Below are 44,069 nucleotides of genomic sequence, written 5' to 3'. Positions count from 1 at the left end.
AGGTTCGAGATGCCCTGAAGAAAATTGTCTCCAGGTAGTCAATGCTCCGAACCTCACGGGCTATCAGTTTGGCGGGAGTGTCTTGGTGGGCTCACACTCACTTCCCTAAGCAATTCTCAAAGATTTCGTCGCAATGGTCGTCGTCCTTGTAAGAAGAGGGTACCGAGTCGTACTGAACACCTTCGACGTGATCATTTTTGAGTCCGAGGGTGGCCCAATAGCCGTGGTGAATACGTGCGACGCTGCTTTTCGATGCGACAAACGATTCTTCCAGGATAGAAGCTTCTTTGTAGTATCTCAGCACCGTCAGATCGCCTACTAGACTCTCTTGAGGTTGGACTGCGGCACAAGCCATGAGTTCTTGTCTGCTCTTACCGATTAGCGCTTTCTGTGTAGGAGAAGGCATAGGCAGTTCTTTGGGAGCGGACGTGCATCCACTCGACTCGAACCAACCGAACATTGTCAGGGCAATGACGAGCAATATTCCGAAGCGCCGATCTCCTAACGAGGCAACTGCTCGGTCCATGAGGAGGCTGCGCGTGTCTGTGACGAGGTTAGATTTCACAACAAATGTCTCAATCCATACAGAGGGCATCGGTCACTAACGTCGATCAAGAATAGCTGAAAATGAGTGAGAAATGAACCGCTCTTTGAGGGCGATGGCGGATCGGAAAAAATGCATCTATTGATACGGACTACCTCGTCACCAGCTTCTCCAAACAGCAATCGTCCAGCAGCCCCAGCACTGTCCCTGCATCACGCCATCAGTAGCCTCAGACTTCTCCCGGTTGAAACAGCCGTGCTAAGATGACGCTCCGGCAATCTGGTATTATCGCATCGCTCGCCCGTTCCCTGATGGCCACGTATTCAGCACAAGACACGCACTGGATGAAAATCGCTCTGGAGGAAGCCGCCAAGGCTCCATCCTTGGGGGAAATCCCGATTGGAGCTGTCATTGTTCGTGAGGGTGAGATTCTTTCGATGTCACACAATTACCGTGAAATCTGGCAGGACCCGACAGCTCACGCGGAAGTCGTGGCGATCCGGACTGCTGCGTCCGCACTCGGCTCATGGCGGCTGACTGATACGACTTTGTACGTCACGGTTGAGCCTTGCGCCATGTGCATCGGCGCAATTATTCTTGCCAGAATTCCGCGGCTCGTGTTTGGTGCACGTGATCCGAAGGCCGGCGCGTGCGGTTCAGTCTTTGATCTGGCGACAGATTCCCCGCTCAATCATCAGGTTTTGATCACGAGCGGAGTGCTCGAGGAAGAATGCCAATCTCTCTTGCAAGAATTCTTCCGACGACTTCGAACCGAATCGGTTCAGACAAGCGATCCTTCGACGTAACCGCAGTGAGTCTTACGTGCAGAGCGTCACTTTCCATCCACTGCCCTCTGCGGCCACTGCTCCAACCCAACCCGCTTCCAGCGAGAGAAATTGAATGGCTAGCGGAGTGTTCTCCGGCGGATTCCCTTCGCTGACGAGATGGCCTGTCGTTCCCCCACAGGACAATTCAATGCGATGACGATCGAGGGGAAATGTGAGGCCACTCCCGCGCGCTTTCAAGACCGCCTCCTTGGCAACCCAGATACGAGAAAAGGTTACGTGTTTTGCCGTCGGCGCGGCACGTCCGATGGCTACCTGCTCTTGAGGCGCAAAGAATCGCGCTGCGAGAGCGGTGACATCGCGGTCAATCAGAACTTTTTCCAAGTCGACACCCACTTCGCGCTCCTTCGAGACCGCAATTAACGCTCGTCCGTGGGAGTGGCTGAGATTGAACCGGATCATGTTTGTCCTTTCATCGGTTCCCTGTAGCATGGGTTTCCCGGAAGCCATTTTCTGGAAAGACAGATCCTCTGGCCCGCAGTCACAATAGCGACTCAGCACCATCCGTAAGGCGCCATGTGCCGCTACGAAGTGACGTCGCTGTTGTTCCGACGTGATGCGAGCCGCGCGCATCGATTCCTCTGGTGAAAGACAATGCCAGCATTGCTCAATTGTGTCCGCCTCCGCCTCCAGTGAGACACCCCAGATATGAATAGCACTCTCATCTACATTAGCTTTATCGGTGGGCCACGGGGGCTTTTCAAGCGGTCGAAAAGTCAGCATCTTTGACCTACAAATCGTAGCCGATGCAGGAGGAGTGCCCTGGTTTCCTTCCGTCGGGGCATTGCAAAAACACCACTCTCACGGTAAGCTCCGTTTCAAGTCGTGATGCTTTTGTCTTCCTACCTGCTCACGATTCAGAGAGCGCGATGCACTGTTACTCCGGAGAGGTGCCAGAGCGGCCGAATGGGCTCGCCTCGAAAGCGAGTGTCCTCGTAAGGGGACCGTGGGTTCAAATCCCACCCTCTCCGCCAGACAGAGCTTGCTTGACGCAGAGCCTCACATGTGGTGGCGACGGGAAAAATACCTCACGTGATCCTCGCTTTCTCCTTTAACGCTCTCCTCAATTCCACCATAGCGAGCGTATCGCGTTTACAGTATTGGAGGAGAGCCTCCTGGATCTTCGCTCGCTCGATCCAATCGGATTCCAGGAAGACCATCCGGTAGTACTCACTGGCTGCCTGCCCTCCCTCTTTGATGATGAGGTCATCATAACCGAGCGAGGGTACCACCGCAGGCAGCACGTCTTTGATTGAATAGCGACCGAGAAATCCGGGATGGTAGTAATACTCTTTGATCACCTCGTACAAATCCCAGATTCTCCCGATGATCTGCTTCAACTCCGATCGCCACTGCGGCAAGACCTCAGTCAGTTGCTCGAGGACCGATCGTTCATACGGTGAATACACGCAAATGTGTCCCTGCTCTCCGAGTGACTCGATCAATGCTTCCGCCAACCTGGCACGGGGATCACTCGCTTCTCCGTGCAGGAATTCTTCATGACGAAGTTCTCCGGATTCCAGTTCGATGTGATTCGACCATTGCACCGGAAGGGCTTGATACGGTCTCGTGGACGGAAACCGTGGAATCGCTAACATCACTGTTTCAAAGTCCAGATGGTGAACCGGATAACGGACTGACTCAAGCACCGTCCCAAGCTTGCGAGATACCCACTCCACGTTGTCTTTCATTCGTCGCTGTACCGGCGTGAGCTTCGCGTTCTCTGGAATCTCGTCGATCGTTGAGATGCCCTGCTCCATCAATTGACTGACAGCTTGTTTCGATCCCGGCAGGTAATACACCCATCGAGACGGCTTGTCTGCGGTGCAATGAGCCCAAAACGGACACTCGTAGGGACTATGGCAATGGCGGTCCGGCTCGATCGACGGAACGACCGATTGCATCACGGCGGTTTTCATGGCCGCAAGTCTGTCCAGGACCTGGAGTCCTCGTCCCGCAACTAACTCTGAGACGTCCTCGATGGTAAAGAGCCCTTGAAGATCGATCTCGCCACCGTCGTACAGATACTGCGTATTGATATGCATGAGGCACGTGGTCGCCACATGCAGGCCCGCACCCTGCAAGACATATCGTTGAATCGCCAGGTCATCGAGATGAACGTCTTTGACACGAGACGAGGACTTCACTTCGATTAAGCGCCAGGCACTCTGTCCTGCCATATCACCCTCGACGCGCTGAAGGATATCTACGCGAACCAGGACGCTGTCGTACTCGAAGGCTCCTTCAAAAATCACCGGGACCGAGAGATTGTTGACGGCTGAGGCAGTATGGGCGAGCGCCGCCTCCCGCTGACGATGGGTTTCCCCGATGAGCATGCCCCCGGGAAACAGACTTCTGGCACGTTCGCCGATCTCGGTTCCCATGTCGAGCATCGCCTGTGTTGACGCATCCGGTGCACTGGCCAACTGAGGATGATGCACTTCGAGATACACACGTTTCAGACACTGCAATCCGGCCAGGAATTTCGACTTGGACAAACGGGGGGCAATCGTAGCAGAAGAAGATGCGCCCGGTTCCGTCATCATAGAACAGACCCTATCGAACACTTACCCCATTTGTCTACCAAGGCAGGGTCTCGCTTCTGCTAGGATAGGCCCTGTGGGACCACTTCCTCGGATCCGAAAATCTGTGCTCACATTGGCTCTGCCTGTCACGGTCAGCAGTTTGCTGCAGCGAGCCGAGGGCATTGTTGCTGTCTTCCTTGTCGGAGGACTGGGGGCCACCTCGATCGCCGCCGTAGGGTTGGGACAACTACTGGCATTTATCGCTGCGACGCTACTCTCGGGCCTTTCAGTGGGAGCCAATGTTCTCATCGCACAACTCTGGGGCGCTCGACGTACCCGCGACGGTGAAGATGCCGCGACACATCTGTTGATTTTTGGTCTTGTCGTTTCATTGGTCCTCATGGCAGCCGGCATTGCGTTCAATCGTGAGGCCATGGTCTTGTTGGGAGCGGATACCGATCTCATCAACCAAGCCGAGCCCTACTCCGACCTCATTTTTCTCGTCATTCCCTTTACCGTCTTGCTTCATACGCTCACCTCGATCCTTCAAGGCACCGGCGACACCCGAACACCGATGTTTGCATTGATCGTCGTCAATCTTCTCCATCTTGCTCTGGCCTATCCACTGATCTATGGCCTCTGGGGCTTTCCTGCGTGGGGCATAACGGGGGCGGCGGTGGCCGTGGGAGCTGCGGAAGGCACCGGGTTCCTATATTTGCTGTGGGCTTGCCGCCGTCTGTTTCGTATCCCCTCCACCGTTCGCCGGGATCTCCTCCACGCAACCTGGCGGATCGGCGCATCGGTGTCAGGCGAACGTATCTTCCAGCAAGCCGGCGTCATGGTCTACACGAAAATCGTCCTTCTCTACGGCACGGTTACCTATGCTGCACATCAGGTCGGCTTGTCGATCGAGTCCTTGTCCTTTCTTCCCGGATATGGATTCGCCATCGCCGCCGCCACCATGGTGGGGCAGAGCATCGGCGCAGGAAAGTATGTGCGCGCAAAGATGGAGAACTGGGAGGCCAACCGGCTGGCGGCTGGTGCGATGGCAACAATGGGGATGGTCTTTTTCTTCTTCCCTTACGTCCTGCTTCGCACGTTTACGAGCGATGCATCCGTCATCGAGCTTGGCACGACCTTCCTGCGTATTGTCGCGCTCCTGCAAATCCCGCTTGCGCTGACGATGGTCCTAGCTGGCTCCCTCAGAGGAGCCGGCGACACTCCTTTTATCATGTGGGCAACCACCATCGGGATGTGGGGTATCCGGGTACCGTGGGCCGTCGTCACCGGATTTGTTCTGAAGCTGGATATACTAGTCGTCTGGAGCGCCATGATAGCGGATTGGACCGTACGGATGGGATTACTCTTGTGGCGCTACCGATCGGAACGTTGGAGGACGATTCAAGTGATCGGGCAGGGGAGCAAGAAAGGCGCTAGCAGTTTTTGAGTGATGGTCTCGTATCCGCTCCTACGCCTTTGGTGACTTCAACCCGCACTACACCCTTTACATTTGCGCAAAGATCGCCGAGACCTGGAGTAATCAAGCGAAACGGGCCACCCTTTTCTGGCGGCAGGGATTGCCCATCGAGTTCATAGAGCAGGATGCCAAATTCATTGGCCTGTTGCAGCGTGAGACTGGCTGCATACTTTCCGTCTCCGGAGTGAAACGTCACGTGGTCGGCTTGGACCGCGAGCGCCGGTACATCGAGCAAGCCCTTGAGCCTAACCCCCTTCCCTCGCATGTTCGGCATGACGGTCGACACATCCACGTGATGCTGTGTGGGAAGCTTTGAGATCGATGCATGATCAAACGTCACGGGCTGCACCACCGCCCCCTCAATCCGCAGCACGCCAGGTCCAGTCCGGTCACGTTCAGTAATCGTCTTGACCATCGCCGTCAACGCGTCATTGAGCGGTGTCGGAATCCCCAGTTCACGCCCGAGTTTTGCCACGTACCCGTTGAGATAGTCGATCTCCGTGGGTCGTCCAGCCTTCCAATCATCGAACATCGACGTATGAATGTCTCGAATCTCTTGTGTCCAGCGAAGGACTTTCCCAGCCATATCGGACGCCAACGGAACTTTTACGGCTGCCGCCACTGCCGCTACTTCTTCGACAATCTGAGGGATGACGCGCAGCATCTCCGGATGGTCGAGCGCCTTGGCCACTTTATCGTCGATGATGACGGTAAGGGGATTGAACACGCAGTTCCAACACATCTTTTCCCACTTGCTGCGACGCACATCATCCGTGAGTTGACATGGAATGCCCGCCTGTTTGAAAAGCTCCACAATGGACAATACACGGGGGCTCGTATGCCCCATCATTTCTCCAATCGCCACAGAACCTTTCTTGTAGTGATCGATGACGCCCGGCGCCGCAATTTTAGAATAGATGAACGCCACTCCGCCGACGACACAATCGCGTCTCAGTCGTGCGATCAGACGATCCTCCGTGTCCACGCCATTTTGCAAAGTGAGGACGACCGTGTGTTCATCCATGACCGGATCGAGTTGGGTCATCACCTCCTCGATGTCATAGGCCTTGACGGAAAGGATTACCAGATCAGGGGTCGGCAGTTCTCGCGGATCGGACGCAACACGCGGGCGTACGGTAAATGACCCACTCGCGCTGCGGATTGTTAGGCCGTTTCGCTTCACCGCTGCTAACGTTGTGGGTCGCAGTAAGAACGAGACGTCAGGATTACTCTTCGCAAGGTGCGCGCCGAAGAATCCGCCTACAGAGCCGGCCCCAACCATCAAAATGTGTTGCATAGAGGTCTTCCAGAGATAACTGGAGCGTAACTATACCACGCGCCCTTGTTGGACTGAAGTCGTGTACAATGCACTCCACTTCCGATGTTACTCGACGATCAAATTCGCCTCGCCCAGGCGCACCTGGCTTCGGCTCAGTCGATCACGATCCTGACCGGGGCGGGAATCTCTGCCGACAGTGGTGTGCCGACTTTTCGTGGTGCGGACGGCTTGTGGCGGAATTTTCGGGCGGAGGATCTCGCGACGCCGGAAGCGTTTGAACGTGATCCGCGCCTCGTATGGGAATGGTACAACTGGCGGCGAGAACTGATCGCGACCACATCGCCGAATCCTGCGCACGTCGCGCTTGCCGAACTCGAGCGGCGCGTGAACCATCGAATGTGGTTAATCACCCAGAATGTCGACGGGCTGCATCGCGCCGCCGGTTCACGTCGACTATCAGAGATTCACGGCAACATTTGGATGGTCCGCTGCACTGCGTGCGGCGTCGTGACCGAGGATCATCGCGTCCCGATCCCAATCCTTCCGGCATGTGATGTCTGTGGGGTACTCGTACGCCCGCACATCGTCTGGTTCGGTGAACCGCTCGATCCCACAGATCTCCGTCGTTGCAGCGAGGTGCTCCAAACGTGTGACTTGTTGTTGGTTATCGGCACTTCCGGCGTGGTTTATCCCGCCGCAGGCTTCGCTTCAGTCGCCAAACAGGCCGGCGCGACGGTCATTGAAATCAATCTCGATGAGACTCCTCAGTCGGACATGGTCGATCTGACGCTTCGGGGAAGAGCGAAGGACCTCGTACCTCAACTACTGTGAACGGGTTACGAGAGAGAGCAATTCATCGAGCGCATGAATGACCAGTACGCTGCTATCCCGCACAACCCGTTTGCGATCCAACAGGATACCGGTAAGCCCAGCCTTCTGCGCTCCTTCGACATCGTCTCGCAAACTGTCTCCGATATGGACCGCCTCCTCAGGATCCATGGCATGTTTTTCCACCGCAAGTTCGAAGATTCTCGCTGCTGGCTTGGCCGCTTGCGCCAAGCTGGAGATCGTCACCGAATTGAAGTACGACTCAATACCTAATCCCCGAAGGATCGTAAAAAGACGCGAGTCAAAATTGGACACGATCCCGAGTTCGAACCCCTGATCACGAAGCTGCGCGAGGACTCGTTCTGTTTCCGGGTACAACACCCAGGAACGGGCATCTTCGAAAACCCGGAACACCTCTTCAAAGAACTCATCAAACCGTTCGAACATCCCGACCCGATAAAAGACACTGTGGACGATATCAAACCACCAGAGCCGCTCACATTGTTTGAGTTTCGCAGGAACCATCTCGACAAAGGCTGGCGGAGGCGCTTCCCGAAAGGCCCGTTTGAACGATTGCGTAATGGCTTCGAGCGAGTCTGGTTTTTGCTGAAACCCCTGCTTGACCGCATAACGGAGATAAATCTCCGCGACCGACCCATTGACGTGGAAAAGGGTTTCAGCCGCATCGAACAGGATGAGCTGGATTGGTGTCTTCATGGATCGGAGGTCCCCGAGTCGGACGGATTCTAGTCACCCCAAACGAACGACGTCAAAGCCGACATGAATTAGTGGTTTTCTTGACAAAGAATACCCTCGCTGTTAGCTTCGACTTAGTTCAATAAAATTGGAGGGTTAGGTGCCTTCAACCATTTTTGTGATCGACAGCAGTCCGGCTGTTCGCCGGATGGTCGAACAGATCTCAACTCCTGAAGGCTTCGAGGTCGTCGGCTTTCAGGACGGACCCACCGCGTTAGAGGCAGCCCGCAAGAGGAGCCCCCATCTGATCATTGTCGACTACCACTTAGACAACATGACGTTTTCCGGCTTCTGCAAGGAAGTCCAAAGGATCGACAACCTAGCTGACACGTATATTGTCTCCTTGATCAGCCCGTCCGATCGTCTAGACGAAAAGCATCTCCGCTCGTTAGGGGTTAAAGCGTTCCTCAAGAAGCCGTTTCAGTCTGACAACCTGTTGGAAGTCATTAAAGATCTCGGATCCAACGGATCGAAGAAACGCCGTTCCTGGCCTCCGGCATCGAGTTCCACTGATTCGGACGAAGATCCCTCGCTGGTTGATCAGGAAGATGAGACCGAACTGTCTGAAGAGGATACGGGCCAGATTGCGGCTGCCCAGATACCTCCGCCGAAGATTTTAAAAAAATCGCCCCCCCCGCCTCCATCAAAACCAGCTGGTTCAACCGCTCCGAAAGCGACGGGCGAACCCGAGGACGCCATGAAGGGCCTGTTCGGCCAACTCTTAGAGACAATGACGGAACGCACCGAAGAAAAAATCTCAACCATGCTCCCGCACGTCATCGGGAAAGAACTTGCCTCGCAAGTAGCCAAAGCGGTCCAAGATGAAGTGCAAACCCAGTTGGGTGCCACCCTTTCGCAAGAACGGCTGGCGCATATGATCGAACCGCTCCTGGGCAAGGAGCTGTCCAACGTATTGTCCCGCGAAATGCCGGTCCTGGAACCGATCATCCGACACAGCATCTTTGAGATCGCAACCCCGCTCGTAAAAGACAGCATCGATGGACTCGCGCGGGAACAGGCAGAGACGGTCAAGAAAACACTACCCGATGTCGTCCATGATCAAATTGGATCGATCGACGTGCTGGTGCGGGATGAGATTCAGCAGGCCGCGGTCAAACAGGCCACACAGATCGCCGATGAGATCGTGCGGGCAGCAGTTAAAGAGCAAGTCGAACAGGCTGTTCAGCGGCTTGTCCCAGGCATCGCCGAGGAACAGATCAAAGCCGAGCTCAAACGTCTCACCGCCCTTGAGTAGGGAACGACCGTTGAGAGGATTTACCCTTTCTTTCCCTTCTTGCTCCGACGAGCCTTCGCCAGCGCCTTCATGCGCTTGATATTCTTCCGGTGCTTTTTTCGCGTTTTTTTATCTTTGAGCCGTCCCGTCGCCATACTTGCTCCATCCTGGTGTGAATAAGATAATCCGCGCCTTCCCAACCATGCGCACGCTTGTATAACACAAGCTACAAGGGCCCACAAGCCGCGCCGCCGTTCGCTTGTGAGCCTGCACCCTCCATGTTAAGATGCGCGCCGCCCAACCCTCGTTGGCGGACCATGGCAACCCCGCAGCTCGACAAGACCTACGATCCGAAATCGGTTGAAACACGCTGGTATCAGCTTTGGGAACAACACGGGTATTTTCACGCGTCGGTCACCCACCCGGGCCAGCCGTACTGCATCGTCATCCCGCCCCCAAACGTTACCGGCTCTTTGCACGTCGGTCATGCGCTCAACAACTCGATCCAGGACATTCTGATCCGCTGGCGTCGCATGCAAGGACGGAACGTCTTGTGGATGCCAGGGATGGACCACGCCGGCATCGCCACCCAGAACGTCGTCGAGCGGCAACTCGCTGCGGAAGGGACGTCGCGTGAACAGCTCGGCAGGGAGAAATTTGTCGAACGGGTGTGGGCATGGAAAGCTCAATCTGGCGGCACCATTATCCAGCAGCTCAAGCGGTTAGGGGCCTCCTGCGATTGGGCTCGGCTCCGCTTCACCATGGATGGGGGCTTGTCGAAAGCGGTCCTCGAAGTCTTCGTCCGGCTCTACGAGGACGGCCTCATTTATCGGGGTGAACGGCTGATCAACTGGTGCCCCCGCTGCCTGACCGCGCTGTCCGACATCGAAGTCGAGCATGAGGAGGTCAAGGGGAAGCTGTACCATATTCGGTATCCACTCGCAGACGATCCGGCTACGTTTTTGACTGTTGCCACAACCCGTCCTGAAACAATGCTGGGCGATACCGCCGTGGCGGTGCACCCTGAAGATCCACGTTATCGCCACCTCATCGGCAAAAAAGTCCGTCTGCCGCTTACAACACGCGAGATTCCAATCGTAGGTGATTCGATCTTAGTAGACCTAGAGTTCGGCACCGGCGCGGTGAAGATCACACCGGCGCATGACTTCAACGACTTTGAAGCAGGCGAACGGCATCACCTGCCACGACTACCCATCTTGGATCATCAAGCGCTGCTTGATCGAACCGGTCTGCACGCCGCTGGCGTGGAACCGGCCGTCATTGACGCCGTTGCCACGACCCCGGTCATCAAGGCTCGTCCGAGGATCGAGCAGTTCCTGAAAGATCGCGGCCTCCTCACAAAAGTCGACGATCATAAGATGTCGATCGGAAAGTGTTACCGTTGCAAAACCGTCGTGGAGCCGTACCTGTCGCCTCAGTGGTTTGTAAAGATCAAACCCCTGGCCGAGCCGGCCATAAAGGCGGTGGAGGACGGACGGATCAGGATTATTCCAGAAGGATGGGTAAATAATTATCTCGGTTGGATGAGGGAAATTAAAGACTGGTGCATCTCGCGCCAGATTTGGTGGGGACACCAGATTCCCGCCTGGTACTGTCGCACATGCAATGGACACTTGATCGTCGAAAAGAAAAGTTCGATGCCTTCCTGCCCGCGCTTCACTATTCTACAGGGAGCTAAAGCCATTGTCGGAAAGGTTGCGCCTCTCTCCTGTCCGACCTGCGGGAAGACTGACTTCATCCTTGATCCGGACGTGCTCGACACCTGGTTCTCATCCGGTCTTTGGCCTTTCTCCACATTAGGCTGGCCGGAGCAGACACCAGAACTCAAAACCTACTACCCAACTTCAACGCTCGTGACCGGACTGGACATTCTCTTCTTTTGGGTCGCCCGTATGATCATGCTCGGGCTGAGGTTTATGGGCGAGGTACCCTTCCGAGATGTTTATATCCACGCCCTCGTGCGGGATGCGGAAGGCCAAAAGATGAGCAAGTCCAAAGGCAACGTGATCGATCCGCTCCACGTCATGGAGGAATTCGGCACTGACGCGCTGCGATTTACCCTGGCCTCGATGGCTTCCCCGGGACGTGACATCAAGCTCGCCGAGGAGCGAATCGAAGGCTACCGAAATTTCGCCAACAAGATCTGGAATGCCGCCCGGTTCAGCTTGATGTATCTCGATGGTCCGCGCACCTCGTTGCCGCGGGCCGAACGCGCATTCCCGGACCGCTGGATTCTAAGTCGTCTCCACCACACCATTGCCACTGTGACAAATGAGCTGGAAGCCTATCGTTTTGACCGTGCCGCCAACGCTCTATACCATTTTATCTGGCATGAATACTGTGACTGGTACTTGGAGTTGATCAAACCCGTCCTTCAGGATTCTACTCATCAGGATAGCGCAAGCACCAGACATACACTGATCGAAACCCTCGAAACCACCCTGCGGTTGCTTCATCCCTTTATGCCCTTTCTCACCGAAGACATTTGGCAGCACCTGCCGCATGAAGGGGGGAGTATTGTGGTGCGGCCATATCCAGCGGCAGACGCAGCTTACAGGGATTCAGAAGCAGAAGACGTGTTCGCTCTTCTTGAACAAACCGTCGGGCTGGTTCGCACGGCCCGTGTTCTCTTGAATTATCCACCCGGACAGCAGATTCAGTTCTCTGTGTCACAAGATGAACCCAAACGGCGACAGCAGCTGAACCAACTCAGCAGTTATCTCAGTCACCTTGGTCGCGGGACAGCCGACTTTGCTCCAACCACACAGTGGCCGACCTCCCGACTGCTCCGTCTCGTGGCCAAAAACCTGTCCGTTGGAGTTGGTGTAACTGGCGATGTCGACCTAAAAAAAGCGCTGGAACGGATCGTCAAGCAGAAGTCCGAGCAGGCCAAGGAAATCGAGCGTCTCGAGAGCAAGCTTCGTAACAGCGACTTTGTCTCCAAGGCTCCGCCGGAGGTCATCACGGACCATCAGGAACGTGCGCGAAGCCTCCAACACGATCAGGCTATGCTCGCGAGCAGCGAACAACAACTGCGGGCCATGTTAGGAGCCTAGCGCATGCGACAGTTTCCTGCCGCCGAGATCAGGCGCGCCGTTCGTATCGCGCTTGAGGAGGATCTCGCCTTGGGAGACGTCACCACCAGCACGCTTTTCCCTCATAGAACGCCAGGACGCGCCACGATTACCGCACAGCAGGACTTGGTCTCCGCAGGCTTAACCGCCGCCGTTCAGACTTTCCTCGCCGTTGACCCCTCGCTGAGCGTCACACCCTTGTGCAAGGAAGGTGATCTGCTACTTTCGGGTCAGTCGTTGATGGGGGTCGAAGGAGATGGCCGATCCATCCTCATGGCTGAGCGAGTCGCCCTCAATTTTCTCCAGCATCTCTCCGGCATCGCCACATTGACCAGGAAGTTTCGTGACGCAGTGAAGGACTATCCCGTCACCATCCTCGACACGCGAAAAACCCTTCCCGGCTTGCGGGCCCTTGAAAAGTGGGCGGTCACACTCGGCGGTGGACAGAACCACCGCCGGTCGTTGGGAGACGGTATTTTGATTAAAGACAACCATCTCTCCCTCCTGAAGGCACAGAAGCAAGGTGTGCGCGAAGCCTGTCGTCGCGCCCGCAAGAAAGCGTTGGATACACTCACGGTCATCGTGGAGGTTGAATCTCTCGCAGACGTCCGCCAGGCCCTGGCAGGGAAGGCGGATGTGATTCTGCTCGACAACATGACCCCGCGAATGGTTCGTCAGGCCGTGACCCTCATCAAGGAACGCGCACTAGTCGAAGTTTCCGGGGGCATCACCCTGGACAATGTGCAGGAGATGGCCGCGGCCGGGCCTGACTTTATCTCCATCGGCGCCTTGACTCATTCCGCGCCGGCCGCCACCCTCAGTCTCGAACTCGAGCCGCTTCCACACAGGCCACGAAAACGGCACTAATCCATGCAGATCCCTCACGCCATTAGTGTGGATTCGATCCGTAGCACCCTGGCGACCCAGATCTTAGGCCGCCGGATCGAATTGTTCGAACAACTCCCCTCGACAAATCTTGAAGCGACTACGCTGGGCGAATCCGGTGTTGAGCATGGGACGGTGGTCATCGCCGACCGCCAAACAGCCGGTCGAGGTCGTCTGGGGCGAACCTGGTTTTCGCCGGGCGTCACCAACGTCTATTGTTCTCTGGTGTTAAGAGCCTCGCTTCCTTCCAATCGTTTGTCGGACTGGCTCTCATGGCTTCCATTGATCACCGCTCTCGCCGCCGCTGAGGCAATCGAGTCCGTGACGTCGGCATCGATCTCTCTTAAGTGGCCCAATGATCTTCTACTATCCGATCGAAAAGTCGGTGGAATCCTCTGCGAGAATGTCCAAGCTTCACCATCGGGCCCGTTTCAAATCGTTGGGATCGGCATCAATGTGAACACGAAGCCTGAGGATTTTCCCGAAGAGCTCCGCGCATCAGCGACCTCCCTGTGGAACCAGACTCATGCTGTTGTCGATCGGAATAGGCTCATCGCACAACTATTACTCGAGCTGGAGCACTGCGTCGAGGAGCTCACCGAACACGGACCACAACAACTGGCGCTCGCATACCAACGGCGTTGTTCAACCCTTGGACGGAAGGTACAAGCGAGTCTGGCAGACGGCTCGGAACTCACCGGATGCGCCGAATCGATCAGCCAAGATGGCTCGCTCCTAGTTTCAACCGTCCCAGGAAGCGGGCCGAACAGAACCGTCGAGCTCCGTGCCGCAGACATCATTCACCTCAGATCCTAGCGATTTCCTTTTCTGCCCAGTACAATACGAACATGTTGCTGGTCGTTGATATCGGGAACACGAACATCGTCTGGGGCATCTACGACAACCGCACCCTCCTCGCTCACTGGCGCTTGGCGACAGATACGAAGCGAACAGCGGATGAGTATGGTATTCTCTTCTCCAATCTCCTCGCCGCAGCGGGAATTCTCCCTCAACGTGTCTCCGGAGCGATCATTTCTAGCGTCGTTCCTGTTCTCACACCCACTTTCGAGGAAATGGTAGAAGGATCCTTTGGCCGACATGCCCTCCTCGTGACATCTGAAACAGATACAGGACTGACGTTGACCTATGCCAACCCCAAGGAGATTGGGAGTGATCGATTAGTGAATGCGGCTGCGGCGTACCACAAATACCGCCGCGACCTCATCATCGTCGATTTCGGCACCGCCACGACGTTTTGCGCCGTCACGAAAGACGGCCAGTACCTCGGGGGAGTCATCGCTCCGGGTCTGGGTATATCAGCGGAAGCCCTATTCACCAGAGCCGCTAAGCTGGCCAAAGTTGAATTCGTTCGCCCCAAAACCGTTATCGGCACCGATACCGCGAGCAGTATCCAGTCCGGGCTGTTATTCGGATATGCCGGTTTGGTCGACTCATTGGTTCGCCGAATGGAGCAAGAACTAGGAGGGTCCGCTCTTGTCATTGCAACGGGGGGCCTCAGTTCAATCCTCGCTGCTGAGACAACAACTATCCAAAAAATTGAGCCGCTTTTGACCCTCGAGGGACTCGAATTGCTATACCGCCGAACGACCGGCGAACCAGGTCCGACCTTATGGACCTAAGCTCCTTCCTTCCGTGCATAAGTAATTAATTTTTCTAGGCCCTGTTGACATACCGAGTCAGGTGGCTATCTGCCTGTCCAACGGGTTCATTTCGTGTCAAAAGAAAAGAAGAACATCAATACAATCGAGAACTTAGAAGTCCGACCTTCTGAGACAGCCTCTGCCAGCGCCGAGGAGACGACTCAGGCGGCAGAACTTCAGCAAGCTCTGACTGCCAAAACCGAGGAATGCCAGGGACTGAATGACCGGTATCTCCGTCTGGCTGCTGAGTTCGAGAATTACAAGCGACTGGCCCAGCGGGACCAGCGTGAGCATATTCGATATAGCAACGAACAGATTCTCAAGGAGCTCTTACTCGTTGTCGACAATCTCGAGCGGGCTGTGAAGGCCGCCAAGGAAAACGGAACGAGCGAAAGTCTCGTCCAGGGGGTGGACCTGACCCTCAAACAGTTGATGGGAGTCTTGACGAAATTCGGGGTTCAGCCTGTTGCCACCGTTGGTCAACCTTTTGATCCCGCCGCGCACCACGCGGTCACGTCAGTGGCATCCCTTCAGATTGCCGAGAACCATGTGGTGGAAGAGTTCCAGCGTGGTTACCGGCTCCATGACCGCATCTTGCGGGCCGCCATGGTCAGCGTGTCGACGGGAACGGGACAGGATTCGACGAACGGTGAGACTACGACGACGAGTACGGAAGGTCACAGTTTGAGCAATTGATCGCATGGAGGAAGGAGCATACACATGGGGAAAGTAATCGGCATCGACCTGGGAACGACCAACTCCTGCGTCGCCATTATGAGCGGAGGAGATCCTGTCGTCATTGCAAATGCGGAAGGAAGCCGGACGACACCGTCCGTTGTCGCGATTACGGACAAAGGAGAACGTCTGGTCGGTCAAATCGCGAAGCGGCAGGCTATCACCAATCCGGAAAACACCATCTTTTCCGTCAAACGTCTGATGGGTCGCAAGTTCAAGAGCCGCGAGGTACAGGAAGCTATCAAACGTCTGCCCTATAAAGTGGTCGAAGCCGACAATGGCGATGCGCACGTTGAGTTACGTGGCAAACGATACAGTCCGCCTGAGATTTCCGCGATGATTCTGCAGAAGATGCGGCAGACGGCGGAGGATTATCTTGGCGAAAAAGTCACGGAAGCGGTCGTCACCGTTCCAGCCTATTTTGACGACAGCCAGCGCCAAGCGACTAAAGACGCGGGTCAAATCGCCGGTCTCAACGTCCTGCGGATCATCAACGAGCCCACCGCCGCTTCCTTGGCTTACGGCCTCGACAAGAAAAAGGACGAGCGGATCTCCGTCTACGATCTGGGGGGCGGGACATTCGACATCTCGGTCCTGGAAATCGGCGAAGGCGTGTTTGAGGTGAAGTCGACAAACGGTGATACCTATCTCGGCGGTGACGACTTCGACCTACGCGTCATGGACTGGTTGGTCGACGAATTCAGGAAGGATCAAGGTATCGATCTCCGTAAAGATCGAATGGCTCTCCAGCGTCTGAAGGAATCAGCCGAACGGGCCAAGATTGAGTTGTCCTCTTCGCAGGAAACAGAGATCAACCTTCCGTTCATTACGGCTGATGCCAGCGGTCCGAAACATATGGTCACGAAACTCACCCGTGCCAAACTGGAACAGTTGGTTGACGATTTGATCCAACGCACTGTCGAGCCCTGCAGGAAGGCCTTGGGGGACGCCGGGGTCTCAGGCCGTGACATCAATGAAGTAGTGCTGGTCGGCGGCATGACCCGCATGCCAAAGGTCATCCAAGTCGTAAAGGAGTTTTTCTCCAAAGAGCCACATCGTGGTGTGAATCCGGACGAAGTGGTGGCGATCGGGGCTGCGATCCAAGGTGGCGTGCTCAAGGGTGATGTGAAGGACGTCCTCCTGCTCGACGTCACTCCCCTCTCCCTGGGCATCGAAACGCTCGGCGGCGTCTTCACGAAGCTGATTGAGCGCAACACTACTGTGCCGACCAAGAAGAGCCAGATCTTTTCGACAGCGGCGGACAATCAAACGGCCGTCACGATCCGTGTCTTCCAGGGCGAACGGGAAATGGCGAACGACAACAAACTGCTCGGTCAGTTTGATCTCGTCGGTATTCCGCCAGCTCCTCGCGGCATGCCACAGATCGAAGTCGCCTTCGACATCGATGCGAACGGCATCGTGCACGTATCGGCGAAAGACATGGCGACGCAAAAGGAACAGTCAATCAAGATCACCGCGTCCAGCGGATTAAGCAAGGAAGAAGTCGAGAAGCTCGTCAAAGACGCCCAGTCGCACACTGAAGACGACAAGAAGCGCCGGAAAGCGGCGGAGGCCAAGAATCAGGCGGACAACCTGATCTATCAGACGGAGAAAAACCTGACTGAACATGGCGATAAGGTGCCCGCCGAGGAGAAAACGAAGATTCAAGAAGCGGTCGCAGCGCTCAAGAAAGCGATGGAAGGCACCGATACCGCCGCCATCGAGTCCGCGACACAGACCCTGATGACGGCCTCCCATAAACTCGCTGAGGAGATGTATAAGAAAGCCTCTGCGACGTCGGGGGCCGGCACCTCCTCAGCAGATAGCAACGGGGCCGGCGAAACGAAGACCGACGAAAAGGTCGTCGACGCAGAGTTCGAAGAAGTAGACAAAGACAAGAAGTAAGCTACAATACGGGCGGTGAGACCGAGTTTCGTTGATGAACGGGACTCGGTCTTTCTGCACGTTTCATTGAGCACCGTGACAGCAGTGAGCAAACGCGATTACTACGAAACCCTTGGCGTCGATCGGACTGCGTCCGAAGACGAGCTGAAGAAAGCCTACCGCAAGCTGGCCCGCGAGCATCATCCTGATCTGCATACCGGCGATCAACAGAAGAAGCGCGCCGAAGAAAAGTTCAAAGAGATCAACGAAGCTTACGAAACACTCAGCGATCAAGAGAAGCGGCGGCGATATGACATGTTCGGACATGCCGGTGCCCAACAAGGAGCCGGTTTTGAGGGTTCCAGCGGCTTCGGTGGGAGCGGATTCGGAGACGTTTTCAACGATATCTTCGACGACTTTTTTGGGGGACATCGCAGCAGCAGTCGGGCGGAACGGGGCAACGACCTCCAATACAACCTCGAACTCACCTTCGAGGAATCCGTCTACGGCAAGGAAGCCAAGCTTAAAATTCCTCGGTGGGAAACCTGTGGCGAATGCCGGGGAAGCGGCGCCAAATCCGCTGCCGCCATTAAAACCTGTCCGAGTTGCAAAGGCGCGGGGCAGATCCGTCTCCAGCAGGGTTTCTTCAGTATCAGCCGTCCGTGTGGACAATGCGAAGGATCTGGACGGATCGTGACGGAGCCTTGTTCTGCCTGCCAAGGGCGGCAACAGACCTACCGCGAACGCACCATCGCAGTTCACATTCCGGCCGGAATCGAATCGGGCATGCGGCTACGTCTCGCAAACGAAGGCGAATCCGGCGTCAACAATGGCCCTTCCGGTGACCTCTACGTCGCGATCACCGTCAAACCGCATCCCGTGTTTCAGCGAAAAGGCCACGACATCGTCTGCGAAGTCCCCGTCCACTTTGTGACCGCTGTGATGGGCGGCAAAGTCGATGTTCCTACGCTCAAGGGCAATACCGTGATCAAGATTCCTCCCGGCACACAACACGACAAGATTCTCCGCCTCAAAGGACTCGGCGTCCCCAGTCTCAAAGGGCATAGCACTGGCGATCAGCAGTTCATCATCAAGGTGCAGATCCCCACGAAGATGACCGCACGCCAGAAGGAATTACTCACGGAGTTTGCTAAAGAAAGCGGCATGTCGATGGATGCCGAGGGGGACGGGTTCTTCGACAATATGAAAACGTTCTTCGAATAGTCGTCTTCCTTCGTCGTCTCTCACGGACAGCCACCGCCAGCCATGCCAACGTTCTTCATTGGGCCCGAGGCCATTACTTTACCGACCATCCACATATCCGGTCCGTTGCTGCACCATTTGCGCGAGAGTCTCCGACTCCATCAGGGTGAATCGTTGACACTGACGGATCATCACGGCAGCAGATATCACGTGGAGGTGACGGAGACTTCACCTCGCGCAATCAATACTCGTGTTCTCAAGCAGGAAACGGCCCCGCCTCGCTCGACCCCTCAGATCGTGCTCGGCCAGGCCCTGTTGAAGGGTGAAAAGATGGACTGGGTGTTGCAGAAAGCGACTGAGCTCGGTGTTGACACGATTGTTCCGCTCGAAACTCATCACAGCGTCGTAAAGCCAATCCCAGAACGGGTCGAACGTCAACGGACCAGATGGAGTCGCATTGTGTTGGAGGCGGCACAGCAATCGGAACGATGGACAATCCCGACGGTATTGGATCCGACAGGGCTCGAGCGATTTTGCGATCGGCAGTCAGGAGCAACGATGAAAGGGATCCTGTCGGAACGGTCCAAGGGCAGCTCTCTCGCTTCCCTCGCGCTTCCGCGTGAGCCCCATCACGTGATCGTTCTTCTGATTGGACCGGAAGGGGGATGGACACCGGGGGAACAGCGATTGGCTCAAGACCTCGGATTCGTCTCGCTCACGCTAGGGGGACGCATTCTCCGAGCAGAGACGGCGGCACTCGCCGCGCTCAGCATTCTCCAATCGAGACTGGGTGCATTAGGATAGGAACGAGACCTACCGACCGATCGAAAGGCGAACGATGGTGCCTTTCTCGCCGGTTGCCCAACCGTGCAGCGCATCGGGGAACGAAAGTCCGAAGAGCGAAACCTTTGCGACACTCTCCCGTTCGACCCAGGTAAAGCCGCTATCCGCCGTGTGGTACACCATGCCCCGTTCGCCCACGATCCACCCGGTCCGAGGATCAGTGAAACGGACACGCAGCAAATCCGTCAGCTTTGTGCAATTCCTCACGCAGGGAAGCGTTCGATCGACCCACCGGCCGCCTCCGTCGGTCGTGTGAAACATCGCACCAGCATTGCCGACCACCCACCCTGTCGTAGGATCAGAGAAATAGACATCGAAGAGGGTGACCGCGCCTTGCGTTTCTTGCGCCACCCATGTCGCACCTCCGTCATCTGTCGCGAGGACCGTGCCGACAGCACCCACAGCCGTTCCACGCTTTTCCGTGACGAACTGAACCGCATACAAGGCCGCGGTCGTCGTGCTCGCCTGATCAATCCAATGGCCTCCCCCGTCGGTCGTATGAAGGATCGTCCCGTTTCCGCCGACCACCCATCCCTCTGTCGGAGACATGAATGAGATGCCGTACAATGGTACCTGGGTATCGATCGGTTGTGGCGCCCATGTGTCTCCACCATTGACACTGTGCCGGATCGTGCCGTTCGCGCCGACCAGCCATCCTCGTTTGTCATCGACAAATAGAATTCCCGTTAATAGCGCTGTGGTCCCGCTCGAGACCTTCTTCCATTTCTGGCCGCCATCGAGAGTCTTGAGCACGGTTCCTCCGGATCCGACGGCCCAACCCACGCTGAGACTACGAAAATGCACACTCATCAGCGTGACTTCGGTTCCGGATTTTTGTGCGGTAAATGAAAGAGGAGATTCGCCGGCTCCCGCTGGATGCCCGGGCAGGATAGATATCACTGAGGCAAAGACGACAGCACTTACGCGACCCGCAACTACGGAAAACTTTCGGCCCCAACCATTCATGCTATCCCGCATTATTCATGACGGTTCGTGACGAAACCGCCGAGACGCCAAGCGAGACGGGCGTGCGGAGCCCCGAGAGACCGAGGCGTGCTTGCAACAGTACGTTGAAGTCGTGAGGGGCGAGCCCGCCCGCTGGTATGCCGCAAGGCAGCATGCGAGTTGCCGCAGCTGCGTATCGGCAGTTGCAGTAGAAGCGCTCATGAATAATGCGGGCTAGTCGTTGGTGCTGCCTTCCGGTCTGACCTGGAAAAAACTTTGGTCGGGGAAACCCTTTGCTTCAATGGTAAAGGTGCCGGCTTCCATCGTCAGCCATTTCTTCGGCGTACAGCAGGTTCCATCGGGCAGAATGTCCCACGAGCCGCGGCGTACGACGAGGGGGCCGGTTGAAAGATCGGGATTGAACTCACCCGGCTTGCCGATCCCGAAGAGATGACGACGGGGAACGCGAACTTTGATCTCGGTATCGGTCCATGAAATCACGACCGCCGCGACATTACTGAACAGGACTTCCGTCCGTGATACATTCTCTTCTAGAGTCGGACTATTCCTTTTGTAGATGTCCTTGGTCATGCCCATCTTGCTGGCCTCGGTGGTTTTAAGAAAGTTCCCAAATCCGCTTCCGTGGATCGTCACCACCTCATCGAGGCCCGCTGAATGAGGGCTATACGAGTCGATTTTCGGCGTCACGACGGTGAAGGTTCCCGCTTCCGTCGACACAAGCGCTTTCTCTTCGCAACAGGTTCCGTCCGGTTTGGGTTTGGCACTTCCTCTGGTCACCACAACAGGCCCGCTTTTCGCGCTGAAAGGAACCCACACATCGATTCGATCATCGTGCCACCGGTAGATCACCGCCGGGACCCCGCCGATTTCCACACGATTGTCCCCTGTATCGAAGTCCATGAAATTGAACGGCGTGGACCCGCTTTCAGAATACGACCCAAAATGCTCACCGCTAATTCTGAGTAATGTTCCGATAGGGGCACCGGCCGGAGAGACTCCCGTCGCCTTGGGAACCTGAACGGTAAACGTGCCAACGGTTCGATCCTGCCCGTGAGTCGTGAGGATTACCGGTCCGGTTTCCGCGTCGGACGGCACATGGACGACGATCGTGTTGTCGGACCACTGAGCCACGGAAGCGGGACGCCCGCCGAAGCGGACACCATCGGCGGCGTCTCTGGAAACGCCAAACCCCTCACCGAACAACACCACCTTCGTGCCGGTCGGGCCCTGGAGCGGATCCATCCGTACGGTGGGAACGACGGTGATCGGCATGGTATTGCTGAGTACGTACCGGACCGGCGCACAACACGATCCGTCCGGAAGCGGGTCCGACGAGGCCAACCGCACCAGGACATCGCCGGATTTGGCGTTGGCCGGCACTTCGACTTCGATCTTTTCATCTTTCCATCGGCGAGGTCTGACGACGACTCCGCCAATGACCACGTCGTTGACTCCGAACATCGTGTTAGGATCGCGAGCCCCAGCCGTTATTCCGAAGTGTTCACCGGTAATCTCGATCTGATGGCCTGGCTCAATTGCGGAAGGAGTGACGGCCGTGATCATCGGCCGAACGAGAGAAAAGGTCCCGGCCACTAATGTCTTCTTTCCAATGTGGATTTCGACGCGACCGGACTGCGCCTGAAAGGGAACTTTGACTTCGATCAGATCGGGCTCCCATCGTTGAATCAGTGCCGGCACACCAGCGAAGATCACACGATTGAACTGCACGGAGCGAAACGATCCGAACCCCTTTCCGCCGATCGACACAGTGGCCCCAGGCGTTGCCGCCGCCGGCGTCAACTGGATTGCCGTCGAGGTGGCAGCCACCGCTGCGCAGGTCATGCTCCCCCAGAGAATAACAGCACTCATCAGACCGAGGAGAGCCTTCATGGTTGTGCTCATGAAAATCATCGAGAATAATGACCCTGGCGTGGCACGAGAACCCCACGCACCGGATTGAGGAAGGGCAAAACGGGGGTATAACGTGAACCGAGGGACGTTCGGACTATAACAAGCGGTTTTTTCAGGTGTCAAGCCGACCACACCACATCGGCTGAGCATCCGCAGGCAGGCGAGTGTTTGGATCACGTAATGGAAAGAATGACTTCGATCTCGACGGGGGCACGTCGAGGTAACTCCGCCGCCCCAACCGCTACTCGCGCATGACGTCCGGCCTCACCGAAGACCGCCACTAAGAGATCCGACGCTCCGTTCACCACCTGTGGTTGCTGGACAAACCCTTCTTCGGAGGCGACATGACCGACGACCTTGACGATACGGTTGATGCGATCAAGACTTCCCAGCTCCTGCTTCGCGATAGCGAGGGCGTTCAGCACGCAGAGTTTGGCCGCCTCCATCCCTTCTTCCACTGTCAGATCCCGTCCCAGTTTTCCTGAAAATACCAGTTGACCCTCCCGCATCGGCAAAACGCCGGACAAGAACAGGAGATCACCGGCTCGAACGGCGGGAACATAGGTTGCGACCGGTTGGGGCGGAGAAGGCAGCTGCAGACCAAGCGTCTTGAGTTTGGCTTCATACGATATCATTGTTCTGAACCTTATCCCGGTCGCAAGGCATCCAGAAAACTGTCCCCCTCCGCCAACGGTTCGCCACGCAGCGCCTCCACGATGGTTTGACCGAGATCCGCGGCGGTCGACCTGGTGCCAAGATTCACCCCTTGAACGAGCTTCGGACCACTCATCAGGAGCGGCACGTATTCCCGCGTAGCACCCTGATGGACCTTCTTCGGATCGCGCCCATGGTCGCCGGTCACGACGAACAAGTCCCCGGGCCGCAGTTGCTCAAGCAGAGAGGGAAGCTGTCGATCAAAATCGTGCAGCGCCCCGGCCGACCCGACGTCATCGGATTCGAGCACATCCAGTCCGACATAAATCAAGCCGCGAGGGACATTTTTCAACATCCCCTTGACGTCCTCGAAAAGCGTCGCCCAGTGAGATTGCGGAATCGTACGCGTCAGCCCGCGGCCGTTGAAGAGATCACCGGCCTTGCCGACGCCGGTCAGGATTTGTCCAGCCCGATTGAGCACATCAAGCATCGTCGTGCCGGACGGCTCGATCACAAAATCCCTCCGTTGATGGCTGAACCGAACTTGTCCTTTCTCTCCAGTGAGTGGGTGGGCAACCACTCGCATGATGCCCCAAGGCTCTCTAAGAAGTTTCCTCGCCTCGCGGCAGAGTTGACGCAATGCGTCGGGACGCATCACAGTTTCATGAGCGGCAAGGTGACAGGTTCGCCGACCGTCGGTCCAGACGATCGGCGAACCCGACGCGAGATGATCCTGACCATAGTCCTGAAGCACTTCCCCGGGCGAGGCCACACGATTTCCCAGCAGCTTCCGGCCGCTAACCTGTTCCAGGACGGCGATGAGTGAATGGGGAAATCCCTTCGGGTATGTGTGACTGGCAACGGCATGCATGTAGCCGTTCAGCTCCCAATGTCCTCCCAACGAATCGACATCGCTGGAAAGAAAACCGAGCCGACCGAAACAACCTTCCGGCTGAGCCATCACCTGCACACCTGGGATCGCGGTAATATGGCCGAGCCCTAGCGCCTCCATCGTTGGAAGATGCAGGCTGCCTGTGGCCTCGGCGAGATGCACGAGCGTGTTGGTGCCCTCATCGCCGTACTCGGCTGCGTCCGGCATCGCCCCGATTCCGAACCCGTCGATCACGATAAGAATGACACGATTCATCATGGACTCATTTCCATCGAACCGGTGACCGGATCAACACTGAAACCGCACACCAACTCAGAGCAGGCCGTGATGTCAGCTCGCAATCGAGTATTACGAGGCACTCCGCTTCGCCACATCAATAAGAAATGCATCCAGTCGTTGCTTCGAGTCTCCGGGCACAACCTTGAATTCAACGCCGAATTCACGTCTGGTCGCCCAAGAGATTCTTCCCAGCTCGACAAAAATGGGTGTCGGCTGCCCGGGCACAGTGATTTCGAGACTCACGGATTCCCCCTCTGTGGCCATGATTCCGCACTCGATGGCACAGCCTCCTCGGGACAGGTTGAACGTCGTCCCGTGAACAGCCTGTTCCTCCAACACACAGGCCACGGGACATTTGACATCAAACCGGATGTCTTGCCGTATCGTAAAGATGGTCTACCCCTTTCGCCGTATAGCCGCCCATTCCTCTAGAATCTTCAGACTCGTGCTCGTCCCGATGCGATCTGCCCCCGCTTCGAGCATTGCCAGTGTCGTCTTCCAATCTCTGATTCCACCGGACGCTTTCACTTTCGCCTTACCGGCCACGGCCTGCTTCATGAGCCGCACGTCTTCGACCGTCGCGCCGCCCGCTGCAAAGCCGGTCGACGTCTTGACGTACTCCGCGCCGGCTTCGATGACAAGCTGACAAGCCGTTCGTTTCTCTTGACCCGTGAGATAGCACGTCTCCAATATCACCTTGTGTTCCACGGTGGGCGTCGCTCGCACAACCTCGGCAATGTCTTGTCGTACATAGTCGTGATCGCCCGACTTCAGGCGACTCACGTTGATGACCATGTCCAGAATCCCGGCGCCGCGCGCGACGGCTTCGATGGCTTCAGCCACCTTACTCTGAGTTGTGTGTCCGCCTAAAGGAAATCCGATCGGGATCCCCACGCGAATCCCCGATCCGGCGACAGCCGTCACCGCTTCATCCACATAACAGGGCGGAACAAATACGACGAGAAAGCCGAACTGCTTCGCCTCGCCACACAGGCGCAGCACATCCTGTTTCGTTGCGTCGGGACGGAGTATGGTGTGATCGATCAGCGCAGGCAGATTCCACTCATGGGTCATCATGGAAATCTCTTATATCAGGACTGTTCGGAGAGATGAAGCAGAATCGCCCGAGAAGCCACTGTCTGGTTATGTCCGGGGAAGCGTCGGTCGTCGGAACGGCCGTTTTTGATACTTCTCCACCGCCTCATTGTGCTCCGCCAACGTTACGGAGAATTGATGCGTGCCGTCATTGCGCGAAACAAAATAGAGGGCGCGTGAAGTCGAGGGATAGAGTGCCGCGCGAATCGCCTGAATCCCGGGATTCGCGATCGGTCCCGGCGGCAAGCCGGCCCAGCGGTATGTGTTGTATGGGCTCGGATTGGAGAGATCCTTCTTCCGAAGATTTCCGTCGAAGTTCGGCAAGCCGTAAATCACCGTCGGGTCGCTTTGAAGGGGAATGCGCTTCTTCAAGCGATTGTGAAAGACCGCCGAGATCTCGGGACGTTCGTTGCCAGAACCGGTTTCTTTCTCGATCAGAGAAGCCAGCGTCAGCACCTCGTGCAGCGTCATCCTCACTTCCTGCGCGCGCGCGTGGAGATCCGCACCGAACACCTGGCGAAGGTGGTCAACCATTGCGACGACAATCTCTTTCGGCTTCACCTCACGGGGAAACTTATAGGTATCAGGGTACAGATATCCTTCCAGCGTGTCCGCCTTCACGCCGAGCGACGCAATGAGCGCCTTGTCGTTCGCGGCGTGCATGAACTCTTCACGGTTCGAGATACCGCGTTGCGCCATGACATCGGCGATTTGAGAGACCGTCAACCCTTCGGGAATCGTGAGCGGATGGAGCACCACCTGGCCGAGCAGGAGCTTGGAAAGAATTTCCGCCGGAACCATGCCGGCATTCAATTCATATTCGCCGGCATGAATTTTCCGATCCGCGGAATGCGACTTACCGAACAGGACGAACGCCGACCGGCTTTTGATCAGACGTTCCCGCTCAAGCAATGCCGCGACTTGTTGGAACGTCGCACCGTCCGGAATGACGACGATCTTTGAGGGAGGATGTTCTTGCGGAGAAACGGCAGGCCCTTCAGCCCACCGAATCGCCTGATATGCGGCCATGCCGAGAGCGATGACCGCGACGAGCAGAAGAACTAGAATGACCTTGAGTTTCATCGGATGTCTCTAGGGGCGCCGAATCTGCATCATTCTCCGTCCAGGCCTCCTTCATTGCAGTTGAGTCGAGGCTGGCCAAATAACTTTGGAGTAGAATCGCGGCCGCCACACGATCGACCGTCCCCTTCCGTTTTTTCCTGCTGACGTCCGCAGCGATCAGAAGGTCCTCCGCCGCCTTCGTCGTCATCCGCTCATCCCAGCGGACAATTGGAACGGAAATTCCCTCCTCTAGTCTTGCTGCGAACTCGCGCATGGCCTGAACCGCAGGACCTTCGCGGCCATCCAATTGCAATGGCAGACCCAACACCACCTTTCCTACCTCGTGGGATTTCACCAAAGAGGCAATGTGGGCGATATCGCGATCCAGCGTCCGCCGCTCGAACGTCTCAAGCGGCTGTGCCGTCCACCCAAGTTCGTCGCTCAGAGCAACACCGATCCGCTTCGTTCCATAGTCCAGTGCGAGAATGCGGCTCACCATTCAGTTTACCGCTGGAGGGAGTTTTCGACCAGGCCAAAGACTTTTTCTAACGCAGCGTCCAACCGGGAAGGGTCCTTGCCCCCGGCTTGGGCCATTTCCGGCCGTCCGCCGCCGGTGCCGCCCACTTCCGCCGCCATGACCTTTATAAGGTCCCCGGCCTTGAGTTTACCGGTCAGATCCTTCGTCACGACCACGAGCAATGACACCTTGCCGTCTTCCGTTGCAGCACCTAGGGCAACAACGCCGCTCTTGAGCTTGTCTCGCAATTGATCCGCCAGCGCCCGCATGCCGTTCACATCTAATCCGTCGGTCCGTTGCGCGTGAACTTGCACACCAGCGATCGTCTTCGCGGTTGAGGCCACGGCTGAGCCGCTGGCCATCTTGAGTTTCAGCTCTTCGAGCTCACGCTCCTTGTCCTTCAGCTGCGACATGACCTTGCGGGTTTTGGCAACCAACTCGGACTGATTGACTTTCAATAGCTCGGACAACTCACGAATATCAGCCTCGAGCTTTTTCATCAGGGCAAACGCGCCACTCCCAGTCTGGGCCTCGATGCGCCGCACACCGGCTGCAACACCCGTATCGGACACGATGCGGAACATTCCGATCTCACCGGTATGACGACAGTGGGTCCCTCCACACAACTCCTTGCTGAAGGACTCGACGGTCACAACCCGAACCTGCTCACCGTACTTGTCTCCGAAGAACGCCAACGCGCCCTTGGCCACCGCATCCTGAATGCTCATCACTTCGGTCTGCACCGTCTCGTTCTTTCGGACTTCGTCGTTGACCATTGTTTCGATATCGTCGATATCCCGGGACGAGAGCGGTCTGAAATGCGCGAAGTCGAACCGGAGCCGGTTCGGCCCGACCAGCGAGCCATATTGTTTCACATGAGGTCCGAGCAAATCGCGCAATGCTGCGTGGACGAGATGGGTCGCCGTATGGTTTCTGGCTGCATCCTGTCTTGTCGTCGCATTGACTGTCAGGTGCAGTTGTTCGCCTTCGCGAATACGCCCCTTGCTCACCATCCCCTTGTGGAGGATCAGCGTTGGTACCGGTCTCGTGGTCTCCTTGATCTCGACTCGCCCCTCTGGACCAATGAGCACCCCCTGATCACCGACCTGACCACCGCCTTCGGCATAGAATGGAGTGACATCCAACACGACTTCGACTTCCTCCCCTTCAGCAGCTTCTTTCACCATCCGCTCACCCTTGAGGATGGCGTGCAACACACTGTCGGTTTCGAGACGGTCATAGCCGATAAATTTGGTCGCTCCGACCCGTTTCGCCAACTCGGTGACGGCCGGCCTGGCGGTTTCCTGCTCGAACCCGCCGGTCTTGCGCGCACGGTTGCGTTGTTCTTCGATCGCCTGATCGAATCCCTGCTCATCGACGCTCATGTCCTGTTCACGACAGGCTTCCCCAATCAAGTCCAACGGAAACCCATAGGTATCGTAAAGTTTGAAGACATCGGTCCCGGATAAAACTTTCCGACCGGTAGACCGAGTCTTGGTGATCATGTCGTTTAAAATTGGGAGACCCTGATCGAGTGTGGCGATAAACCTCTCTTCTTCGCCCCGCGTCGCCTCGATAATTGTGCCGGCCGCACTCCGGAGCTCTGAATAGGCGCCAGCCATCTGGTTGATCACCGTCGCGGTCAATTCGTGCAAGAACGGCTCGACGATGCCGAGAAGCCGTCCATGCCTCGCGGCGCGACGAAGAATTCTGCGCAACACATAGCCACGGCCCTCGTTCGAAGGCAACACCCCGTCCGCCATCAAGAAGGTGATCGCGCGCAGGTGGTCCGCAATCACGCGCATGGAGCGATCGACCGTATCTTTCTTTCCGTACTGCGTCCCGGCCCGCTTTGCGATGACGGTCAGCAGCGGCATGAAGAGATCGCTATCGTAGTTGCTGAACACACCCTGCGCCACAGCCGTCAACCGTTCCAGTCCCATGCCGGTATCGATGCTCGGCCTCGGCAGCGGATGCAACTTCCCCGACGCATCCCGATTGAATTGCATGAACACGAGGTTCCAGATCTCGATGACGCGGTCGCCCTGGCCGTTCGGTCTATCATCGCCGGGAACGGACGGACCTTGATCAAAATGGATCTCCGAGCAAGGACCGCAGGGACCCGTATCGGCCATCTGCCAGAAGTTATCCTTCTCGTCAAAACGCACGATGCGCGAGGCCGGAACCCCGATGTGTTTCCACAACCGGTCCGCTTCATCGTCCTCTCGGAAGATCGTCACCCACAGCCGGTCTTTGGCCAAACCCGCGGTCTGCGTCAGGAATTCCCAGCCGAACTTGATCGCATCCTCTTTGAAATAGTCACCGAAGGAAAAATTGCCGAGCATTTCGAAAAACGTATGGTGACGTCGCGTGTAGCCGACGTTCTCAAGATCGTTATGCTTCCCGCCCGCCCGCAAACATTTTTGAACCGTCACAGCTCGTTTATAAGGACGAGTTTCCTCGCCAAGAAACACCCGCTTGAACTGATTCATCCCGGCATTCGTGAACAGCAGGGTGGGATCGGCCTGGGGAATCAGCGCCGAGCTGGGCACGGCCTGATGCCCCTGTTGTTCAAAGTACTGCACGAACGCCTGTCGGAGTTGTTGGGCGCTATTCTTCATGCATCAATTTCCGTGGCCTCACTGCGAATTCGTATAATACGGTTGATCGTCTCCTCTTCGAAACCCCGCTGACGTAGGAGACGGGCTGCCCTCATCGGGGCGAGCCGGCCACCCCGTCCCTGCTTGCCCGTGAGCGCTCGGCGCGCCAAGGTTTCTTCATCAACCCCTCGTAACACCTCGCGAATGGTACGATCGGCAAGTGACTCGGCAACGCCTTTCGCCAATAATTCAGCCTTGACCCGCAACCGTCCCATCGGCTTCCTGGCTAAGCAGCCTTCTATCCAGCGTTGCGCATAGGCGCGGTCGTTGAGATAGCGAAGCTCGGACAATCGACTGATGGTCTGCTTGACCTGAGCAGGCGTGGCGCCCTTGTCCTTGAGAAAATGCTCGACCTGAGCTGCGGTGCGGTCCCAGCGAGCGAGATACCGCACCGCAAGGCGCAGCCATTGGTTCGGCTGCGACGGGTCGATCCGTCTACCGGTGCCCCCGTTTTTCATCACCCTTGGCGGCCGGTTTCTCGTCTTTCGCGTCGACTTTCCTCTCCCCACGCACCGGTATGCCGGCCAGTTCGCGGAGCTTCGCCTCGATCTCCCGAGCCGTTCCCGGATTGTGCTTGAGATAGTCGCGCGCCGCCTCACGGCCCTGACCGATCCGCTCCCCTTTATAGGAGTACCAGGCGCCGGACTTTTCGATCAGGCGCTTCTCCACCCCCACGTCGATCAACTCGCCTGTCTTCGAAATGCCCTCCGCAAACATGATGTCGAACTCCGCCTGCTTGAAGGGCGGTGCCATCTTGTTCTTGACCACCTTCACACGGACACGGCTGCCCATGACATCCTGGCCTTCTTTGATCGACTCGATCCGGCGAATATCAAGACGGACCGAGGAATAAAATTTGAGCGCATTGCCGCCGGTCGTCGTTTCCGGGTTCCCGAACATTACACCGAGTTTCATCCTGATTTGATTGATGAAAATCACCGTCGTGAGCGATTTCGCGATCGCCGCCGTAAGTTTCCGCAACGCCTGCGACATGAGCCGCGCTTGAAGACCCATGTGGGCATCGCCCATCTCGCCTTCGATCTCAGCCCGAGGGGTCAACGCCGCGACGGAGTCGATGACGATCAAGTCGATCGCCCCGCTGCGCACGAGTGTTTCAGCAATTTCCAGAGCCTGTTCTCCAGTATCCGGCTGGGACACCAACAATTCGTCGGCTTGCACGCCCAACTTCTTCGCATAGGTCAGGTCCAGTGCATGCTCCGCATCGATGAAGGCCGCCACCCCACCGGTTTTCTGGACTTCGGCGATGCAGTGGAGCGTCATCGTCGTTTTACCCGAAGCTTCCGGGCCGAAAATCTCAATCACGCGCCCGCGTGGCAAGCCTCCGACACCGAGTGCGATATCGAGGCCCAACGATCCAGTCGAAATCGCCGGAACGTCGACCTGCCTTTCCTCGGCACCCAGTTTCATGATTGCTCCCTTCCCGTACTGTTTTTCGATCTGGGAAAGGGCTAAATCCAGCGCGCGCTTTTTATCGTCTTTTTCTGCCATGAAGGTCTCCTACGTTAGTGAACATCAGGCGCGGCGATTATACCGAAGCGGGAAGGGGAAACCTAGCCCAGACTCCCAACAGGCCACGGTCTATCTTTTCCGAATTCCCCGAAATACTGGGATTTCGCGCGCAACAGAAGACGGCCGGCACCCTCAGACATCATCGAACGGAACACCGCCAGTCAAAGGCAGGCTACAGAACGTGCTCGAACTGCTCGAAGGAGTTCCGTGAAGAGGATTCAGGAAGAGTGAATCTGAAATGAAATTCCTGATGGTGGCCGTCGGGAGACCGATCAACCCACCCCTCAGCGGTGATCGAATCATCGGATTTTGATTTCCCTTCCGGGTAGAACCGAAATCGCAGACTGCTTCTGCGGTCGCCCTTCGGCTGATCAGGAGTCAAGGTACCCGTGATCTCCAGATAGTCGTCGAGAACATCCAGCGCATGATTCAACCATGACCGCAAGAGGTGCTTTGTCACCGCCGCATTAAATGGCTGATCGGCATCGAACTCATCGGACCTGCCTGCCCAGACGGGGAGAGTCATCATCATGAGAAGAGCTGCGGTCGGAAGAACGAGCTTCATGGCAACATCTTATAAACGCCTCGACGAGCCGTCAAGGACGGGCAAGGGCAACCTCCCACAGCTTTGTATACACTGGCCCGGTTGGTCGCAGTTCACTTTTCATCAACACGACGGATTCAAGCAAGAGTGATCCCAATGAGAGTGGTCGGTCCATCACGCTAGTCTTGGCCAATGTCTGCCCAACGTGACGTTCCCCTTCTTTGATCCGAGCCAGCGTCAAATGCGGGCTCAAAGGTCTACTGTCGTGGGCAAAGTCGAACGTTGCACAACAGTCCTCGATTCCTCGATGGAGCGAGGCTAATCGTTGAGCGTCCTCACTCTGCTCCCACTGTTCTGACGCACCAACCCAGAGCACCCTCGGTTGGTGCGGGCGTGGGAACGCTCCGAATCGTTCGAGGGGAATCCGGATCGATCGGTGTTCTCTCAGGACCTGCTCGATGGCTGCTCGCATGTCATCGACAAGCCGTTCGTCGATGTCGCCGAGAAACTTGATCGTAAGATGAATCGCGGTTGGTTGGACCCAGGAAATGCGAACATCTCTCGAACCTTCTCTGCTGAGTCGTTGCCGGAGTTCCTGCTGCACCTGGGCAATCTGCTTGCGGAGGTCATCGTTGACCTCGACCGCGATAAAGGCCCGGATCATTTGGATTCTCTGTCAATCAGCCAGCGCCGAAGCAAGTCAAGAGCCGCTTGCGAGGACCGTTGTTTGATCACATGGCGGTCACCATGGAAACGGAATTCTTTTGTAATCGTTCCTCCTTCTCCGCCATCCAGGCCAACAAAGACCAGGCCCACCGGCTTGGTCGCCGTTCCGCCATCGGGACCGGCGATGCCGGTCGCACTCAGACCGATATCAGTCCCGCTCCGTTCCCGTATGCCATTCGCCATGGCGGCTGCCACGGACGCGCTTACCGCTCCATACTTCTCAAGCAGGCTCGTCGGAACACCCAGCAGTTCCATCTTTGCCCCATTGCTGTAACAGACAACCCCTCGATCAAAATACGCCGATGAGCCAGGCACTTGCGTCAACCGATGGCCGATCAAGCCACCGGTGCAGGATTCAGCCACAGCCAGAGTCAGAGCGTGCCTCGTCAGCAATCGACCGACGATTTCTTCCATGGTCTCGCGCCCCTCGGCAAAGAGCCATTCACTCAATCGGCCACGGACTTGCCGCGCGAGCGGATGAAGAAGGTCTTCCGCGATCCTGCTCTTGCGAGCTCCAGATTTGGTCGTGAGCGAGACAAGCACGCCCATCGGCGAGGCCAGGAAGCCCAGATCGACCGGCATTCTATCGGGCACGAGCCCTTTTAACTTCGCGTCGACATCTGCTTCCGGAAGACCGAATGTGTGAAAAACCTGGCGAACGATCGGTGTCGCCATCTGTTTGGTGTCCTTGAGTCTCGAGGTGAGGATCGGCATCACTTTCTGGACCATCATCGCCTCCATCTCTCTCGGCACACCAGGCAAAGACACAATCAGAGAGTTTTTCCAGGTGAGGCAAAAGCCCGGAGCCGACCCGACTGGATTGGCCAGTACGGTCGCTCCTGAGGGAATCATCGCTTGTCGCAACTGTCCCCTACTCGGCGTTCGACCCCACTGGGCCAAGCGGGCTCTTAGAGCGTCCAACGCATCCTTCCGCTTACCGAGTCGCCGGCCCGTTACGTGAGCGACTGCTTCTCTTGTGCAATCATCCATTGTAGGACCAAGGCCGCCGGTCATAATGACCACTCCGGCACGCTTTGCTGCATGCCCGATGGTAAGCGCAATATCCGATCGAGTATCGCCCACGACCGACTTGAATCGGACTTCGATGCCTAGCTTGCCGAGTTCCTCAGCCAAGAACAGGGAGTTTGCATCGGACTTCCCGCCGATCAAAAGCTCAGTCCCGATGGCAATGGTTTCAGCGATGAGTGGCAGGGCTGCGGATGTTGGCATGGATGGCAGAGCGTTGTAGGAACTAATGAATCTCTGAAAAATTCAGCGTGAAGGTTGCTTCACCTCCGTTGGCCGGAAAGACCGTAATGTTCGTCTTGGCCAACGGGTCGAAATCGGCATAGTTGAACGATGCCACGACTTTCGCCTTGAACCGGGGATTTTCAGGCCAAGCGGCGCTGCGGTTCGCCTGCCCGTCGAATCGCACGGTCACAGGCTTGATCGTCTTCCCGCCCTGATCAAGCACCATATAACTGTCCACCGCGAAGTTCGGCACATTGCCGAAAATCACCGTGCTGACCAACATGGTCTTCCCTTCCAACACCTGCGATACGTCGGCCTCCGTGGGTTGCAATCCTCGTAAGGCCATGTGTGTCGCCATGACCGACAAGCCTCCCATCTTCGTGATCAGAAACCCGTTCGGATGCAGCTCGTCCGTGGCACCGAACCGCGCGTAAAACGAGTCCGGCGGGCTTCGCTTTTCAGCTGCTTCCTTACCCCGATCGAGTGCCGCCTGAATCTGGTCAGGAGTTGGTTGGACATCGATCGTCCAGCCGATCGCTTCAGACAGGCAAACTAAAATGAGCGCGGTAACGATGCGGGTCGTGTTTTGGTACATGTGTCGGGATTATATCCGTTGATGCCAGTACCAGATCGATTTCGCCCTGTCAACGCAGATCGCTGGAGCCTCTCGCCCGTTGACAAATCGAAAGATGAAGTGCTAAACACAGAACTCTAGACTTACCGTGCCTTTTCAAGAAGTTGCACGGAGGAGTTCCGATGTCGAGCCCTGAGCAGACTCCAGCCCCCAAACGCCAATACGTCAATTTCGTCTTCTATAAAATCGATCCGGCTTGGCGCCGCCTTCCAGAGGACGAGCGCACCAGAGGCAAGCAAGAATTCGTGCGGGCGATCGAAGAGTACAGCGGCAAGGTACTCGTGATCGCGTATTCGACGGTCGGAATCCGCGGAGACTGCGATATCATGCTCTGGCGTATCAGCTACGAACTCGAACTCTTCCAGGAAATGAGCACGAAGGTCCAGGCCTCAGGACTCGGCAAATACCTCAGCACACCCTATTCATACTTGTCGATGACAAAGCGATCCATCTACGTTGATCACCACACTCATGAGAATCAGGAGAGCAAGCGGCTGACGGTCGTCCCCGGCAAGGCAAAATACATTTTCGTCTACCCGTTCCTGAAAACCCGCGAATGGTTCCTGCTCACGAAGGCGGCAAGGCAGGGCATGATGGACGAGCATATCGAAGTCGGCCATCGCTTCCCTTCCGTCAAGCTGAATACGACCTACTCCTTCGGGTTGGACGATCAAGAATGGGTGGTCGCGTTCGAGAGCGACAAGCCGGAAGACTTTCTCGATCTCGTCATGGCCTTGCGCGAGACTGAAGGCTCCCGCTATACACTTCGTGATACACCGATCTTTACTTGTATCCGCCGGAGCCTCAAGGAAGCGCTCGATACGCTCGGTGGATGACGAATCTCACTTTATGATTCCCGAACGGCCTTCGATGGAACGATCGAAGGCCGTTTGTTTTTTGACATGACGGTGTCGCTTCCCCACCGATCGCCGGTTGATCCTCGCGCTGCTTTCTTGTCCACGCTCCTCCCCGGTTTGGGACAATTCATCCAGAAGCGATACAGGCAGGGTCTGACCTGTTTGATGATGACACTCGCCTTGGCTGCCGCGAGCGGTGGTCTTGGCTACGTTTCCGGCCGCGCTGCCGAGATCTTTTTCTTCATGTTGCTGGTGCTCCCGTGGTTGGCCCTCCAAAGCTATGATGCCTACCTCGGCCCGAGCGACCAACAATGGGGCTTCCTTCGCACCTGGCGTGCAGTGTGGCAACGGGGACATGATATTCGTTTTCTAGGCGCGCTCTTTCTCCTGAGTGCGGTCAATGACTCGATCATCATCCTTAACAACCCAGAGTACTTGCTGCCGTTCTTTTGCACAAAACCGGCCGGGGTCGTGGGAGTTGCCACCAAGGCCGTTTCTCCCGCGTTACATACCGCGGTGGGTCTTGGCTTTCTCCGCCTTCGCCGCTGGTCGCTTTTCCTCTATCTTCTCTATGCCGCTTATGGGATGGCCAACGCGATCGTGAACCTGACCTGCTTTGGCCCAGGTCGAGTTCGTATCACGCTCCTGATCACGCTGGCCATCTTCACTGGGTATATCTTGTGGCGGCACCGGTGTTTTGACGAAACCGCCGACCTGGAGCGGCCTAGGCGCTTTGACAGGTGAACAAACCCTGTGTTACCTGTAGAGGCAGACAGGGCAGTTCGTCACAAAGGCCGTCGATTCGATGAGCGATAACAATGCCTTATACGCCATCCGCTTCCCCGACGGATCGGTGAGCCTGTACATCGACGAGGAATACGCGAAGGAACGAGGGGTAAATCCCGCAACCCTGACGCGCGTGGAAATTCCTCGCGAATTGTTCAGTTCTGGAACCATTCAGGATATCCGCGAATACGTCGCGACGTATTTAGAAGCCCAACAGTCGGGCACCGCCTAGCCGCAGAATTGGAACCTCTTCATGGCTGCTCCCCTCACCGTTGCCACAATCGAATCAGCAATCGCGAAGATGCCCATCCAGGGTCGCATCATGCTGCGGCTCATCCTGCTGCAATACTTCGACGTCACCACGGAAGAAATTGAGTACATGGCGGCGGATCGTCCGGATCCCCGATGTGTGGCAGGGACAAAACCGACGCATAACATGATCACAAAGGAAGCCATCAAGGCCGTCCAGGACAAGCGCGATGAGTATCGGAGATACGCCCGACTCACACGTGAACGAACATGGCTGCAATGCGAATCTCTCAAGCGACTGGCCCAACTCCGTGACGCCATGGCCAATCGGGCCGAAGAGCTGTTGCGATCTCGTTTTGGGCTGGACCGGGAGGCAGTCGACGCCCTCAAATCTCAGGCTCGCGCAGCGCTTCCCAAACCGGCCATCCGTGCGTTGGACCGGCGATGGGATGCTGACGAGATCACTTCCGAGGAGTACCAGCGGCAACGACTGGGAATTGAATTACAAACTCACCTGCGGCTTGCGGAAAAGTATCGCAAACGTTTGGATCTTGCCGAGCGCGAGCGCCACACCGCGAACCATACGCCTATCCACGATCACGAAATCGGCCATATTTGGGGAATTCCCGCAGGCAGTTTGGCCGCGCGCAAGGTCAAGTATCTGGCGCAATATCTCCAGACGCTGCAGACCTTGATCGAGCGAGACGCACCGGGTCAAGGTTCGACAACACCCCCCCTCGATCTTTGGAATGAAACATTTTCGGTTCTCGCTCAGTCGCCGATCGAACGATCCCTCTCGACATACGATGGACTGGAACGAACGGAGTCGGCGCTGCTCGAGAAACTGACGGCCTTGGCTTGGGGAAATCTCGCCGAGGATGTGGAAGCCAAATTCTGGCTGTCATTGGTGCATAGCGCCAGCTCGAACGCGGTCCATTCCGAATTAGCGCGCTCGCTGTTCGGATTGCAGCGGCTTGCCGCCATCATGGCTGAACTGGATAGCTCTCCCGCCTCCCTCGAAGAAGCGCTCCTTGCCCGTATCGCACCAAGAGCGAAGTCTGAATCTGGGGGACTCTTGGAAGAAAAACCCGCCGAGCCGGTCCTGGGAGAAATGGGAGAACATGTCCTGAGGAGCATGCTCGGCGAGAGCCACCCGGACCTCCACGGCAGCCGCCGATCATAATCGTACATACTCGGCTTCGAAGTTCCCACCCTAATCCCCCCATCGCAACTCCTCGACGAATTCATCTTTCAGGCGGAGTCCCCGAGATCTCCTCCAATTGTTCCCTTGAATTTCGACAAAACGACGATATAATACGACCATATGTATTCTTGGCGCATATCCTTTCTTGCTCTTCCCGCTTTCCTCATCATCATGTCGGCAGTTGGCCTGTCAGCGAGCCTGCTGGAAATTGCCGAGTTGCTCGCGCATCCCGAACAGTATGATCGACAGGAGATTGTCGTGACGGGCCAAGTCACCAATCTTCAGTTGGCGACAAATCGGCAAGGCCAGCCAGCTTACGGATTCCTGCTCAAGGATCATGCGGGAACGCTGAAGGTGATCAGCCTCGGTCAGGCTGAGGTACGAGAAGGTGATCAAGTGATTGTCGAAGGAGTGTTTAGTCGTCTTCGTCAGGCGGGGCGAACCATCATCTACAACGAAATCAAGGCCACATCCATCAAGCCAGTGAACCGTCTCAATCCCGATCTAGTTGGTTGATTCACCTCTTCCTCTTGCCCGATCTCGTCACAACCTGCTCCCCTCACGAGGTAGCTTTAAAATCCACGTCAGCAGTCGATCGTTCAGGCGATCCGGCAACCACTTCACCATCCAGGCCCGAATTTTCGCATCGGTTCCCACCAGATAACGCGTGCGCGGGCGTGATGCCGTCAATGCATGGACGACGGCTCGCACAACGGCATCAGGCGGGATCGCCCGGTCTGCAGCCTTCTCCACCGTTTCTTTGATCCGCATGATCAGCTCCGTATAGCCGATTGCAGCGGATGAATCGTCTGCGACCTCGAGATCCCTCGCAGCGTTGACTGACTTCTCCCAGATTGGTGTCGCAATGGCTCCCGGTTCGATAACGGACACCTGTATTCCCCACTGCTGCAGCTCAAGACGTAACGCGTTCGTGAGTGCCTCTAAGGCAAACTTTGACGCGGAATAGGGTCCCATCAGTGGGATCGTGGCGCGACCCGCAATCGAACCCATGTTCACGATGCGCCCGCGTCCTTTCCGAAGCAACGGCAGGAATGCCTGCGTGACCGCAATTTGCCCAAATACATTGACCTCGAACTGCCGTCGTAATTGATCGATCGATATCACTTCAAGGGGGCTCCCGACTGCAATTCCGGCGTTGTTGATCAGACCGGCTAGACCGGCATGACCGAGATGGTGAGTCACTCGATCCGCTGCGTTCCGAATAGAAGCTTCCTCGGTTACGTCGAGAGGGATCGGGATCAACCGGAGGCTCCGGCCGTTGGCTAAGGCCTCACCGGCCTCACGATTGCGCACGCCGGCAAACACCTGGAAACCATGATCAGCCAAGAAGCCGGCACAAGCAGCTCCAATACCGGTTGAGGCACCGGTAATCACGACAGCCGGCATGGTCGAAGGATTTGGCACAGATTATAAGCAGAGGTTAGTGTTTGTTCCGATCGAGATTCCAGCAGCCTAGCACGAGCGCATAGGGTACAGGGAAAGATTATCGATGTAACTCAAACTTAATAGATTCATGCCTTGACAGAGCACGATCGTTTAACCATGGTCCTCCTCCGTTCGGATGAGGATTGGGCTACGTCGCCTGCGCCACAACAAGGGGCGGGTGGCTGTTTGTTCATACTCGCAAATTCCCTGTGCAATACCCTATAAATTATTGATACTATTATCTGCCATGCCGAAGATTGCCGTCATCGACATCGGAACGAACTCCATCCACATGGTCCTGGCCGAAGTCCTGCCTGATTTCAGCTATCGAATTGTGGATCGGTTCAAAGATATGACCCGGCTGGGCAACGGAGCCTTCACGACCAGGCATCTCTCCCATGACGCCATGACTCGAGCGTTAGATGTACTTCGCAATTTGGTCACATTGGCTAGGAATAAGGGGTTCGATCGAATCGTCGGTGTCGCGACCAGCGCTGTTCGGGAAGCCCAAAACGGAGGCGATTTCATCGATCTTGTCGCGAAACATACTCAGCTCAAGGTCCGGGTCGTCAGCGGCATTGAAGAAGCGCGTTTGATTTTCCTTGGGGTGAAGAACAGCATCCCCTTAACGGATCAGCCGACTCTCGCAGTTGATGTCGGAGGAGGCTCTGTTGAGCTCATGGCGGGCAATCGGGACCAACTCCTCCATGCAAAAAGCCTGAAACTCGGCGCAATCCGCCTGGTCGATCAGTTCCTTCAACGAACACCTCCTGCTATCAACATTCTCCGTTCCCTTGAAGACACTGTGACCGCACAACTGACTGCTGCCTTGAATTCGTTCAAAATAAAACGCTTCGATTCGTTAGTCGCAACCTCTGGCATGGCGGGCAACCTCGCTGAGATCGTGCACTTGCGCCGTACGAACCGGCCTTTAATCCAATTGAACCTGACGAAGATTTCCCTCAAAGATGTCCGTGAAATTGAAGCCGACCTCGCCCAGTCGAACATCAAAGCGCGCCTGGCTATTCCGGGCCTCGATCCGAAGCGGGCCGATACCCTTTTACCGGCCTCGCTGGTCTTGCGCAGGCTTATGGAACTGTCCGGACAAGACGAGCTCACCCTCTGCGATAAGGCAATTCGCGAGGGTGTCATCTTCGACTTCATCGACCGGCACCGCGAGCGCCTCAAAGCCGAGGCCGAAATTCCCGATCTTCGTCGTCGGAACGTCGTCGCGCTGGCCCGTCGGTGCCAAGCACCCGAAGTGCATAGCCTGCACGTCGCAAGTCTCGCGCTCCGTCTCTTCGATCAAACGCAACGCCTCCATAAACTCAGTTCCACAGAACGTGCGTGGCTCGAGTACGCCGCCATCCTTCACGATATCGGTTATCTCATCAATGAGCGGCAACACCATAAACACGCGTACTACTTGATCGTGAATAGCGAGTTGGGAGGACTCTCCAGCGATGACATTCACGTCGTCGCCAACGTCGCCCGCTATCACCGGCGCGCCGTTCCACATCAGAAACACGAAGGGTTCGAGCTGCTGTCGAGTAAGAAAAAGCGAGTCGTTCGTCTCCTGTCCGCCATTCTTCGAATCGCGGACGCCCTGGATCGAACACACTTTTCCGTCGTCCGTACTCTCGACGTCAAGCTCGGTAAGACCATCACCATTCACCTGCACGTGACGGGCGATGCCGTTCTAGAGACATGGGCTGCGAAAGGCCGCGCGGATCTTTTCGAGCAAGTCTTCCGTCGACGGGTTAAGTTTACGGCATCAACAGAAGAAGACGAGGCAGCATGAGCGACCACCCAGCGGCCAGATCGACCTCTCATCCTTACCCTGGGAAGCTGATTATCGTCGAGGGTATCGACGGCTCAGGCAAGAGCACGCAGCTCCTTTTATTGCACAAATGGCTGGAGTCCAAAGGGCACAAAGTCTTCTTCACGGAATGGAATTCTTCCGACCTGGTCAAGGATACGACGAAACGAGGGAAGAAGACCAAGAGCCTCACCCCAACGACGTTCAGCTTGCTGCATGCGACCGACTTTGCCAGCCGGCTGTATCATGACATCCTTCCGCCGCTCAAAGCCGGCATGCTCGTGCTCGCCGACCGATATATGTACACCGCGTTCGCCCGGGACGTCGTTCGTGGGGTTTCTCCCGAATGGGTCCGCAAGCTCTACAGCTTCGCGATTCGCCCGGACATGGCCTTTTATTTCAAGGTGCCGATTGAAATCGCGATTTCCCGTTTACTCGGAGGGACCAGGGGCCAGTTCAAGTATTACGAGGCCGGGATGGACATGAACCTGAGCCAGGACGTTACGGAGAGTTTCCGTATCTTCCAATCTCGTATCCTCGCTCAGTATGACAAGATCGTCGATGAGTTCGACCTCATCACGATGGATGCGACCAAAGATATTGCCGAGCAGCAGAACGAGATGCGCCGCGTTGTCGAGGCCGCTTTGATAGACTACAAACCACGACGAGGAACCCATGGTCGACGCACAGTATTTTGGCGACGGTTTGACGTACCTAAATCCGAGTGACCTCAAAGGCAAACTGATCGCCATCGAAGGAACGGATGGCGTGGGCCGCTCCACCCATATCGAGATGTTGCAGGAATGGCTCGAGGTGCAGGGTTACGGCGTCATGACGACCGGCTGGACTCGGTCCAACCTGATGTCCAAGACGATCGAAATGGCGAAAGAAGGCAACATCCTCGATCGCTGGTCGTTCACGCTGCTCTATGCCACCGACTTTGCCGATCGCCTGGAACATCAGGTCATTCCGGCCCTTCGGTCTGGGTTCATCGTGCTGGCCGATCGATACATCTATACGGCGCTGGCGCGGGATTTTGTCCGGAGCGGAGATCGTAGATGGGTTCGAGATGTCTTCGGGTTTGCCCTCGTGCCCGATCTTGTCTGTTACTTGCGCATCGACGTTGAAACCTTGGTATTGCGTGTCATCGAATCGAAGGGCATGAACTTCTGGGAATCCGGAATGGACCTGCGTCTCGGAGGAGATCTTTACGACAGCTTCAAAAAATACCAGTCGCTGCTGATCGAGGAATTCGACAAGATGACTGAGGAATTTAACTTTGAAGTGATCGACGCTCGCAAATCGCCGGAAGAGATTCAAGAAGAGCTGCAGAACAAGATCCGGCCTCTCCTATCGAATCACTTGGAAAGTCCAGCCGTACTGGTCGACAGCGTAGCCCATCCCAGCCCGACAACTTAATCCTCTGCGTTGCTCTTTTCCTTTCCAATCGCTCGTAACTGGCTGGGAGTCAGCCACCAGACGAGCCGGCCTCGACCCAGTTTGGCCGAAAGCGGCAATTCGATCAAGCACGCACCCGCTTTCTTCAAAGGAAAGGCGGGGGTCTGTCGTCCGGACAACAGCACACTCGCAGTCAGGCCAAGATGGGGTTCATGACCGACACAAAGAGCATATGATCCTGGTGAGAGCTTGTTGAGCAAAACAAGGACCTTCTCCGGTGATACGTCAGGGAGTAATTCGTCAGCCACCTGTAATACCGATCGACCGGCCAAGACATCACGCAACACTTTTGCCGTTTCGACCGCACGAATCAATGGACTCGTCACTATGTGGGTCGGGCGTACGCCCAATCGTTTCAGCCCCATAGCTGCTCGCTTGACTTTTCGCTTTCCCTTGTCAGTGAGGGGCCGATCCGCATCTTTTCCCGCCCACTCCTCCCGGTCTGCAGCAATGCCATGCCGAAACAGAATGCACCGTAGAAGATGTTTCTCTTCGATCCGGTTGTCCTCACTCATGAGCCAAAGACTCCTTCAACAGGCCGGGAAGTAACCTCTCACCATGCACCAGCGGGAACTTCATCGGGATCGAACAGCCCGACCATGGTAAACCGCCCTCCGATTGCCACAAGAATCCCGTCACGGAGATCGCATCGATATGGGGCCAGACTCGCTCCTTCCAGATACCGATCGACCGTGCGAGGCAACCGGCGCCACCAGGCTCGCGCCGACTGCCGTGCTTCTCTTGCCGGAGATCCACCTGACAGGAGCAGTTGTGCGACCTCCTTTTCAAAAAATCCCACATGGATCAACTCGTCTTCGAGAATTGCACCAAGGTCAGGTTGAACCTGCGCGAGCAGCTTCGCAAACTCCAATCCCAAGGCCTCATATCCAAGAAGGTGCACGGCGAGCGCCGGCCACTGCCTTGGAACACGCGGCAGCTGGTGCCGTTTCCGGGGAGGGGCGGCTAACCGCCGCTCGAATTCTTCTAAATGAGCCGCTTCATCTTGCTCATGACGACGGAGAAACGGAAGCACGTACGGCGGCGCATCATGAATCTGCTGAGCCTGAGCGGACTGCACCGTCCACAATGCCATCGCTTCTGCTTTGAGAAACCGCTCGAGCAATGCCTGCTCGCAGGATTCAGGAAGAATGATCTGCATGGGCCAAGTGTAAAGGAATAGGCGCGAAGAACCAATCCCGACGTATAGGCTAACCGGCCAGTGAGTCGTCGAAGGCATGGATAAACGAACCACAGGACTCCCACAGTGGACACGTTCAAGAGTGTTCAAGTATCATGCTTTTCCGCTTTGTTGAGATCCCTCCCTGTGGCGGTGTAGCTCAGTTGGTAGAGCAGCGGACTCATAAGCCGCGGGTCACCCGTTCGATCCGGGTCACCGCCACCAATGAACCCAACGACTTAGGACTCCCCTGCTCCGCCACACCCCTTGCAGGTTGCGGCTGGGTTGCGGATTTGACCGGTCCCCCTGTCTCATCCAACTGACCAACCCATCCGCGATCCCCACTCGGAAACAGATGCCCATAGGTATCCATCGTGACCTGGATGGAACCATGACCGGCCTGCTCTTGAATGTACTTGACCTGCCCCCTGTAGTTGTACCACTTGCAATGTGACTCACGCGCACCGTGGCGCGATGGCTTCCGGTGCCGGCGGACGATAGCCCAGGGCGCTGTGGGGCCGAATCCGGTTGTAGGTCTGCCGCCAGCACTCCACGAGC

At 56.5% G+C, this 44,069-nt stretch carries 44 protein-coding genes and 2 tRNA genes; 22 read left to right on the top strand and 24 right to left on the bottom strand.

Annotated features, from left to right (window positions below; translation table 11 throughout):
- Positions 1-97: 97 nt before the first annotated feature.
- On the bottom strand, positions 98-565 hold the full coding sequence (locus VEI50_12025; protein HXX75850.1) for a hypothetical protein: 468 nt from the start codon (positions 563-565) through the stop codon (positions 98-100).
- A 242-nt stretch (positions 566-807) separates the two neighbouring features.
- Between VEI50_12025 and tadA the strand changes: the two genes are divergently transcribed.
- Positions 808-1,350, top strand: coding sequence for a tRNA adenosine(34) deaminase TadA (tadA, locus tag VEI50_12020; protein ID HXX75849.1), 543 nt, complete (start codon positions 808-810; stop codon positions 1,348-1,350).
- Between the two features lie 12 nt (positions 1,351-1,362).
- Here the strand turns inward: tadA and VEI50_12015 are convergent, their stop codons facing one another.
- Positions 1,363-1,962, bottom strand: coding sequence for a 4'-phosphopantetheinyl transferase superfamily protein (locus VEI50_12015; protein HXX75848.1), 600 nt, complete (start codon positions 1,960-1,962; stop codon positions 1,363-1,365).
- Positions 1,963-2,273: 311 nt separating this feature from the next.
- On the opposite strand from VEI50_12015, the gene VEI50_12010 reads away from it, so the two are divergent.
- Positions 2,274-2,363: transfer RNA gene (locus tag VEI50_12010), tRNA-Ser, on the top strand.
- Positions 2,364-2,417: 54 nt separating this feature from the next.
- Here the strand turns inward: VEI50_12010 and VEI50_12005 are convergent.
- Positions 2,418-3,935, bottom strand: coding sequence for a DUF2779 domain-containing protein (locus VEI50_12005; protein HXX75847.1), 1,518 nt, complete (start codon positions 3,933-3,935; stop codon positions 2,418-2,420).
- A 73-nt stretch (positions 3,936-4,008) separates the two neighbouring features.
- On the opposite strand from VEI50_12005, the gene VEI50_12000 reads away from it, so the two are divergent.
- Entirely contained in the window at positions 4,009-5,361 is a 1,353-nt protein-coding gene (locus tag VEI50_12000; protein HXX75846.1) for an MATE family efflux transporter, read from the top strand.
- On the opposite strand, the gene VEI50_11995 is transcribed toward VEI50_12000, so the two are convergent.
- Complete coding sequence (locus tag VEI50_11995; protein HXX75845.1) at positions 5,348-6,688, bottom strand: 2-dehydropantoate 2-reductase; 1,341 nt, start codon at positions 6,686-6,688, stop codon at positions 5,348-5,350. The genes VEI50_12000 and VEI50_11995 overlap by 14 nt on opposite strands.
- 84 nt (positions 6,689-6,772) lie before the next feature.
- Between VEI50_11995 and VEI50_11990 the strand changes: the two genes are divergently transcribed.
- Entirely contained in the window at positions 6,773-7,501 is a 729-nt protein-coding gene (locus VEI50_11990) for an NAD-dependent deacylase (protein ID HXX75844.1), read from the top strand.
- On the opposite strand, the gene VEI50_11985 is transcribed toward VEI50_11990, so the two are convergent.
- A complete protein-coding gene (locus tag VEI50_11985) occupies positions 7,493-8,215 on the bottom strand; it encodes an HAD-IA family hydrolase (protein HXX75843.1) in 723 nt (240 codons plus the stop codon). The two genes, VEI50_11990 and VEI50_11985, sit on opposite strands and share 9 nt — an antisense overlap.
- A 139-nt stretch (positions 8,216-8,354) precedes the next feature.
- On the opposite strand from VEI50_11985, the gene VEI50_11980 reads away from it, so the two are divergent.
- The 9 genes from VEI50_11980 to VEI50_11940 all read left to right on the top strand — a co-directional run bounded on the left by VEI50_11980 (position 8,355) and on the right by VEI50_11940 (position 19,755).
- Complete coding sequence (locus tag VEI50_11980; protein ID HXX75842.1) at positions 8,355-9,509, top strand: response regulator; 1,155 nt, start codon at positions 8,355-8,357, stop codon at positions 9,507-9,509.
- A 296-nt stretch (positions 9,510-9,805) separates the two neighbouring features.
- Positions 9,806-12,565 carry a valine--tRNA ligase gene (locus VEI50_11975; protein HXX75841.1) on the top strand — a complete coding sequence of 920 codons (2,760 nt, stop codon included), beginning with the start codon at positions 9,806-9,808 and terminating at the stop codon, positions 12,563-12,565.
- Positions 12,566-12,568: 3 nt separating this feature from the next.
- Entirely contained in the window at positions 12,569-13,450 is an 882-nt protein-coding gene (gene nadC / locus VEI50_11970) for a carboxylating nicotinate-nucleotide diphosphorylase (GenBank protein ID HXX75840.1), read from the top strand.
- Positions 13,451-13,477: 27 nt separating this feature from the next.
- Complete coding sequence (locus VEI50_11965) at positions 13,478-14,284, top strand: biotin--[acetyl-CoA-carboxylase] ligase (protein ID HXX75839.1); 807 nt, start codon at positions 13,478-13,480, stop codon at positions 14,282-14,284.
- A gap of 32 nt (positions 14,285-14,316) precedes the next feature.
- A complete protein-coding gene (locus VEI50_11960) occupies positions 14,317-15,108 on the top strand; it encodes a type III pantothenate kinase (GenBank protein ID HXX75838.1) in 792 nt (263 codons plus the stop codon).
- Between the two features lie 93 nt (positions 15,109-15,201).
- A complete protein-coding gene (gene grpE, locus VEI50_11955) occupies positions 15,202-15,825 on the top strand; it encodes a nucleotide exchange factor GrpE (GenBank protein HXX75837.1) in 624 nt (207 codons plus the stop codon).
- Between the two features lie 24 nt (positions 15,826-15,849).
- A complete protein-coding gene (dnaK, locus tag VEI50_11950) occupies positions 15,850-17,769 on the top strand; it encodes a molecular chaperone DnaK (protein ID HXX75836.1) in 1,920 nt (639 codons plus the stop codon).
- 15 nt (positions 17,770-17,784) lie between these two features.
- Entirely contained in the window at positions 17,785-18,972 is a 1,188-nt protein-coding gene (dnaJ, locus tag VEI50_11945; protein HXX75835.1) for a molecular chaperone DnaJ, read from the top strand.
- A gap of 42 nt (positions 18,973-19,014) precedes the next feature.
- Positions 19,015-19,755 (top strand): 16S rRNA (uracil(1498)-N(3))-methyltransferase, encoded by a 741-nt coding sequence (locus tag VEI50_11940; protein HXX75834.1) that lies wholly within the window; start codon positions 19,015-19,017, stop codon positions 19,753-19,755.
- A 9-nt stretch (positions 19,756-19,764) separates the two neighbouring features.
- Here the strand turns inward: VEI50_11940 and VEI50_11935 are convergent, their stop codons facing one another.
- From VEI50_11935 to VEI50_11865, 15 genes are all read right to left on the bottom strand, one after another.
- On the bottom strand, positions 19,765-20,760 hold the full coding sequence (locus VEI50_11935; protein ID HXX75833.1) for a YCF48-related protein: 996 nt from the start codon (positions 20,758-20,760) through the stop codon (positions 19,765-19,767).
- 213 nt (positions 20,761-20,973) lie between these two features.
- Entirely contained in the window at positions 20,974-22,650 is a 1,677-nt protein-coding gene (locus tag VEI50_11930) for an IPT/TIG domain-containing protein (protein ID HXX75832.1), read from the bottom strand.
- Positions 22,651-22,844: 194 nt separating this feature from the next.
- Entirely contained in the window at positions 22,845-23,306 is a 462-nt protein-coding gene (locus tag VEI50_11925; GenBank protein HXX75831.1) for a RidA family protein, read from the bottom strand.
- An 11-nt stretch (positions 23,307-23,317) separates the two neighbouring features.
- Positions 23,318-24,475 (bottom strand): phosphopentomutase, encoded by a 1,158-nt coding sequence (locus VEI50_11920; GenBank protein HXX75830.1) that lies wholly within the window; start codon positions 24,473-24,475, stop codon positions 23,318-23,320.
- Between the two features lie 90 nt (positions 24,476-24,565).
- Positions 24,566-24,868, bottom strand: a complete 303-nt coding sequence (locus tag VEI50_11915; protein ID HXX75829.1) for a PilZ domain-containing protein — start codon at positions 24,866-24,868, stop codon at positions 24,566-24,568.
- Between the two features lie 24 nt (positions 24,869-24,892).
- The gene (gene deoC, locus VEI50_11910; GenBank protein HXX75828.1) at positions 24,893-25,573 is read right to left on the bottom strand and encodes a deoxyribose-phosphate aldolase; all 681 of its coding nucleotides are present in this window, start codon (positions 25,571-25,573) and stop codon (positions 24,893-24,895) included.
- A gap of 66 nt (positions 25,574-25,639) precedes the next feature.
- A complete protein-coding gene (mltG, locus tag VEI50_11905; protein ID HXX75827.1) occupies positions 25,640-26,674 on the bottom strand; it encodes an endolytic transglycosylase MltG in 1,035 nt (344 codons plus the stop codon).
- The gene (gene ruvX, locus VEI50_11900; GenBank protein HXX75826.1) at positions 26,589-27,152 is read right to left on the bottom strand and encodes a Holliday junction resolvase RuvX; all 564 of its coding nucleotides are present in this window, start codon (positions 27,150-27,152) and stop codon (positions 26,589-26,591) included. Before ruvX ends, mltG begins: the two co-directional genes overlap by 86 nt.
- Positions 27,153-27,157: 5 nt before the next feature.
- Positions 27,158-29,791, bottom strand: coding sequence for an alanine--tRNA ligase (alaS, locus tag VEI50_11895; GenBank protein ID HXX75825.1), 2,634 nt, complete (start codon positions 29,789-29,791; stop codon positions 27,158-27,160).
- Positions 29,788-30,288, bottom strand: coding sequence for a regulatory protein RecX (locus VEI50_11890; protein ID HXX75824.1), 501 nt, complete (start codon positions 30,286-30,288; stop codon positions 29,788-29,790). The genes alaS and VEI50_11890 overlap by 4 nt, the downstream gene beginning before the upstream one ends.
- The gene (gene recA / locus VEI50_11885) at positions 30,266-31,339 is read right to left on the bottom strand and encodes a recombinase RecA (GenBank protein HXX75823.1); all 1,074 of its coding nucleotides are present in this window, start codon (positions 31,337-31,339) and stop codon (positions 30,266-30,268) included. Before recA ends, VEI50_11890 begins: the two co-directional genes overlap by 23 nt.
- A gap of 193 nt (positions 31,340-31,532) precedes the next feature.
- Positions 31,533-31,925, bottom strand: a complete 393-nt coding sequence (locus VEI50_11880; protein HXX75822.1) for a hypothetical protein — start codon at positions 31,923-31,925, stop codon at positions 31,533-31,535.
- Between the two features lie 31 nt (positions 31,926-31,956).
- Positions 31,957-32,568, bottom strand: coding sequence for an RNA 2',3'-cyclic phosphodiesterase (thpR, locus tag VEI50_11875; GenBank protein ID HXX75821.1), 612 nt, complete (start codon positions 32,566-32,568; stop codon positions 31,957-31,959).
- A complete protein-coding gene (locus VEI50_11870; protein HXX75820.1) occupies positions 32,565-33,860 on the bottom strand; it encodes a competence/damage-inducible protein A in 1,296 nt (431 codons plus the stop codon). The genes thpR and VEI50_11870 overlap by 4 nt, the downstream gene beginning before the upstream one ends.
- Before the next feature lie 22 nt (positions 33,861-33,882).
- Positions 33,883-34,476 carry a hypothetical protein gene (locus VEI50_11865; protein HXX75819.1) on the bottom strand — a complete coding sequence of 198 codons (594 nt, stop codon included), beginning with the start codon at positions 34,474-34,476 and terminating at the stop codon, positions 33,883-33,885.
- A 161-nt stretch (positions 34,477-34,637) separates the two neighbouring features.
- Here VEI50_11865 and VEI50_11860 point away from each other — a divergent pair, with 161 nt between their 5' ends.
- The 5 genes from VEI50_11860 to VEI50_11840 all read left to right on the top strand — a co-directional run bounded on the left by VEI50_11860 (position 34,638) and on the right by VEI50_11840 (position 38,127).
- The gene (locus VEI50_11860) at positions 34,638-35,351 is read left to right on the top strand and encodes a chlorite dismutase family protein (protein HXX75818.1); all 714 of its coding nucleotides are present in this window, start codon (positions 34,638-34,640) and stop codon (positions 35,349-35,351) included.
- A 66-nt stretch (positions 35,352-35,417) separates the two neighbouring features.
- Positions 35,418-36,116, top strand: a complete 699-nt coding sequence (locus VEI50_11855) for a hypothetical protein (protein HXX75817.1) — start codon at positions 35,418-35,420, stop codon at positions 36,114-36,116.
- A gap of 61 nt (positions 36,117-36,177) precedes the next feature.
- A complete protein-coding gene (locus tag VEI50_11850; protein HXX75816.1) occupies positions 36,178-36,390 on the top strand; it encodes a hypothetical protein in 213 nt (70 codons plus the stop codon).
- Positions 36,391-36,411: 21 nt separating this feature from the next.
- Entirely contained in the window at positions 36,412-37,590 is a 1,179-nt protein-coding gene (locus tag VEI50_11845; protein ID HXX75815.1) for a hypothetical protein, read from the top strand.
- Between the two features lie 141 nt (positions 37,591-37,731).
- Positions 37,732-38,127, top strand: a complete 396-nt coding sequence (locus tag VEI50_11840) for a cytochrome c maturation protein CcmE (GenBank protein ID HXX75814.1) — start codon at positions 37,732-37,734, stop codon at positions 38,125-38,127.
- Positions 38,128-38,154: 27 nt separating this feature from the next.
- Here VEI50_11840 and VEI50_11835 read toward each other — a convergent pair whose 3' ends face one another.
- Positions 38,155-39,018: an SDR family oxidoreductase gene (locus VEI50_11835; GenBank protein ID HXX75813.1), complete on the bottom strand. Its 864-nt coding sequence runs from the start codon at positions 39,016-39,018 to the stop codon at positions 38,155-38,157.
- Positions 39,019-39,304: 286 nt separating this feature from the next.
- On the opposite strand from VEI50_11835, the gene VEI50_11830 reads away from it, so the two are divergent.
- From VEI50_11830 to VEI50_11820, 3 genes are read left to right on the top strand one after another with little or no spacing between them, the layout of a single operon-like run.
- The gene (locus VEI50_11830; protein HXX75812.1) at positions 39,305-40,858 is read left to right on the top strand and encodes a Ppx/GppA phosphatase family protein; all 1,554 of its coding nucleotides are present in this window, start codon (positions 39,305-39,307) and stop codon (positions 40,856-40,858) included.
- Complete coding sequence (gene tmk, locus VEI50_11825) at positions 40,855-41,604, top strand: dTMP kinase (protein HXX75811.1); 750 nt, start codon at positions 40,855-40,857, stop codon at positions 41,602-41,604. Before VEI50_11830 ends, tmk begins: the two co-directional genes overlap by 4 nt.
- Positions 41,552-42,295, top strand: coding sequence for a dTMP kinase (locus VEI50_11820; protein HXX75810.1), 744 nt, complete (start codon positions 41,552-41,554; stop codon positions 42,293-42,295). Before tmk ends, VEI50_11820 begins: the two co-directional genes overlap by 53 nt.
- Here VEI50_11820 and VEI50_11815 read toward each other — a convergent pair.
- Both VEI50_11815 and VEI50_11810 read right to left on the bottom strand, forming a co-directional pair.
- A complete protein-coding gene (locus VEI50_11815; protein ID HXX75809.1) occupies positions 42,292-42,849 on the bottom strand; it encodes a histidine phosphatase family protein in 558 nt (185 codons plus the stop codon). The two genes, VEI50_11820 and VEI50_11815, sit on opposite strands and share 4 nt — an antisense overlap.
- Positions 42,850-42,887: 38 nt before the next feature.
- Positions 42,888-43,493: a hypothetical protein gene (locus tag VEI50_11810; GenBank protein ID HXX75808.1), complete on the bottom strand. Its 606-nt coding sequence runs from the start codon at positions 43,491-43,493 to the stop codon at positions 42,888-42,890.
- 167 nt (positions 43,494-43,660) lie between these two features.
- On the opposite strand from VEI50_11810, the gene VEI50_11805 reads away from it, so the two are divergent.
- Positions 43,661-43,736: transfer RNA gene (locus VEI50_11805), tRNA-Met, on the top strand.
- Positions 43,737-43,966: 230 nt separating this feature from the next.
- On the opposite strand, the gene VEI50_11800 is transcribed toward VEI50_11805, so the two are convergent.
- Positions 43,967-44,069: integrase core domain-containing protein (locus VEI50_11800; GenBank protein HXX75807.1), on the bottom strand; the 103-nt coding region annotated here is incomplete at its 5' end.

The sequence above is a fragment of the Nitrospiraceae bacterium genome (genome assembly GCA_035623075.1).
In the GTDB taxonomy this organism is placed as follows: Bacteria; Nitrospirota; Nitrospiria; order Nitrospirales; family Nitrospiraceae; genus DASPUC01.
Note: the sequence above shows the minus strand (reverse complement) of the source record. Positions and strands in the feature narration are given on the sequence as shown.

What these genes read in the sequence shown, in the direction of transcription:
- VEI50_11975 (HXX75841.1), top strand. Translation starts at nt 9,806, where the DNA reads ATGGCAACCCCGCAGCTCGACAAGACCTACGATCCGAAATCGGTTGAA.
- VEI50_11830 (HXX75812.1), top strand. Translation starts at nt 39,305, where the DNA reads ATGCCGAAGATTGCCGTCATCGACATCGGAACGAACTCCATCCACATG.
- alaS (HXX75825.1), bottom strand. Translation starts at nt 29,791, where the DNA reads ATGAAGAATAGCGCCCAACAACTCCGACAGGCGTTCGTGCAGTACTTT.
- VEI50_11985 (HXX75843.1), bottom strand. Translation starts at nt 8,215, where the DNA reads ATGAAGACACCAATCCAGCTCATCCTGTTCGATGCGGCTGAAACCCTT.
- VEI50_12005 (HXX75847.1), bottom strand. Translation starts at nt 3,935, where the DNA reads ATGATGACGGAACCGGGCGCATCTTCTTCTGCTACGATTGCCCCCCGT.
- VEI50_11930 (HXX75832.1), bottom strand. Translation starts at nt 22,650, where the DNA reads ATGAAGGCTCTCCTCGGTCTGATGAGTGCTGTTATTCTCTGGGGGAGC.
- nadC (HXX75840.1), top strand. Translation starts at nt 12,569, where the DNA reads ATGCGACAGTTTCCTGCCGCCGAGATCAGGCGCGCCGTTCGTATCGCG.
- VEI50_11835 (HXX75813.1), bottom strand. Translation starts at nt 39,018, where the DNA reads ATGCCGGCTGTCGTGATTACCGGTGCCTCAACCGGTATTGGAGCTGCT.
- VEI50_11850 (HXX75816.1), top strand. Translation starts at nt 36,178, where the DNA reads ATGAGCGATAACAATGCCTTATACGCCATCCGCTTCCCCGACGGATCG.
- VEI50_11890 (HXX75824.1), bottom strand. Translation starts at nt 30,288, where the DNA reads ATGAAAAACGGGGGCACCGGTAGACGGATCGACCCGTCGCAGCCGAAC.
- dnaK (HXX75836.1), top strand. Translation starts at nt 15,850, where the DNA reads ATGGGGAAAGTAATCGGCATCGACCTGGGAACGACCAACTCCTGCGTC.
- VEI50_11870 (HXX75820.1), bottom strand. Translation starts at nt 33,860, where the DNA reads ATGCCAACATCCGCAGCCCTGCCACTCATCGCTGAAACCATTGCCATC.
- VEI50_11810 (HXX75808.1), bottom strand. Translation starts at nt 43,493, where the DNA reads ATGCAGATCATTCTTCCTGAATCCTGCGAGCAGGCATTGCTCGAGCGG.
- recA (HXX75823.1), bottom strand. Translation starts at nt 31,339, where the DNA reads ATGGCAGAAAAAGACGATAAAAAGCGCGCGCTGGATTTAGCCCTTTCC.
- VEI50_12015 (HXX75848.1), bottom strand. Translation starts at nt 1,962, where the DNA reads ATGCGCGCGGCTCGCATCACGTCGGAACAACAGCGACGTCACTTCGTA.
- VEI50_11995 (HXX75845.1), bottom strand. Translation starts at nt 6,688, where the DNA reads ATGCAACACATTTTGATGGTTGGGGCCGGCTCTGTAGGCGGATTCTTC.
- thpR (HXX75821.1), bottom strand. Translation starts at nt 32,568, where the DNA reads ATGATCCGGGCCTTTATCGCGGTCGAGGTCAACGATGACCTCCGCAAG.
- VEI50_11845 (HXX75815.1), top strand. Translation starts at nt 36,412, where the DNA reads ATGGCTGCTCCCCTCACCGTTGCCACAATCGAATCAGCAATCGCGAAG.
- VEI50_11865 (HXX75819.1), bottom strand. Translation starts at nt 34,476, where the DNA reads ATGTACCAAAACACGACCCGCATCGTTACCGCGCTCATTTTAGTTTGC.
- VEI50_11860 (HXX75818.1), top strand. Translation starts at nt 34,638, where the DNA reads ATGTCGAGCCCTGAGCAGACTCCAGCCCCCAAACGCCAATACGTCAAT.
- VEI50_11935 (HXX75833.1), bottom strand. Translation starts at nt 20,760, where the DNA reads ATGAATGGTTGGGGCCGAAAGTTTTCCGTAGTTGCGGGTCGCGTAAGT.
- VEI50_11820 (HXX75810.1), top strand. Translation starts at nt 41,552, where the DNA reads ATGGTCGACGCACAGTATTTTGGCGACGGTTTGACGTACCTAAATCCG.
- tmk (HXX75811.1), top strand. Translation starts at nt 40,855, where the DNA reads ATGAGCGACCACCCAGCGGCCAGATCGACCTCTCATCCTTACCCTGGG.
- VEI50_11815 (HXX75809.1), bottom strand. Translation starts at nt 42,849, where the DNA reads ATGAGTGAGGACAACCGGATCGAAGAGAAACATCTTCTACGGTGCATT.
- VEI50_11880 (HXX75822.1), bottom strand. Translation starts at nt 31,925, where the DNA reads ATGAAGCTCGTTCTTCCGACCGCAGCTCTTCTCATGATGATGACTCTC.
- deoC (HXX75828.1), bottom strand. Translation starts at nt 25,573, where the DNA reads ATGATGACCCATGAGTGGAATCTGCCTGCGCTGATCGATCACACCATA.
- VEI50_11990 (HXX75844.1), top strand. Translation starts at nt 6,773, where the DNA reads ATGTTACTCGACGATCAAATTCGCCTCGCCCAGGCGCACCTGGCTTCG.
- VEI50_11920 (HXX75830.1), bottom strand. Translation starts at nt 24,475, where the DNA reads ATGATGAATCGTGTCATTCTTATCGTGATCGACGGGTTCGGAATCGGG.
- VEI50_11840 (HXX75814.1), top strand. Translation starts at nt 37,732, where the DNA reads ATGTATTCTTGGCGCATATCCTTTCTTGCTCTTCCCGCTTTCCTCATC.
- tadA (HXX75849.1), top strand. Translation starts at nt 808, where the DNA reads ATGACGCTCCGGCAATCTGGTATTATCGCATCGCTCGCCCGTTCCCTG.
- VEI50_11940 (HXX75834.1), top strand. Translation starts at nt 19,015, where the DNA reads ATGCCAACGTTCTTCATTGGGCCCGAGGCCATTACTTTACCGACCATC.
- VEI50_11855 (HXX75817.1), top strand. Translation starts at nt 35,418, where the DNA reads ATGACGGTGTCGCTTCCCCACCGATCGCCGGTTGATCCTCGCGCTGCT.
- ruvX (HXX75826.1), bottom strand. Translation starts at nt 27,152, where the DNA reads ATGGTGAGCCGCATTCTCGCACTGGACTATGGAACGAAGCGGATCGGT.
- mltG (HXX75827.1), bottom strand. Translation starts at nt 26,674, where the DNA reads ATGAAACTCAAGGTCATTCTAGTTCTTCTGCTCGTCGCGGTCATCGCT.
- VEI50_11925 (HXX75831.1), bottom strand. Translation starts at nt 23,306, where the DNA reads ATGATATCGTATGAAGCCAAACTCAAGACGCTTGGTCTGCAGCTGCCT.
- VEI50_11960 (HXX75838.1), top strand. Translation starts at nt 14,317, where the DNA reads ATGTTGCTGGTCGTTGATATCGGGAACACGAACATCGTCTGGGGCATC.